Source organism: Novosphingobium sp. 32-60-15 (assembly GCF_002280675.1).
Taxonomy (GTDB): Bacteria; Pseudomonadota; Alphaproteobacteria; order Sphingomonadales; family Sphingomonadaceae; genus Novosphingobium.
In genome coordinates this window covers 1-48,062 of the sequence record NZ_NCEN01000022.1, presented here as the reverse complement: position 1 = coordinate 48,062, position 48,062 = coordinate 1, and the positions used below count along the sequence as shown (strand labels likewise).

The following is a 48,062-nucleotide window of genomic DNA, read 5'->3' as shown; positions in this document are numbered from 1 at the left end:
ATCAGCTTCGGCATACCGTAGTGCCATGTTCGCAATCCCGTCTTGGCCGGAACGACATTCTTAGGCGGAATCCGCCCTGCCGTTGAATGTCCGCAATGGGTCGTTTCCCGAACGGCACCATTTATGCTGCAAGCTCGCAAAGCCGCCATCCCGATTGCCCTCCGGACAAAAAAGAGGCCCCGGACCGTAGTCCGGAGCCTCTTTGTCCGCCCTTGGGAGGGATGGGCGGTTACTGGAACTTGGCGCGCAGGCTGACGCCGAAGTAGCGGTCTGCGTCGCGCGGGATTTGCAGGCGTTGGCCAGCGCTCACGTTGAGCAGGGCATAGGCCTTGTCGGTGATGTTGCGGGCGAGGAAGGTGAGGCGATAATTGTCTTCTGTGTCCGAGAAGCCAAGGCCTGCGTTCCAGATGCCGTATGCCGCGATCGGGCCGGATTCGCCGAGGTCGGAGAACTGCTTGCCGACATGGCGGAAATCGGTGTCGAGGTAGATCTTGAAACCGCCAAGATCACGTTCATAGCTGCCGCCCAGCGTATAGGTGAACTTCGGCGCGAGCGGGAGGCGCGTGCCGTTGCGGGCATCAGGTGCGTTGGTCGAAGGGTTCGGGTTGAACTTGAGCACCTTGGCATCGGCATAGGCCGCGCTGGCGCGCAGGGTCAGGCCGTCCATTGGCACGGCAAGCAGATCTGCTTCGAAGCCTTGGCTGCGCACTGACCCGGCGTTGGTCAGGTTCGATACGACCGCACCGTTCAGCAGCACGAAGTTGTTGGCCTGGAAGCCTTTATACGTGACGGTGAAGGCCGAGGCATTGAACTGTACGCGGTTATCGAGGAACTGCGATTTGAGGCCGATTTCAAAGGCATCGGACGTTTCTTCATCAATCGGCACGGCGTTGGTGGGCGCGGTGTGATTGAAGAACACGTTGAACGCAGGCCCCTTATAGCCGCGCGTGAAGCTGCCATAAAGCATCACGTCTTCGGACGGGGTGAATTGCAGTACGGCGCGGCCCGAGATGTTGTCGTTGCTGCTTGATCCGGCTGACGTGTTGGTGCCGTTGCCGCCCGTGGCCAGCGTACCGCCAGCGGGGTTGCCGTTGGTGCCGGGGCCGGTGGCGGGAAGGCCGTTGGTGGCGTTGACGGCTGGCGCGCGGGTGTGCGTGTAATCCAGATCATCCCTGGTCCAGCGCAGGCCGCCGGTCAGCGCGAACATGTCGCTGAAACGATAGGTTGCCTGACCGAACACGGCATAGTTGCGCGATTGTACATCGCTGAACGATGTGGCCGTGGGGAACAGCGTGTTGACCGTATCGGCGGTGTTGCAAGGGCGCGCGCCCGATGCAGCGAGCGGCAGGGTTGACGTGGCGCACGTGATGTTGCGGCGCGTGAAGTCCTGCTGGTTGTCCGATCCCCATGCGAAGGCGCCAACCTGATAGAAGAACGGCTGCGTCTGGTCAGAGGCAAGGCGCACTTCAAGGCTGAGCTGCTGTGTGCGCACTTCGCCGTTATCGTGCAGTTCGCCGGTGCCAACGATGGCGCGGGGCAGGAAGTCACCCTCGCGCACTTCCTCGTTCTGCCAGTTGCGATAGCCCGCAACCACGCTGAGCGAGTGGCTTTCGAACACGTCGAAATCACCCGATGCGGTCAGGCTCCACTGGCGGTCTTTGGTTTGCGTGACGATGTTGTGATTGACGAAGCGCTGGTTCACACCTTGCGCCACACCGCCCGGCAGGCCGAGTTCGGCATCCAGCACAGCGCCACGGCTGACTGTGGTCACATCGGCGCAGCAGTCATCGTTGGCCTTGAAGTAATCGGCGATCAGGCGGAAGCGCGACGTGCCGTTTTCATAATCGATGATGCCGCGCGCGCCGTAATGTTCGTAACCGTTGATCTTGTCATTGCGGCCACCGAATACGTTGGTGATATTGCCATCATAGCTGCCGTAAAAGCCGGTGACGCGGGCGCTGAGGCCTTCGCCCAGCGGGCCGGAAATGGCGGCGCGCAGGCGATATTCCTCGTCCTCGAAATATTCGGCGCGCACTTCGCCTTGCAGCGTATCGGTGCCGCCCTTCGAAACGATGCTGACAAGACCGGCCGAGGCGTTCTTGCCGAACAGCGTGCCTTGGGGCCCGCGCAGCACTTCAAGGCGCTCTGCATCGACAAGGTCCATGAAGGCCTGGCCCGAGCGGCTGAGGACGACGCCGTCAACCACGGTGGAAACGCTGGGTTCAGCCGCAACCGAGAACGTGATCGTGCCGACGCCGCGCATCACGATGGCGCTGTTGGCGCTGGTCGTGCCCTTGCGGAAGGTGACCGACGGAACAAGCTGGGTCAGCCCTTCAAGGCTGGTGACGCCGCTGGATTCAAGGCGGTCAGCCGTGATCGCGGTAATCGCGATTGGCACGTCCTGCACATTTTCAGCGACCTTCTGTGCGGTGACGACGATTTCGGCAATGCCGCCGGTTTCTTCAGCCGCTTCTTGCGCGCTGGCTTGGCCGGTAAAGATGAGCGAAAGGGCGCTGGCGGATAGTGCCAATGCGCGCACGGATGCGGAATGCTTGATCATCGTGGAACTCTCCCTGCAAAAAGCGGTCTTCCAAGGGTAGTCATGCTCCCTTGTCGATCGGCCGCGATTGGCGCTTGAAATGCTATGGCTGTCCCGATATGTCAAGCGGTGTCAGAAAAAGCAGGCAGTGGGTGCGGCCAATTCGCCACACTGCCGCTAATGGTGAGGAAATTGCTTTGCAATTGCGGCTGATCGCCAAAGATAAGGGGTTTCATCTCTGCATTGGGGACAAGGTGGTGCTGCGTCACACCGATTCTTGTCCTGCGGTAGTCATGGCGCGCGGCAATGCCGATGTGCAGATGGTTCGTGGCAATTTTGCCATATCTGACAAGCCTTTTGATGCGATCACCCCGCAAGCATGGCAGATCACGGATGGCGGAGTTGAGCTGCTCGATCAGGGCGTTCCTGTCGCTTTTGTGGCCTTTTCACGCAATACGCTCGAAATCAGGGCGCTCGTCCCGCAGTATGATCGCTTGCGCGTGCGGTTCCATGCTGAACCCGGCGAATGCGTATGGGGCGGAGGCGAACAGATGAGCTACCTCGCGCTCAACGGACGCAGCTTTCCGGTCTGGACCAGCGAACCCGGCGTTGGTCGCGACAAATTGACCGCACTGACGCAGCGGATGGACGCTGAAGGCATGGCGGGCGGCGATTACTGGAACACCAATTATCCTCAGCCCACCTTCCTCACCTCGCGCTGGCTGGCGGTGCATCTGGATGCCACTTGCTACAGCGTGCTCGATTTTACCGATCCTGCCGCCCATGCGGTGGATGTGTGGAGCGGTGCGGCGCGGTTTGAAGTGTTCGCCAGCGATGGTCCGCAAGGGCTTGTCGCGCAATTGTCCACCCGCTTTGGCCGCCAACCCGAATTGCCGGACTGGGCGATTGGCGGAGCGATTGTCGGGTTGAAATCGGGGGTCTCCAGCTTTGACCGGCTTGAACGCTTTATCGCGGCGGGCGCTGCGGTTTCGGGCCTGTGGTGCGAAGACTGGGCGGGCATCCGTGAGACCACATTCGGTCGCCGCCTGTTCTGGGACTGGCACAGCGGCGCGCGCAGTGCGGATCGCTATCCCGATCTGGCCGCCCGCATTGCCGGATTGAACGCACGCGGCATCCGCTTCCTCGCTTATGCCAACCCCTATATCGCGGTGGATGGCGATCTGTATGAAGAGGCGCGCGCGGGCGGGCACTTCTGCCTGAACCTTGATGACGATGCGGTGCATCTTGTCGATTTTGGCGAGTTTGATTGCGGCGTGGTGGATTTCACCCGCGAGGAAACCCGCGCATGGTTTGCCGAACGCATCCTTGGCGGCGAAATGCTGGATATCGGCATTTCGGGCTGGATGGCCGATTTCGGCGAATACCTGCCCACGAACTTGCGGCTGGCCGATGGTTCGGACGCGATGGAGGCGCACAACCGCTGGCCGGTGCTGTGGGCCGAGGTCAACGCCCGCGCCGTGGCAAGCCGGGGCAGGACCGGCGATGCGGTGTTCTTCATGCGCGCAGGTTTTTCCGGCGTGCAAGGCCATTGCCCGTTGCTGTGGGCGGGCGACCAGTCGGTGGATTTTACCCGCCACGATGGCATCGGCACGGTGATTACCGGTGCGCTATCGGCAGGGCTGGTGGGCAACGCCTATAGCCATTCGGATTGCGGCGGGTACACATCGCTGCACGGCAATGTGCGCACCGCCGAATTGATGGAGCGGTGGTGCGAACTGGCGGCGTTTGCGCCGGTCATGCGCAGCCATGAAGGCAACCGCCCCGACGATAATCTGCAATATGACAGCAATGACGCGCTGCTGGCCTGCTTTGCGCGCTGGAGCCGTGTCCACGAGCACCTTGCGCCTTATGTGCGCCACTTGTGCCATGAGGCGAGCGCGCAGGGTTTGCCCGCGCAACGTCCGCTGTTCCTGCACTACCCGCAGGATCGCGCGCTCTTTACGGTGCAGGACCAGTTCCTCTACGGTGCCGATCTGCTGGTGGCACCGGTGATTGAAGAGGGCGCACGTCAACGCACAGTCATCCTTCCGGGCGAAGGGGTTTGGCGGCATTGCTGGTCGGGTGAAGACTACGCTCCCGGCACGTATGACATCGCTTCACCCATCGGCCAGCCACCGGTATTTTACCGGCCCGACAGCAGCTTTGCGCCGCTGTTTGCAGGGCTTCAGGGGGTGCTGGACGAATGAGCGAGCGGTCAAACATCAGGGATGTGGCGGCACGCGCCGGTGTGGCGGTGAAAACTGTCAGTCGCGTGCTGAACGGGCATCCATATGTCAGCGCAGAAACGCGCGCCAAAGTGGAAGAGGCGATGCGCGCGCTGGACTTCCGGCCGAGCGTCGCCGCGCGCATCCTGTCGGGCGCGAAATCGAACCAGATTGCGCTGATCTATGACAATCACAGCCCGTACTACATGTTTCAGATCCAGGCCGGCTGCTGGGACTTTTGCCGCGCCAACAACATCCGCCTGCTGGCGCAACCGGTGGATGTGGCTGACCCGCTGGTGGGGGAGCAGGTGCGGGGTTTAGTTGATGAAACACATGTGGACGGCATTATCCTGTCGTCACCGGTGACTGACTGTGATCCGGTGCTTAGGGCATTGGAATATATGGATATTCCGTTTGTTCGTATCTCTCCTGGCACCAATCACGCGCTGACCAGTTCGGTGTTCATGGATGATGCCCAGGCAGCCGACGATATGACCACCTATCTGATAAACGCCGGACACCGCCGGATCGGCTTTATCAAGGGCCACCAGAACCACATGGCATCCGATGACCGGCTGTTCGGCTATCGCCGCGCGCTGGACCGGGCAGGGCTGCCTTATGATCCGGTGCTGGTGTGCGAAGGCGAGTTCGATTTTGATTCCGGCGTGCGCGGCGGGCGCGCCTTGCTGGACCAATCCAACCGGCCCACCGCCATTTTCGCCTCAAACGATGATATGGCCGCAGGCGTTCTGGCCGTGGCGCACGATCGCGGCATCAATGTTCCCGCCGAGCTTTCGGTTGCCGGGTTTGACGATACCACGCTGGCGCGCACGGTGTGGCCGCCGCTGACCACAATCCACCAGCCGATGATCGAGCTGGCCCGCACTGCCACCGAAATCCTTATTGCAGGGGGCGATATCAACCACCGCCGCCTGCCCCACACTCTTATCGAGCGCGCATCTGTCGCGCCTCCAGCCAGGACAACTTCATGAGCCAATTGCCTTTGCCGCCCAGTTTCCGTGCCCTTGGTTCCAGCGATATTGCCGTATCGCCCATCGCGTGGGGCATGTGGCGGCTTGCCGAAAACGGACGCAGCGCTGCCGATGCCGCCAAGCTGGTCCATGCGGTGCTGGATGCCGGGATCAACTTCCTTGATACCGCCGATATCTATGGCTTTGACGGCACAGGCGGCTTTGGCGATGCCGAGGCGCTGCTGGGCGAAGTGCTGGCCGCAGAGCCTGCCTTGCGGACCCGCATGGTTCTGGCCACCAAGGGCGGAATCCTGCCGCCGCTGCCTTATGACCAAAGCCCGCAATATCTGGCCAAGGCGATTGATGATTCATTGTTGCGCCTGAAAGTGGACAGCGTCGATCTGTGGCAGATCCACCGCCCCGATATTCTGGCGCACCCGCAAGAAGTGGCGCGCGCGCTGGAAAACGCAGTGTCGGCGGGCAAAATCCGTACGATCGGCGTTTCAAACTTCACGATCCACCAGACCGCCGCACTGAGCCATTTCCTGAACGTGAAGCTGGTGACGACCCAGCCGGAAATCAGCCCGCTGCGGATCACCTGCTTTGAAAACGGCGAACTCGATCAGGCGATGATGCTGGGACTGACGCCGATGGCATGGTCGCCGCTGGGTGGTGGCCGTCTGGCCGACCCGCAGACGCCGGAAGAAATAGCCGTTGCGGCCGCGCTTGATGGGGTGGCGCAGGCGCAAGGCGTATCGCGCACGGTGGCGGCCTATTCTTGGCTGATGGCACATCCGGCGGGGATCATCCCGATCATCGGATCGCAACAGGCCGCGCGCATTGCCGAAGGCGTGGAAGCGCTGAAGGTCACTTGGACGCGTGAAGATTGGTATGCCGTGCTGGTAGCAGCGCGGGGCGAGCGGCTGCCGTAAGGCCCGCCAAGGAGACTGGCTCCAGCGTGGGCCGGCGTGGTTCAATCAACAAGCGGCACCGCACCTGCGGGAAGCCGGTGGATGTCTGTGTGTGCAGACTGAAGGAGAGGCATGATGGCCGAACAAAACTGTGAAATCGCCTGGTTTTCGGCGCTGTGCGACGATGACTATGAATTCCTCGGCGTTCCGGACAAGTACCTGCAATCAAGCTGGGAGCATTGCCGCAACATCGTGCTGCGCGCAGAAGAGGGCGGGTTTGACAATATCCTGCTGCCATCGGGCTACAGCCTCGGCCTTGATACCACGGCCTTTGCGGCGGCGGTGGCCACGCAAGTGCGCCGTATCAAGCTGCTGTGGGCAACGCGCATGGGCGAGGATTGGCCGCCGCAACTGGCGCGCCGGATTGCCACGCTGGACCGCATCCTTGGCCCCAATGCTGCGGGCACGGGCGGGCGTCTGAACGTGAACATCATCTCGTCCGACATGCCCGGCGAGACGATTGCCAGCGGTCCGCGCTATGCCCGCGCGACCGAGATCATGAAGATCGTGCGCACGCTGCTCAACGGGGAATCGCTGGATTTTCAGGGCGAGTTCTACAAGTTGAAGCTTGATCCGCCGCGTGTCGGCACGCTTTCGGGCAAGTGCCCTGCGTTCTACTTCGGCGGCCTGTCCCACGATGCGCGCGAATGTGCGGCAGAGGCGAGCGATGTCTATCTGATGTGGCCCGATACGATGGACAAAGTGCGCGAAACCATTGCCGACATGAAGGCACGCGCTGCCAATTACGGCCGCACCTTGAAGTTCGGCTATCGTGCCCATGTGATCGTGCGCGAAACCGAGGACGAGGCACGCGCCTATGCCGACCGGCTGCTGTCCAAACTGGATGACGATGCGGGCAAGGCGATCCGCGAGAAGTCATTGGATGCCAAGAACTTTGGCGTGCAGCGCCAGCAGGAATTGCGCGGGGCCGCCGATGGCGACGGCTTTGTGGAAGAGAACCTGTGGACCGGCATCGGGCGGGCGCGTTCGGGCTGTGGTGCGGCGATTGTCGGCACGCCGGATCAGGTTCTGGCCAAGCTGCGCGCCTATCAGGCCGAAGGCATCGAGGCGTTCATCCTGTCAGGCTATCCGCATGTGCAAGAAGCAGACATGTTTGCGCGCTATGTCCTGCCGCACATCAAGCATGGTCCTTTGGACATCTGATAGCGCATATCTGAAATGGAAACCGTGGTGGACAGCGAAACGGGAATATATGACGTCGCCGTGATTGGCGGCGGCGTCAACGGCACGGGCATTGCGCGCGATGCGGCAGGGCGCGGGGCCAAAGTCCTGCTGCTTGAGGCGCGTGATCTTGCCAGCGGCACGTCGTCCAATTCGAGCAAGCTGATCCACGGCGGTTTGCGTTATCTGGAGCATTACGAATTCGGGCTGGTGCGCGAGGCGCTGGGCGAGCGCGAAAAGCTCTGGATTATCGCGCCGCATATTATCTGGCCGATGCGGTTCGTGCTGCCGTGGGTCCAGGGCCTGCGTCCGCGATGGCTGCTGCGGCTGGGCCTGTTCCTGTATGACCACATCGGTTCACGCAAGCTGCTGCCTGCAACCCAATCGGTACGGCTGGACCGGCATGTGGCAGGCGCGCCGCTCAAGCCAGAATTTGTTCACGGCTTCGTCTATTCCGACGGGTGGGTGGATGATGCGCGGCTGGTGGTGCTGAATGCGCGTGATGCGGCCAACCGTGGCGCAGATGTGCGTACGCGCTGTCCGGTTACGCGGCTGGAACGCGCCGACGGTCTGTGGCTGGTTGAAACGCCGCAGGGCAGTTTCAAGGCACGGTCTGTCATCAACGCGGCGGGGCCTTCGGTGCTCAAAGTGCTGGATCGCAGCGGGCAGCCGCCGAAACAGTCCATCCGGCTGGTGCGCGGATCGCACATCGTGGTGCGCAAGCTGTTCGATCACCCGCACCCCTATTTCTTTCAGCTTCCCGATGGCCGCATCTTCTTTGCGATTCCCTATGAACATGATTTCACCCTGATCGGCACGACCGACCGCGACCATCAGGGCGGCATCGACAAGATCGAGGCAAGCGAGGAAGAAATCGCCTATCTGTGCGAAGGCGCGAGCCGGTTCTTCAAAAAGCCTGTCACCCCTGCCGATGTGGTGTGGACCTATTCCGGCGTGCGCCCGTTGGTGGATGACGGATCGGGCAAGCCGGAGGCGGCAACGCGCGGCTATCGCTTTGATGTGAGCGAGGCCGATGAAGGCGCGCCGATCCTTTCGGTGTTTGGCGGCAAGATCACGACTTTCCGCACGCTGTCTGAAGAAGCGGTGGACCGCATGGGCGGGCGCATTCCCGCTTTGGCTGGTGCACCGTGGACCGATGCCAAGCCTTTGCCCGGCGGCGATTTTGCGGTGGGTGATGTGGACAAGCTCATTGCCCGATTGCGCCAACGTTATCCCTTCCTGGAAGCGGCATGGGCTGAGCGGCTGATCCGCTGTTATGGCACCTTGGCCGACGACGTGCTGGGCGATGCGGCGACTTTGGCCGATTGCGGTCACCACTTCGGCCATGGCTTGACGGCGCGTGAAGTGCGCTATCTGATGGCGCACGAATGGGCGGTTGAAGCCGACGATGTGCTGTGGCGGCGGACCAAGCTGGGTCTGCGGCTGGATGCGGGCCAGCAGGAAAGCCTGCGGCGGTTTATGGCAGGGGACGGAACACGATGACGGATGAACGCTGCATATTGGTGCTGGATGAGGGCACGACCTCTACGCGGGCGATCCTCTATTCCCCCCAAGGTGCAGTGCTGGCATCCGCGCAAGAGGAACTGACCCAGCACTATCCCACGCCCGGCATGGTGGAGCATGACGCGACGGAGATATGGGAGCGCACTTTGCGCTGCGCCCGCGCGATGGTGGAGCGTGCTGGCGGGGCAGATCGCATCGCCTGCATCGGCGTTACCAACCAGCGCGAAACCGTGGTGGCGTGGGACCGGCAGACCGGCAGACCTGTCAGCCGCGCGCTGGTGTGGCAGGACCGCCGGACCGAGGAGCGTTGCAAGGCTTTGCGCGAGGCGGGGCACGAGGCGGCGGTGCAGGAGGCCACCGGCTTGCTGCTCGATCCCTATTTCTCGGCCAGCAAGATGGAATGGTTGTTGCGCAACGTGCCCGAAGCGGCGGCGCTGGGAGACCGGCTGGCGTTTGGCACGGTGGAAAGCTGGCTGGTGTGGAACCTGACCGGGGGCTTGCATATCACCGATGTGACCAATGCCAGCCGCACGATGCTGATGGCGCTGACCGGGGCGACATGGGACGCAGGACTGTGTGACTTGTTCGGCGTGCCGCAGGTGGCCTTGCCCGAGATCGTGCCCAATGCAGGGCGCTTTGGCGAAACCGCGCCGGAGCTGTTTGGCTGCGCCATCCCGATTACCGGACTTGCGGGCGACCAGCAGGCGGCCACCATCGGGCAGGGCTGCTTTGCCAAAGGCGAGGCCAAGGCGACGCTGGGCACGGGTGCATTTATCCTTTCCAACATGGGTTTGCAGCCGCCGCGTTCAACGCATCGCTTGCTGGGGACGGTGCTGTGCGAGGTGGGGGGCGAGCGGACTTTCGCGCTGGAAGGCTCGGTGTTCGTTGCCGGAAGCCTTGTCAAATGGCTGCGCGACAGCATCGGTTTGCTGGAGAATGCAGCCGACAGCGAGGCGCTGGCACGGTCTGTGGAAGACAGCGCGGGCGTTGTGGTGGTGCCCGCCTTGTCCGGGCTTGGCGCACCTTATTGGCTGGCCGATGCGCGGGGCAGCATTACGGGATTATCGTTTGCGGCAACGCGCGCGCATATCGTGCGGGCCGCGCTGGAATCCATCGGTCACGTGTTCCATGATCTGGGCGCAGCCTTTGCGGCGGATGGCGCGGGCTGGTCATTGCTGCGGCTGGATGGCGGGATGAGCGCGAACAACTGGCTGGCGCAAGACATCGCCGACATGCTGGACATCCGGTGCGAGCGGCCTGCGGATGTGGAAACAACCGCGCGCGGTGCGGCTATTCTGGCCGCTATCGGTCTGGGCCAATATGCAGATCTGGCTGCAGCGCGGGGAATGATTGCCCCGCGCGATGTGTTCCAGCCGGAAATGGCAGAGCCGGACCGTGAGCGCAGGCTGGACCTTTGGCGCGGCGCGGTGGGCCGCCATTTGTAAGCGATCCTTGGCTCATGCCCAGGATTACGCGCCCGAGGCGGCGTGGAGTCCGGATGCGAAGGCTTGTGCTATGGCAACTCTGGTAAAGCGCTGCGCATCTGCGCTGTGTTGCCACTGCTCCAACGCCAGTTTTATCCCGGCTTCATTCTTCTGGATGTGCAGCATGGCGTTGGCGATTGCGGCTGGATCCGTTGCGTCAACGCGGATGGCAAAGGGCGCGCCGTCAAAGTAGCCGTCAACGGCGGCACCGGCGGGATAGATGATCGGGATTCCGCAAAACAGCGCTTCGATAAAGACCAGCCCGAAGCTTTCCCGCCGCGATGGCATGACAAAACCTGTGGCCTGCGACATCCGGGTGCGAAGGGTTTCGCGATCCATCGGGCCGGCAAAGGTCAGGCCTTTTGCGCCTTGCGCTATTTTGGAGCAGCGCGCGATGTCATCGGCACTGCCGCCACCGATGACGGACAAGGGGACAGTTTGCCCTTTGGCATTGAGCAATTGCGCCGCCTTGGCCATGCCAACCAGGTTTTTGGTCGCGTAATTCCTGAGGTGGAAGACCGAAATGAACCCGTCACCTTTGGCGCGCGGCGCAATCGGGGCATCGATGTCGGTGGGGCAGGGCAGCATTGTAACTGGCCCTGACCTTGCGCCCAGCCGTGCCTCTATCTGCTGTAGCGCCCATGGCGAGAACGGAAAAACCATCCTTGCATCGTGAAGCACCGCGCCCAATTCGCTGCGCAGGTCTGGCCGTGCTGCAACGATTTTGGCATCGGTATTGCCTTGAATTGAAATGGCATACGGGATGCCGCACAAGGCGGCCGCGCGGCGTACCGCAATACCCTCGATAGAGAGTTTGTGCCCGACGATCAGGTCTGGCTGGCGGGGAAGGCTGGCGATGTGCGTGGCGATGTACTCACCCAAACGGTGCAGCATGGCCGCGTGGAAAATGCCCTTTGGCGGCGATTTGTAAACGAGGGCAGTGCCCTGATCAAACGGCGCGGAGTCCACCTCCAGCGGCGGCTTGCCCAAGGTCCGCAGTGTGTCCCAGGCAAACCTGGCCATGGCAGGAGAGCGGCGGTTGATGGAAATTACGCTGTGATCGAATTGGCCTTGCGTCAGCTTCAGCAGGGTTTGGATGACCGGCGTTTTTGACGGGGCCACACTGTCAGGAAAATCGCCGCTGACATGGAGGATTTGCCTTTGCGCTCCAAGCTTTTCAGACAAGATCGGCCTCCATCGGCGCAGGCATAAGTTTGCAAAAGCACGCGGATCATGCCGTTTGGCACCTGCCCCAAGCCGAATTGGCAGGGCAGGTGCATTCCACGGTTACTTGCCGGATTTGTTGCCGTAGGCGTAATAGTTGTACATGTAATCGTATGACAGACCGGCCTCTGCCGAGCGGTACTTTGTCAGCACGACACCGGCGACGCTTGCCCCGGCATTGCGCAAACGGCGCAAGGCCGATTTCGTTTGGCCAAATTGTGAGCGATTGGCCTCGACAATGAATACCACGCCATCGGCATGGCGAGAAATCAAGGGTGCGTCAGCCAGTCCCATGACGGGCGAGGAATCGATGACGATGACCGCATATTCTTTGCGGTATTTGGCGAGGAAGTCGACCAGCAGTTGCGATGAAAGCAGTTCTACCGGGTTTGACGGGATCGAGCCGATTGGCAGGACATCAAGGTTTTCCGGCGTGTCTTTGAGCAAGGCATCGGCCAGCGACACATCACCAAGCAGCACTTCGGCAAAGCCAACCGATGTACGCTTTGCACCAAACAGGTTTGCGATGGTGGGCTTGCGAAGATCGGCGTCGATCAACAAGGTTTTACGACCGAGTTGCGCGTACTTTTTGGCCAGGACCGATGTCGTCAGCGATTTGCCTTCGGAAGGCTGGCTGCTGGTGACCTGAATGATGCGGTTGCTGCCAGTGATCGCAAAATCGACCGAGGTGCGGAGCGATGAATAAGCCTCCATCAGGCTGCTGAACGGATCGTTGGCTTGTTCGGACACTTCGTCATCGGCAACATATGGTGTGAAGCCGAGCAGCGGCGTCCCCAATTTTCGTTCGACATCTTCGCTTGAGCGCAGCCGATCATCGAAGGATTCGCTCAGCACTGCCAGTACGACGGCAAGGCCAACACCCAGAATGAGCGCAACGATCATGTTTTTGACCAGATTGGGCGTGACCGGCGAGCCGGGCAATGTTGCCGCATCCAGTTTGGTAATCGATCCGCTGCGGACGTTGGCGGCGGCTGAAATCTGGTTGTAGCGATCAAGCAGTGATGCGAGTTGGGTGCGCAATGCGCTGGCTTGGCGATCAAGCAGGTTGAACTGCACGCGGCGGTCTTGTTCGTCCAGCGTCTGGTCTGAAACCTTGTTAAGCTCGCCCGACAAGGCTTGTTCCTGGCGCTTTGCGATGTTGTAGATATCGCGGATGCCATTTTTGATATCGGCGCTTAACCGGCTGATCTGGTTATCAAGCGATGCAACGCGCGCCTTGGCTTCGATCACTTGCGGGTAGGTATCCCCGTAACGCTGCCGCAATTCTGACAGCATGGTTACGACTTTGCCGCGCTCGCTATACAAATCCTGAATTGCAGGACTTTGCTGCACCTCGGGCAATTGGCCAGCCGGAATACCGGCCACCGCAGCCCAACGCTGTTCTGCGGCGATGCGTTGCGCGCGGGCTTGGGTATAGCTGCCGCTGACGCTTGCCAGATTGGAGACCATCAGGGTCGGGCTGGCGGACGATGATGCCGTTTCACCCTCAGCCGGAGCGCCAACCGGGCTGCTGACGATCCGGTTTGCCTTTGCATAGGAGTTGGCAGCGCGTTCTGCTTCCTGCAATTTGGCGCTGATCTGGACGATCTGTTCCTGCAGGAACTTTTGCGCATAAGCATTCGCGTCAAGCGCGCGACGGACGTCGGCCTGCACAAAATTGTCCGCATAAGAATCTGTGACCAGCCGTGCCATGACCGGATCGCCAGACCGGAAATTGATGCTGATGACGCGATTGTCCTGCGGAATGTCGACCGACACCCCGCTGCGCACGATGGCAGCGGCCATGTCGCGGCGCTTTGCCTGCCATTGCTTGTCGGTAAGGTCAGCGGGCTTGCCGTCTGCCACAGCTTTGCCCAGCACATCATCGTTCTGGTCAAGCTTTAGAGAATCGACCACCTGCAACGCCATGCGCTGGCTGGTGATGACCGTGCCCTGCGTTTGCATGTAGCGGTTGATTTCGCTGGTCGCCACCGTTGGCGCAAGGTCTTGCCCTTCAACGATATTGGCCCCGTTGGGGTCGATCCGCACGGTCGCCGTGGATTGATATACCGGCTTGGTCAGCAATGTCAGCACAAGGCCAAGCACCAAAGCTGTCGCCACGACACCAATGAGGAGCATGCGCTGGCGGAACAACAAGCCACGGATCATCGACAAGTTAATCACACTCGTGGGTTGGCCCGGATCAGCGTCCGCCGCACCGGGCATATACTGATCGGTCCATGAAGCGCGGCTGCTTGCGGCTTCTGTCATGCTTGATTCAACCTTTTCATGCGGATTGCTATTTGGCTTGCAGTCGCTGGCGGGCCGTTACAGGAGGGCCGTCACAGGCGGGCCGTTACAGGTGGGCGGGCCATCACAGATTGGTGAACAGGGCGAAGGCCGGTAGCGTCTTCAACAAGTCCTGCCAAAAGACCGACAGGCCCGACGTGCCAAGGACCACGCGGTCGCTCGGCTCAAGCACAGGATCCATCATGGTGCCGGCCCGTACCGCCGCGTAATCAAACTTGGCAACGGCCATGCCGCTTGCGGTCTGGCGGAAAACGGCGATTTCTGTGAGCTTTGCCACGCGATTGGGCCCGGCGGCCAGAGAGATTGCCCCTGACAGCCTTGTGCCCGGTTTGAACGCGTACATGCCGGGTTTTTCAACCGCGCCCTCAACCGTCACGACGTGGGACCCGAACTGCATGATGTTGACGCTGACAACAGGATTGACCAGCGAAGGGGTAAGCCTGCTGCGAATGTCCTGTTCAAGCTGCCTTGCTGTAAGGCCGTCCACTTTGATCGAGCCGATGAGCGGCAGGGACAGCATGCCATCAGCGCCCACCGGGGTGTTTTCAACCGACAAATCAGGTTCGCGAAACACAGTGATGGTAACGACGTCTGACGGGCGCAGCAGGTAATTTGTCTTCTCGACCGCCGAATAGTCCGTTTGTCCATAAGCGCTTACGGGCGCGGAATCGACCAGCCCGATCCGGGTGGGAGACGAGCCTGCGCAACCGGAAAGCGATGCTGCGGACGCTGCTAGAAGGATACAGGACGTGAAACACCCACTGCGAGTTCTGATCATGCTGTTGGAAAACCCTGTATTGATATGTATTTCTGCATAGGCGCGGCTGGAAACGAGCGCAAGTCTACTTGGCTATTATTGGGAGTTTGCGACGAACTTTGCATAAATGGACGACATCTCGATTCTATGGTAGTTGAGCGCATAACTTTACTATAGTTAGTACATAACTATAGTTATGAGGCCAGTCTGAAAACACAGGTGCGGTAGATTGCCATGATCACGACACAAAGCATCCTTGGCCTGTCTGCGAGTGCGCTATACGCTGTGATTGGCAGCGCCTGCGGACATGCGGCGATCACGGCCTTCAAGGCCCGGCGTCCCAAGCCGGAAGCTGTGTGGTGGGCACTGTTTGCCATATGGTTCGTTGCCCTTGTCGCGCTGCGTTTGTCAGGACTGGAAGACTATTTTCGGGAGGGAACGCGCAGCGTGCTGCGCAAAGACGGCGTCTACGAAATGCGCCGCGAGGTTCAGGCCCCGCTGAGTGTCATCGCGATCTTGTGCACCGCAGGACTGGTTGCTTTGACGGCGCGTTGGCACATCAGAACCCGCCCGGGGTCTCCATCGCGTCTTATCGCTTATGCCCGGCTTGCGGTGGCCGGACTGTGCGGCCTCATCATCCTGCGCGTGATTTCCTTCCACGCCGTAGACGTGCTGCTCTACGGACCGGCAAAGCTCAATTGGGTGATCGACATCGGGTCGAGCCTGTTCACCGGTTGGTGCGCTTACCGCTTTGGCCAGATCGCGCGCATGCCCGGTGCCCGCCGCTGAAGCTGACCTGCCAATCCTTTCGCGCGGTGACCTACGCATCAAGCCGCAAAGCCTTGCGATAAGCCGCAATCAGTGGCGCGATCTGGTGGCTCCAGTTCAATTCGCTTTCCACGCGGCGGCGTCCCGATGCGCCCATGGCTTCGCGCTGCGCGGGGTCTTCGAGCAGTTCAAGGATCTTGTCGGCAAAGTCGACGGGATCGTTTGCCAGTGCATAGAGTGACGCGTCCTGTGCGGAGAACCGGCCTTCGGTCACGTCAAATTGCACGATCGGCTTTTCCAGCGACATGTATTCCATGATCTTGTTCATGGTGGACTTGTCGTTCATCGCATTGACGCGGTCTGGGTTTACCCCGACGTCCATGGTTGACAGTACCTCGAACAGGTCCTGGTCGGGTGCCCGTCCGGTAAAGTGGACAAAATCGGCCAGGCCCTTTTCAGCGACCAGTTGCTTGAGCTTGGCAAGGCTGGGCCCACCGCCAACGAGGCAGAACTGGATGTCTTCGCGCCTTTTGGTGCGGACAATGTGTTCAACCGAATCGATCAGCAGATCGATGCCTTCCTGATCGCCCATCACGCCGACATAGCCGACAAGATAGGAGCGCCCGTTTTTCCAGCTTTCCACCGGAGGCACGCGCTTCAGCCGGCTGAGGTCCGGACCAGAGCGCACCACAAACACTTTGTCGGGGGCCATCCCGCCGCGCTCGATCGCGATTTTGCGGTACGAATTGTTGGTTGCCATCGAGACATCGGCGCACTTGAACGTCAGCTTTTCAAACAAGACCATCAGCTTCCAGAAGAAGCCGCGCTTGTTGAACTTTGCTTCGTAGAGTTCGGGATTGATGTCGTGATGGTCGAAGATGTATTTTACGCCGAACAGTTTGAACGGCAGCGCGACAATGAAGATCAGGTCAGGCGGATTGCAGCCCTGGATCACATCAATCCCGCGCTTGAAAAAGATTTTCCAGGCCAGCACCGTTTCCCAAAACAAGGCTGCGCCATATTCCAGCAGGAGCCCCAACGCGCCGCTTGCTTCGATCGGCAAGGGGTGGCGATAGATGTCGATGCCGTCGATAATCTCGAAGCGTTTCTCATAGCCTTTGCCGGTCGGGCAGATGATCGCCACTTGTGCCCCTGCGGCCTTAAGCGTGCGGGCTTCCTGCCACACGCGCCGGTCAAACGGCAACGGCAGGTTTTCGACAACGATCAGGACTTTTTTGCCCGCGAGCGGATGCCCGGGAATTTCGGTCGGGAAGTCAAAGTCTCCGGCAGAAATTGTCATGCGATGGCGCTCACATCAATGATGCGAGGGGCGGCAACGTTCAGATCCTTGATCAGTCGATTGGTGGCGATTACCGCACCATAATTGCGCTGTTCTGCAGTTGCCTTGTCAACCAGCAAGCCATCGATCGAAGGCAGGATGGCATAGGCATAGCCAAGGTTTTGTCCTACAAGGCTTTCCGGCTTCAACTGGGGATCGTAAATATCCAGCGCGAACCCTGCATCCAGCAGCTTGCGCGCCATGTCCACAGCAGGGCTTTCGCGCAAATCGTCAGTGTCAGCCTTGAAAGCAAGGCCCACCAGCAACACTGGCGCACCCGGTTCCAGATCCTTGGTTACCTGCAGGAACTGGTGATGTTTGTGTGCGTCATTGCTGCGCAGCAGGGAATCGAACAAGTGCGTCTGCGATCCTGTATCTGCCGCAATATGTTGCAGCGCGCGCACGTCCTTGGGCAGGCATGATCCGCCGAACGGGCCACCGGGCCGGGTGTAATAGGGCGAGATGTTCAGCTTGGTGTCCGACACGAAAATCTGGTGCACTTGCCGTGCGGATATGCCGATGTTCTGGCACACGCGGCCCACTTCGTTGGCAAAGGCGACCTTGACGGCGTGCCAGGTATTGTCGACGAACTTGGTGATTTCGGCCTCGCGAATGCCGACATGGAATATCGGTGCTTCAATGCCGTCATGCAGCGCCACCATCTTTTCCGATGGGACGCCGTCAATCGTGCCCAGCACAATCTTGGGCGGATTGAAGTAATCGTCGATGGCTGTGGCTTCACGCAGAAATTCAGGGTTGTAGACCAGTTCGATCAACCGGTCAGACGCCTCGCCAAGCAGCGAACGGAAGATCGGCAGGATCATCTGTTCGGTCGTTCCGGGCCGCATGGTTGACCGGTACACGACCGTCAGCGGCTTGGTGCGGTCAGGTTTGATCGAGGCTGCAATCGCGCGCGTTACCTGCACAATGTAGCTCATGTTGTGCGCACCATCGACGCCGCTTGGCGTGCCGACGCAGACAATCGCGATGTCGCAATCATCCAGCTTATCGCCGATCTCGGTCGTTGCTTCCAACAGTCCGTCGGTGCGGGCCTTGGCGATCAGATCGTCAAGGCCCGGCTCATAGACCGGGGACTTGCCGGCATTGAGCAGTTCAACTTTGGCCGCGCTGACGTCGATACCCAAAACTTGATGGCCCTGGCTGGCAATGCACCCGGCCGCAGTACAGCCCACGTAACCGAGGCCGAGAATGGCGATTTTCAATGTTTTCTCCTGAAGCCAATCATGCATGAGCCAGCTTGCCGCCGAACCGCGCGAGCGAATCATTCAACACATTCAATTCGAACAGATTTTTGCCTGCCGATAAGGTAGGTCCATTTTGAACTGGAAATAGCCTAGCAATTGGATCAATATGGTGCAACGCAATATGACCTTGGCGAGTGTCCCAATCCTGACGCGGTGACGGTGTGTTGCATGGTCCGTTTTTGAAGGGCGAAATGTGACTTACACCCGCGCAAACCACGGCCCCGCTGCGCTTCCCCTGCTTGGGGCTGTGCTGCTGGCTGCAGGGTTGTGTGCGTACCCCACCCGCGCGCTGGCAGATGCGCCGAAGGATGCCTGGCCTGCGCTGTTGCGCCGTGACCTTGCCAGAGTGGCCCACATCGAATGGCGGCTGCGGGGCGCTGCCGGAACGGCATGCCCGCGCCAGGCCGCCGATGCCGGAATCGCCTTTGATGATCGGCGCGCTTACCAGAAGCGCGATTGGCCGCTGCTTGCAACCAGCCTGAAAATGGCAGAGCGCCCGGTCATTGTCAGTGTTGCCCCCGGCAGTCCCGCCGATCTTGCCGGTCTGCACGAGGGGGATGAGGTGCTGGCTATTGGCGGGGTGCCCAGCGATACAATTATCGCGCGGCGCAACGCAGGATCGCTGGTGAGCGATGCGTTGCTGGACGAGATTGGCCAAGCCGCGCCCGGTAGCGCGCTGACGTTTGATCTGCGCCGCGACGGCGCTGTGCTGCACGTGGCGGTGAGGCCTGTAACGCACTGCGCGGTCCGGCTGGTGCTGTTCACGGACCGCAAGGTCGAGGCGCATAGCGACACCCGCAATGTCGCCATTTCAACTGGAATGCTGGCGTTTGCGCGCACCGATGATGAGCTTGCCCTCGCTGCGGGGCATGAAGTGGCGCATGTGATCAACGGGGATCGTCGCGGCGCCCCGGCCAAAGTGCGGCGCGGGATGGAAGATGCCGCTGACGCGCTTGGCCTGCGCTTGATGGAATGTGCAGGCTATTCCCGCGCCACGGGCATCACGCTGTTTGAGCGGCTGGGAAGCCGTGACTGGCTCGGCTTTTTGCGCGCGCGAACCCATCGGTCGTGGAAGGCGCGGACAGAAAGTCTTCGGGCAATGCCACCCGGTACGATGTGCTTGTCAACCACCTGCCGAACGGGTTTCAATGCTTGCCCTGAATCGTTCTCGAGGAGATGAATATGGGGTCCGGTGAGGTACGGGCCAAACGGCACACGAGGTGTTCGTTTCGGGCAATTTAGACCACCTTCACGGCAGCGGTGCCGCCCCCTGCGCGATCAATCAGAGCGTGAAGACCATGTTGAGCAGGGCGATCCCCAAAGTCGCCAGCAATGCGGCAGACGCACCGGTGCCGGTCAATTCAAAGATGCGCAGGGCATGATAGATGATCGCGTTGATGCCCGAGAGCTGGTTGAAAAACGCGATGAGGAAAGCGAGCAAGATCGGGCGGCGCAATTCGCCAGTTCTTGTGACGTGCGCAGGCGCTTTGGTTATTCATCCCATGGTGGAATTTCGCCCGCGCCGACCTGGCTGGAAATGCCGAGCAGGAAGCCGCCATAGACTTCGGTGGCGTTGGGATATTTTTCGGCCATGATCGCTGCGAGGTCTTTCGACGTTTTCGACCGCGCGCGCGCATCGACGAAGGCTTTGATATAACCGCGCGTCCACGCGATGCTCATGCTGTCGTCTGGCAGGCCGGGCCGGCTGTGCCCCGCTACGATCCGCACAGGGTTCATCGCTTCAAGCCGGTCGAGCACTTTGAGCCAGGCGTCATAATGCGAAGGGCCATGTTCACCCAGCCAGACGTAAACGCCGTTATAGAGGATATCGCCTGCGATCAGCGTGCGGGTCTCGGCGTCCCACACGATGGTGGAGTGGACGTGATCACCCTGCATCGGGCCAAGCACTTGCAACTTGTGGCCTTCAAGGTCGACGCTGTCTCCGGTCATGGCGGCGGGCTGCACCGGCCGTTTGGGCGCGTTGATGCCCAGTTGCCCGCTCCAGCGCTTGAACTTGATCGGGATGGACTTTTCCATGTCTTTGGCGGCCACGGGATGTGCGACGATTTTGGCGTCGGGAAAGGCGTCCTGCAGCACGTCCAGCCCGAAGAAGTGGTCGGGATGATCGTGCGTAATGATGATGGCTTGCAAGGTCTTGCCGCTGTCGAGAATGTCTGCGACCACGCGCAGCGCATCGGATCGCGCGAAGGGCACGTCGATCAGCACGGCATCCTTTTCACCCGTTACCAAAGTGACATTGGCGACCATGCTGAGCGGGGTGGTGGCGATGACCTTGTAATCGAGCGGCTTGGCCTGCGCCGCGCTGATGGACAGCGCGGAGGAGGCGATCAGGGTGAGAAATCTGCGCATTTATCGTCTCCCGATAGTCGTCATTGCGAGCGCCGCGTAGCGGGGCGAAGCAATCTAGGGCGATTCAAGCTGGCTCTGGATTGCTTCGTCGGCTTCGCCTCCTCGCAATGACGAAGAGTTTTGTGAATGGAACTGCCCTCTCAGTGTGCGGTCTGGCCACCGTCGATGGTGAAAGTTGCGCCGTTGATGAAGCTCGCGCCGTCTGAACACAGGTGCAGGACGGTGGGGGCGATTTCTTCGGGGCGGGCGGCGCGGCCTGAAATGTTCTGCGCAAAGAACATCTGCGTGAATTCGTTGCTATCGGCCCAGTGCTTTGTCATCGGGGTGACGACGAAGCCCGGTGCGATTGCATTCACGCGGATGTTTTGTTGCGCGTATTCGACCGCTGCGGCTTTGGTGAGCCCGGAGACGGCATGCTTCATGGCGCAATAGGCGCTCATATTGGGGTCCGCGATCAGCGCGCCGACGCTGGCGGTGTTGACGATTACGCCGCCGCCAACGCTCAAGAAATGGCGAAGTTCGGCCTGCATGGCGAAAAACACGCCCTTGAAATCAACGTCAATGGCAAGGTCCAGCTCGTCCTCGGGCACTTCGTGGATGGGGCGCTGCGGAGGCAGGACGCCCGCATTGTTGAACGCTGCATCCATCCGTCCGAAGCGTTCAATGCATTCGGCGACCAGTGCGGTCAGTTCGGCGCTCTTGCGCACATCGGTGTGGCGGAATGCGGCGCGGCCACCTTCGCCCACGATCATGTCCACGGTTTGCGCCGCGCGTTCATCGATATCGCCGATCATCACCGCTGCACCTTCGCGCGCAAAGGCAAGCGCGGTGGCGCGGCCGATGCCGGTGGCAGCACCGGTGATCAGCACGGCTTTGCCTTCAAAACGCATCATCAGATGATCCCCGATTTGCCCGGGGCAAGGATGCCGTTCGGGTCAATTGCGTGCTTGATCTTTGCGTTGAAACCGCGATTAACCTCGCCATACTGTTGTGCGACAAGGTCCATCGAATTGACACCAGTGCGGTAGCTGGCCCAGCCTTGTGCACCAAAGCGGGTGACCAGTTCACGGTAACAGGCGTCGGCTTTCTTCTCCTGCTCGGCATCGGATTTGTCGAACAGCAGCGCGAGGATGTGGTGCAAATCGCGCCAGCCGATGGCGTAAGCGGCGGTATAGTCAAAGCCATACTTCTCGACGATTTCAGTGGCCAGTTTGGTCTGGCGTTCTGCCTCAATCCCGCGAGCGGCGGCCACGGGCGCAAACCATGCAAGGCCGCCGCCCGCACCGCGCCAGCGCAGCAGGCCGATCTCGTCAAGGTTCAGCCCGCCTTCCATCAGCGTGGCGTGGTGGTGGAACCACGGATTGTCGCCCATTTCGGCAGATGTCAGCACCTCGCCGCCGCTGGCGGTAAGGCTGGCGCGGATGATCGGCTCCACCGCGGCCACGGTCTGTTCTGTGCCATAGAGCGCGAAGTATGTGTTCCACATGCCCAGACCATTGGCCTTGGCTGCTTTTTTCAACGATGCTTCGTCCAGCGGCGCACCATCGGGCACGATTTCATTGCGGCGCTTGAACATGGCGAGCTGGTACGACGCGCTCATCATCAGGTTGCAGTTGGCGACAAGGTTCGAGACGCGCAACGGGCGCATGGCTTCAATGATGCGTGGCACATCGGCCATTTCGCTGTGGCGCACCATGAACGGTTTGTAGACCGGCGGCTTGGGCATTAGCCACAAGCCCATTTTGGTGACTATGCCGAAGTTCGATTGGGTAAACAGGCCGTCGAGGTAGGGTCCATAGCCCCATTTGAACGCTTGCCACGCGGTGCTGCCCTTGATGGACCCCATGCCGGTGCGCATCACTTGTCCATCAGGCAGGACCACTTCCATGCCGCACTGGAACATGAAGTGTTCGCCATAAGGGGTATAGCCCACCCCGCGATCCAGCGTGTTGCCAACGGGCGAGGCGATGGGGCCGACCGTGGGTACATCGATCCACAACGGAATGTTGTTATCTACCAGATAGTCCTTGAGCTGCTGGTAGGTGACGCCCGGTTCGAGAAGACAGGTGCCAAGATCGGCATCCACTTCAAGGATGCGGTTCATCCGTTTGAGATCAAGCACGACCTGGCCGGGCGTTGCCGGTGCGGCCATGCCATAGCCCATGTTCTTGCCGGTCGATATCGGCCAGAGTGGCTGTTTGTATGTGTTGGCGATCCGGACGATTTCCTGCACCTGTTCCACTGTTTCAGGGCAGACCGCGCCAATGGGAACGTGGCGGTTCAGCGGATCGGGCACATAGACTTTTGCGTAAGGGGCAACGGCTTCTTCATCGCCGAACACCCATTCTGCACCAACAACGCCACGAAACGCCTTCATTGCGCCCGCAAAATCCGCTTTGGTCATGTGCGGAGCAAGCGGTGCCGGATCCTTTGCGCTGGCACCGGTACCAAGACCAAGGCTGGCCGCACCGATGATTCCTGCGCCCAAAAGGCCGCGGCGGTTGAGTTCCATGCTGCTCAATATCCGTGCTCCTGCTTGCGCGCCGCGCTTTTCTCGATCCATAGTGCCAGCGCCTCCAGTTCGGATGGCTTGACTTCGGTGGGGCGGAAGGCGGGCATTCCGTTCTGGCCGTGGCGCACGATGTACTTGACCGATTCCGCAGGCAGGGCGCGCCCAAGGATGATCGGGCCGACATTGCGTCCGTGGCAATATCCGCAAGTCTTGGCGTAAATCTCGTCAGGCGTGCGTGATCCTTGCACTTCGCCGAGCTTCTGTCCGGCCATCAAGGGCGCGGCTCCCGCCAATATGCTTGCGGCCATAATCGACATTGCGATTCGCGTCATTCTTGGCTCCTCGTCCCAACTTATAGCGGCTGTTGCAGCGCCGCTTTGTCTTAGCTTGTGCCAACTCTATCAGTGCTTGGGGCCAGAGCCACGAAAAGCACGGGCGCCGAATTTCGCCTGGTGAAATCTGGAAAAACTTTAGAGCGCCGTTAACCTGCCTGCAGTGCGGCGAGCATCGGTTCAAGATCGCCCAGCAGACAGGACGGGCGGCTGTGTTCGGGCAATTCTGCATCGGCTGACATGACCCCTGTTGCCAAGCCAACCGAAGACGCACCTGCATCATTGGCCATGCGCATCTCAAGCGCCGGATCATCGCCCACTACGATTATATCCTTGGCGGCGCTACGAGGCAGCCCCATGACGCCAAGGGCCGTTTCGAATGCTACCCGCGAAGGCTTGCCCAAGATGCGCGGGCGCTTTCCGGTCATGGCTGACAGCATGGCATTGATGGGATAGCTAGCGCCGATGGCGCGGCCATTTTCCGTGGCAAAGAAGGGCACGTTGCTTGCTGTTACCAGACGGGCACCACCCCACAGCGAATGGCATCCCGCTTCAAGCGCGGCAAAATCAAACTCGCGGAACCAGCCGGTATAGACGGCCTGGACGCCTTCGGCTTCGTCTGATGGCCCGATCACGTCAAGGCCTGCATCCACCAGTGGGGCCGCACAGCCCGCATTGCCCAACACGCGGACTTTTGTCAGGCCGGACTTGGCCAGCCAGATTGCGGCGGACGATGACGGCGTGAGCATTTGCCCGTCGGCCACCGGAAACCCTGCATTGCGCAGCGATTGGGCATATGCGGCAGGCGGCTTGGCGGTGCCGTTGGTGAATACGACAAAGGGCGTTCCGGCGGCCTTCAGTGTTTCCAGAACGGCGATGGCGTGGGGCAGGGCGCGGTGGCCGCCGCTTTTGGAATCCCCCAGCGCAATGGTGCCGTCCATATCAAAGATAAAGCCTGCTGCACCGCGTAGGCGCGCGGATATTTCGGCGTTCATTTTCAAAGCGATGCTCCGGCATGGAGGGCGAGACGGAAGCCGCCGCGTTCGATCACAAGATCGCGCGCGTGGGGCTTTGCCGCGAGTTGGCGCAACAGCGACAGGATGGGCGCAGCATGTGGCGAATAAGTAGCGCGCGAGCGGCCTGCGGAAAGCATGGCGTCGACCTGTTCCCCCGGCATGACCGCGCGCAGCAGGAATTCCTCGTCGGGCAGGTTGGTGCCGAACTGGCGGCGCAAATCGGCCAGTGCGGGGAACATCGGCTCGTTCTCCAACTCGCGCGAACGGGGTCGGTCCATGATCGTGGCGAGGACTTGGGGATCGACCGGCGAGGTGGGTTTGCCGAATTTGCCCATGCAATAGCGGATCACCTGGTCGGAGACCTGCGCATAGCGGGTGTCGCCGATCACGTTGAACAGCGCCTGTGTCATGACCATTTGCGGGAAGGGCGTGACCATGATGGGAAAGCCGAGATCGGCGCGGACTTGCCCGGTTTCGGCGATCACCGCGTCCATCCGGTCGGACAGGCCCAGTTCTTCAAGCTGGCGCGCGATGGTGGTCATCACGCCTCCGGCAATCTGGTGGCGCAGGAAGCTGGCGTCGAAGTTTTGCGGCATGCCGGGGGGCAGGCCTTCAGCCAATGCGACTTGCTGCCAATAGGTGGTGAGGCGTTTTAGCGAGGCCTTGTCTATGCCGACATCAAAGCCTGCTTCTTCAAGATTGGCGACCATGCGGTTGGCTTCGGGCAAGGAGGAGCCATCGCCGCCGGGGCCGACGCCGACGTGGATGGCCGAAATGCCAAGCTTTGCCGCCTCAAGGCTGGACATCATGCCAAGGCCGACGGTGGTGTGGGCATGGATTTCCAGCGGACGATTGCCGATGGCGGCCTTGACCGCAGGAACAAGCGTGCGGGCGCGGTCCACCGAGAGCAGGCCTGCGGGGTCCTTGATATAGAACAGGTCAATATTCGGGCTTTGGCCAACAGCGCGGGCGAAATCGGCATAGAACCGGTCGGTGTGGATTTCCGACAAGGTGAAGGTGAGCGCGGCCATAACTTCGGCGCTGCCTTCATCCTTTACCAGCTTTGCCGCTTCGATCACGGCAGGCACTTCATGCATCGGATCAAGCAGGACGAAGCGGCCCACGCCGTTCACCTGAAGCGCGCGATAGACCAGCCGCATGAATTCCGGGTCGGCCTGCTGCCATGCGATGAAGCGCAAGCCGGTGGTGATGAATTGCAGCGGCGTGGAGGGCATGGCCTGTGCCATGCGGCGCATGCGTTCCCACGGATTGTTCCGGAAGTACCGGACCGCGACGGCCATGTGGCTGGACGAGGAAAAATCGATGGCGCGAAAGCCGCAAGCCTCGGTGAGGGCGGCGGCTTGCAGCATGTGCGCGGTGTTGAGGCCGGTGGCGCCCCACAGGCTCTGGTTGCCATCGCGCATGGTGACGTCGACAAGACGGATCTCGGTCATTGGGCAAGTCCGTTGAGAAAGCCGGTATCGACGCCGCCTGCGATAAAGCGCGGGTCTGCCACGATGCGGCGATGGAGCGGGGTGGTGGTGGGCAGGCCTTCGATGTGCAGTGATGCCAGCGCTTTGCCGAGGCGTTCGACCGCCTGTTCGCGCGTCTGGCCATGAACGATCAACTTGCCCATCAGGGAATCGTAGAACGGGGGCACTTCGCCGCCGGTGCCGATGTGCGTATCAACCCGGACGCCGTCGCCCGCTGGCCATGCCGCGCAGGTGGCCCGGCCCGGAGATGGGCGGAAATCGGCGTCTGGGTCTTCGGCGTTGATGCGCACTTCGATGGCGTGGCCGACAGGGCGGACCATGGCTTGCGTTAGAGACAACGGCTTGCCCGACGCCACCAGCAATTGCTGTTCAACCAGATCGACCCCGGTGATCGCTTCGGTGACCGGATGCTCCACCTGAATGCGGGCGTTGAGTTCGAGGAAGTAGAACGAGAAGTCCGTTGCATCGACAAGGAATTCAGCCGTGCCTGCGCCGCGATAGGACAAGTGACGGGCAAGGCGCACGGCGGCCTGTTCAATCGCTTCGCGCGCGGCCAGAGGCATCGCCGGGGCCGGCGCTTCTTCGACCAGCTTTTGGAAGCGGCGCTGGATTGAACAATCGCGGGTGCCGAGGTGAATGGCGTTGTTGCCATCGCCCAGCAGCTGGACTTCAACGTGGCGGCCCATCGCGACGAAGCGTTCCACATAGACGGCGGCGTTGCCGAATGCAGCTTGGGCTTCGGCTTGCGCCATATCCAGCGCGCTATCGAGATCTTCGGCACGATCAACGCGGCGCATGCCCTTGCCGCCGCCGCCCGAAACGGCCTTGAGCAACAGCGGGTAGCCGGTTTGGGCAGCGCGGGTGTGGACATCGGCGCGGGTGGCCGCTTCGCCGCCGGGGAGGACCGGAAGCCCTGCCTCGACCGCCAAAGCGCGGGCGGCAAGTTTATCGCCCATGCCCTCAAGCGTTGAAATTTCAGGGCCGACAAAGCGCATGCCTGCGGCGATGACCGCGCTGGCGAAGGCGGCGTTTTCAGACAGAAAGCCATAGCCCGGGTGGACTGCATCACAGCCTGAACGCACGGCAGCATCGACCACGCGCTGGACCGAAAGGTAGCTTTGGTTGGAAGGGCCGGGGCCGACAATGGCCACTTCATCGGCCATTCGGGCAGGAAGCGAGGCTGCATCGGCTTCTGACGCGCCCAGTACGGTGGCGATGCCCATCTTTTGCGCCGTGCGGATGACCCGCAAGGCAATCTCGCCGCGATTGGCGACAAACAGTTTGCGGATCATGTCAGGCCAGCCTGAACAGTGCGTCGCCCTTGGCGACCAGCGTGCCGTCGGGCACCAGGATTTCCGCAATCGTGCCGCTGCGTCCGGCGTGGACGGGGTTCATCAGCTTCATCGTTTCGACAATGCCGACCACGGTTTCGGGACCAACCGTATCGCCCGCAGCAACAAACGCAGGCGCTCCGGGTTGGGGGGCGTGGTAGAATGTGCCGGGCAAGGGCGAGCAAATGGCATCGGGATCAACAGTGGCGCTATCTGCCTGTGCAGCCACTTCGCCGGCGGCACCGGCCCAATGCCATTCCTGGGTAAGGCCGCAGTCTTCGCCATCGCCCTTGGCGATGCGCAAATGGAAACGGCGCGTGGACAAGTCGAGTTCGCGGTAGCCCGAATTCTCGATAATGGCGGCAATTTCGGCCACGTCTTCGTGGGTGAGCGGGAGATCGTTGTCCATTTTCAAATCAAACCTTTGCGGCCAGCATTTCACGCGATGCGGCAATTATCGCATCGGAAAAGGCCTCGTCGTTGAAGTGGGCGTCGATGGCGGTAACGGGGACGTTTTCCGGCATGACCTGGGCCAGATATTGCGCAAAGGGGCCGGGAACCGACAGATCCTGCAAATGGCCTTGCGCGCTGTCATGGCTGGAGAAGCCGCCGAGCGGGGTGAAGACGCGCACCGGACCTTTGGCCTCGCGCACATTGGCTGCAAGATGATCGGCAAGGCGTTTCAGATCATCAACGCCGGTGCGCACAGCGGTCAGCTGCGGATTGTGCATGTGATAGCGGCGGCCGGGAAACTGCACTTGCGATACATCAAGCGGGCCGCCGATGATGAAATCGGCATTGCCCGGGGCGATGATCGTGGGGATGCCCTTGGCCAGTGCTGCCTTGCCGCGATCCGGCCCTGAATCGGCCAAGCCTCCGAAGATGTGATCGAGGATTTCGGTCTGTGACAGATCCAGCACTAGGGCTGTGTCCTTGTCCTGCGCCAAGGCATCAAGCGTGGGGCCGCCTGCGCCTGATGAATGGAACACCATGACTTCGCAGCCATCGGATTCCAGCGCCTGACGGATACGCTTTACGCTTGTTTCAGTGGTGCCAAGCGTGGTGATGAGGACGAGCGGCTTGGCCGGGCCTTTGTCACGTTCGTATCCCTTTGCCATTCCAGCGACGGCATGGGCGGCATTGCGGAATACATCGCGGCTGATGGTGTTGATGCCGGATATATCGGTCACCGCGTTCATCATCGCGATGTCCTTCACGCCCATGTACGGTTTGGTGAAACCGGACGCCATGGTCGAGACGATCAGCTTGGGCAGGCCGTAGGGAAAGCTTTGCATCAGCGCCCCTGCCAGTGCCGAGCCCATTGATCCGCCAACCGCCAGAATGCCGGACACGGGCCTTTGCGCATCCCACGCATGGGCGGCGGCAATAGCGCCGCGAATCATCGCGTCCTGGCATTTGCCTTCGTGGCCCAGCGCCCGCACGGCTTCGATGGTCATGCCAGCGGCCTCGGCAACCATCTCGGGCGAAATCTCCGCGCCGCCAACGCTGCGGCGTACGCTAGGGTCAAGGTGGACCACATCAACGCCCGCTGCTTCAAGAGCGGCGCGGGTGAAACGGGCTTCCTCTTCCTTGGTATCCTGCGTGCAGATGAACAGGACGCTTGGCTTCGTCATCGTTGGTTCCCTCTCCTTGTTGTCTATAGCTGCGACAGAGTGGTTGACATTGCACGGGTGTTTCGGGACTTTGCGTTGCACAAGGTGAAACGTAGATTTTGCCGAGAGAGGACCGGAAGGAAAAACCATGCTGGAACAGCGGGTGAAGACCGTGCGCGCGCTTGAGCGCGGGCTGGACGTGCTGATCGAAGTGCAGACCCGCAAGGCCGCCAGCTTGCATGAACTGCACCAGGCGACAGGACTGCCCAAGGCCACGCTGCTGCGGATGCTGGTGACGCTGGGTCAGAAAGGGCTGATCTGGCAGCGGCTGGCCGATGGCGCCTATTTGCCGCATGTCGACCAAGTGGAGCGGGCATCGTTCACATCGGCGGCGCGCATTGCCGAAATAGCATCGCCGCACATGAAGGCGCTGTCGACGCGGGTGGCTTGGCCTTCGGTGCTTGGCGCGCCAAGGCTTGATCACATGGAGATTGTCGAGACCAATAGTCCTTTGTTCAGGCTGGATTCGGCGACACTGGGGCCAATCGGGGTGAAGCTTTCCTATATCCACACTGCTACCGGGCGTGCCTATCTGGCCGCATGCGGTGATGCCGAGCGCGATTCGATCATTGACCGGCTGCGCCCGGCCAATCCTGCAGAGGGCAGCGAAGCGGAACTGCGCCAGATGTTGAGCCTTGTGCGGCAGCGCGGCTACGCCACGCGCGATCCGACGTTGCCTTGGCCCGACCGGTCAAAGCAACTTGTTCTGCGCGATGGCCGTCGGTCAATGGCAGTGCCAATCATGGTCGACGGATCGCCCATCGCCACAATCAACGTGACCTGGCCAGGCCGCCGGGGTGCGGACGAAGCGGTGATCAAGCGCCACCTTGAAGCACTCAAGGCAACGGCGCGTGCGATTGGTGAGGCGCTGGCGAAGAACCCGAATTAAATTTCACCACGTGAAAACTGTTTGTCCAACTTATTATATTGGGGCGCTGAATCGGCGATGCTCATAAAACAGGGAGAAAATGCCAATGCGCCAGTGGTTGATATCCGCAGGCTCCACGACGCTTGACGACCTCAAGCTGGTGGAAGCTGTTGCTCCGGCACCCGGTCCGGGTGAAGTGGCCGTTCGCGTGCAGGCTTGCTCGATCAATTTCCGTGACCAGATCATTCCGTTGGGTTTGTATATGGGCGGGGTGGTGCAGCAAGATACCGTTCCGCTTTCCGATGGCGCGGGCGAAATCGTGGCAGTAGGCGATGGCGTGACCGCGCTGAAATCCGGTGATCGCGTTGCGGGGATTTTCTTTCAGGATTGGATGGACGGGCCGCCAAATCCCGGCATGGTTATGGCTTTGGGTGCGCCGCCAGCGCCGGGCATGTTGCAGGATATCGTCATTTTGCCGGAACGCGGCGTGGTAAAGCTGGCCGAAACGATTGACTTTGCGCAGGCCGCTTGTCTGCCATGCGCCGGGGTTACGGCCTGGAATGCGTTGATGGAAGGCCCACGGCCCGTTAAGGCTGGCGACACGGTGCTTGTTCTGGGCACCGGCGGTGTTTCGTTGCTGGCGTTGCAAATCGCCAAAGCGGCAGGCGCGACCGTGATTGCAACATCATCATCGGATGAAAAGCTTGAGCGGGTGAAGGCGATGGGTGCGGATCATGTGATCAATTACCGCACGACACCTGAATGGGGCGCGGAAGCCGCGCGGCTGGCCGGTGGCGGGGTGGACAAAGTGGTCGAGGTTGGTGGAGCGGGAACGCTCAAGCAATCCATCGCGGCGGTGGGCTTTGCTGGCGAAATCGCGTTGATCGGCGTGTTGACGCGTGAAGGCGATACCAGCCCGCACGGACTGATGTTCAAGGGCGCATCGATTCGCGGAATATTTGTGGGGTCAAAAGGCATGGCGCAGCGGCTCAATGCCTTTGTCGATGCACACGCCATCAAGCCCGTGGTGGACCGCAGCTTTGCGATGGAAGCGTTCAAGGACGCGCTTGCATACCAGTCTTCGGCCGGGCTGTTCGGGAAGGTTGTGATTACCCTGTAGCGACAGATTTCGGCGCTTACGCACGTTAGAGGCGAAGCGCGAGGAGAGGATGGAAATGGCGCAAATGCTTGGCTTTGGCCAGCCCTTTGGCGGCGTGATGCAAACCGCTTTTGTGGTGGAAGACGTGCGCGCATCGATAGCGCATTTCCAGCGCGATTGCGGCGCGGGGCCGTTTTTCCTGCTCGACCATTTTCTGGGGGCTGACCAGTTCTACCGGGGCGCGGTTTCGACCGCGGATGTGACGATTGCGATGGGCTTTGCCGGGCACATGCAGATCGAGCTGATCCAGCCGCTGGACGGCAACCCTTCTGTCTACCGCGAAACGATCGGGCAGCGCGGATACGGGTTCCACCACTTCGGCATTGCTTGCGCGGATGTGGAGGCTGCCCTGCCTGACTATTTGGCGCGCGGGTATGAACTGGCGTTCAAAGCGGCAGTGCCGACAGGGGGCAGTGTCGCCTATCTTGAAGGCGGAGATGGCGCGGCTCCCGGCTTTCTGGAACTGATCCCGGCTACACCGGGGATGGACGATCATTTCACCGCGATGTGGCGTGCTTCGCTGGATTGGGACGGGTCTGATCCGGTCCGGCCATTTATTTAAAACAACAACAAGCATGGCGGGGATGGCATAAATGGCGAAGACAGGATCAAGCAGTAGCGGCTACCAGGTTTGGGTCACGGCGCTGCTCAGCCTCAATTTCGGCATTTTGTTTTTTGATCGCAACGCGCTCAACTTCCTGATGCCGTTCGTCCAGCCGGACTTGCAGCTTTCGAACACGCAAGTGGGCATGTTCAGTTCGGCACTTTCGCTGACGTGGGCGCTGTCGGGGCTGGCGGTCGGGCGCATTTCGGACAAGCTGGGATCGCGCAAACCGGTGATTGTCGTGGCGACCGTGGCGTTCTGCCTGTGCTCGTTCATTTCCGGCGCGGCGTCCTCGTTCCTTATGCTGCTGGGTGCGCGCTTGCTGATGGGCGCGGCAGAGGGCGGCGTGATGCCGGTCAGCCATTCGATGATCGTGGCCGAAGTTTCGCCCGAACGGCGGGGCCTTGCGATGGGGGTGGCGCAGAACCTTGGCTCAAACCTGCTGGGATCGGGCCTTGCGCCGCTGTTGCTGGTGCCGGTGGCGGTTGCGGTGGGCTGGCGGACCGGGTTTTACCTTGCCGCGCTGCCCGGCCTTGTGACCGCAGCGCTGATCTGGTTCACACTGCGCGAACCGCCGACGCAAGTGCACGATGAAGCGGTTCCAACGGTGACACTGCGTGAGGCATTCCGCCACCGCAACGTCATCCTGTGTGCGCTGATTTCGATCCTGCTCGTATCGTATCTGGTCGTCTGCTGGGCGTTCATGCCGCTGTTCCTGACCAAAGCGCGCGGGTTTGATCCCGAAACGATGGGTTGGCTGATGGCCACTTTGGGCATTTCAGCAGGGCTTGGCAGCTTTGTGGTGCCTGCCATTTCGGATGCCATCGGGCGGCGGCCGGTCATGATCTTCTTTTCGTTCCTTGGCGTGATCCTGCCCTTGGCGGGGCTATATTACCAAGGTTCAACCCTGGCACTGGCGGCGATCTTCTTCTTCGGATGGGGACTGAACGGCCTGTTCCCGATGTTCATGGCGACGATCCCGGCAGAGTCGGTTGACCCGCGCCTGACCGCGACTTTGACCGGGGTGGTCATGGGCACGGGTGAAGTGGTGGGAGGCGTGCTTGCACCGCTTTTCGCAGGGTCGCTCGCCGATGTTTACGGCCTGAATGCTCCGCTGTGGCTGATGCTGGTCTGCGCTGTTCTGGCGGGGATTTGCACACTGGGTCTGATTGAATCTGCACCGCGCGTGGTTGCGCGGCGCGCTGCTCCGGCTTTTGCCTGAACACTTTAAACAAACGGGAGAAGAACGATGACTGCGCTTCTCAAGTTCAACACCGGCGATGTCGCCCCGAAAGACCGGGCGCGCTACTGGAACGAGATCGCTGACCGCGTTTTTACCGGCACGTTCGTCAATGTACCGGGCGAGGATTTCGCTGGCCGGATGCTGGCATGGCGCGTTGGCCAACTTGACATGATCCGCACCGATTCTACGCATTCCGGGGTGGGGCGCACGCCTTTGCCGCAGAACGAGGAGCGGCTGATCCTGCATCTGCAATGCCGGGGCACCAGCGAGCATGAACAAAGGCGAGCCGAGTGCGCGTTGCAGCCGGGCGATTTCGTGCTGGCCAGCCCGCATGAACCCTATTCGATCAAGCTGAGCGGCCATGAAATGCTCGTGGTCGAGTTCCCGCGCGCGCCGTTGGTCGAGCGCTTTCCCGGTGTTGACGATGCGCTGATGCAGCGGATGTGCGGATCAACGCCGGGCGGGCGGGTGTTCCACGATTTCCTGCTATCGCTGTGGCAACATGGCGAACGTGCGGGCGAGGACCCCGAATGGGAAACCGGGATCAACGCGGTGTTCTATGACCTTGCGGCCATGGCAATGCGCGGTGCGCAAAGGCCGCAGCCAAGCGTTGGCGATGCCGATTTGCGGGGACGCGTGACGGCGATGGTGGCGGCGCATCTGGAAGATCCGTTGCTGCGTACAGCATCAATCGCCGATGCCTGCCGCATTTCCATGCGCACGGTGCAGAATGTGTTTGCGGCAATGGGCACGACACCGACTGCCTATATTCTGGAGCAGCGGTTGCGGCGCGCGGCAGACCGTCTGGTTGCGCGGCCTGATGCCAGTATCACCGAGATCGCTTTCGAACTGGGCTTCAACGACAGCGCATATTTCACCCGCTGCTTTCGCCAGCAATTTGGCGCGGCCCCGCGCGATTGGAGGCTAGGCCGCCGCGTAACGGCGTAAAAATCAAAAGGGACGCTGCACAGGATTTGCGCGGGAGTCCTGATCAACTTGCGCGCCAGTGCAAGCAACAGTTTCCGTCAGCACGTATCAAGCTGGCGAGATCTTGGGAGCCACTTGTGAAGGCGGCTCCACCACCAAGGCCAAACAGGGAGAGAAAAGAATGAAAATGGCATCGATATCCATAGCTGCGTTGGCGGCAGCCACTGCGGCACCGGCATGGGCGCAAGACCAGGCGCAAGCCGAGGAAAGCACAGGCGGCATCGCCCAGATCGTGGTGACCGCGCAAAAGCGTGCGGAAAACGTGCAGGACGTGCCAATCGCGATTTCGGCGTTCAGCGCCGAAGCGCTTCAGGAGCGCGCCGTTGGCAGCGTGGCCTCGCTTTCCAACATTTCGCCAAACGTCACGCTTGACGCAGGGACGCCGTTCTCGGGTTCGTCCGCCGTGCTTTCGGCGTTCATTCGCGGCATTGGCGCCAACGACTTTGCCTTCAACATCGATCCGGGCGTGGGCGTCTATCTGGACGGCGTCTATCTTGCGCGTTCGGTTGGTGCGAACCAGGACTTGCCTGACGTTGAGCGAATCGAAGTGCTCAAGGGGCCACAGGGAACCTTGTTCGGCCGCAACACGATTGGCGGCGCGATCTCTATCGTTACGCATGACCCGGGTGATGAATTCCGTTTCAAGGGTGATGTTACCACAGGCCGCTTCGGCTTGCTGCAAACGCGGGGCACGGTTGACCTCCCGCTCACAGACGGCCTTGCTGCATCGGTCAGCTTTGCTACCAAAACCCGCGATGGTTATGTAAAGCGCGTTCCTTTCCCCGGCGCGACCAATTTTGCGTCAACGCCGGTTACCAACTACAAAGCTGCTGGCTATAACAACATTGGTTATGGCAGCGAAGGCGGAGACAATAGCTGGAACTTGCGCGGCAAGCTGCGGTATGACAACAAGACCAACCTGCGCATCACGCTTTCGGGCGATTACAGCAATATTGACCAGTCACAGCTGGCCAATACGCTGATTTCGTCCACCCCGGCGGTCTTTGCAGGCACATATAACTGCGCCATTGAAGGTATTGTTGCTGGCAATTGCGGTGGCGGCCCGCCTTCATTCGCTTACATCGGCGGAATTGGCGGCCTGAACAGCATTTTTGACAATCCCAGCGTGTTCGGCGTCAACGTCGATGCAGATCCGCGCAACAACCGCTTGCCCTATGACAACCGGTTTGTGTCGGGTGATGTTGACGTGTCTTACGCCAACGGGAACAACTATTCGAAGCTCAAATCCTATGGTGGTTCGGGCACGATTGAATTCGACCTGTCCGATACGGTCATGCTGAAATCAATCACGGCTTATCGTGAGTTGCATTGGAATGCGGGCATGGACCTTGACGGTTCTCCGTTGAATTTCCTGCACACCAGCTTCACGATGAACCAGTACCAGTTCAGCCAGGAACTGCAGCTGAATGGTTCGGCCATGGACAAGAAGCTGAACTATGTTCTGGGCGCATACTTCTTCAAGGAAGCAGGCGATCTGCATGACTATGTGACCTTTGCAGAAGGCCTGCTGCAAGTTGACGGTCCAAACGATCTTTCGACCAAGAACTATGCGTTCTTCGGCCAGATCGATTACCGCCCGACCGAACAGTTCGGCATCACCATCGGCGGCCGTTACACCAAGGAAGACAAGACGTTTGAAGGCTTCCAGTCGGACGCCAACGGCCTGACCTACAAGATCGTGAACCAGGTCGGTGTGCCACCATGCGCTTCGATCAACCCGATTTCGGATGCTTGCCGCATCGCGGCCGGCTTCCCCAATCAGGGCGAGCCGCTGCGCTATTACATTGCCGGAACGCAGCGCAAATCGTTCAGCGACTTTTCGCCCAAGGTCGGCCTGCAATATCACCCCACCGATGATGCGATGCTTTATGCAAGCTGGTCAAAGGGTTACAAGACCGGTGGCTGGACCACACGCCTGTCCAACCCCCTGCCCACTGCGCCTGACTTCAACGAAGAAAAGGCAACCACCTATGAAGTGGGCGTGAAGTCGATGTTCCTCGACAATCGCCTGCAGATTAACGCAGCTGCGTTCCAGACCGATTACAAGGGCATCCAGCTGAACTTCCAGCAGGGCGTTTCGCCAACCATTCAGAACGCTGGCGACGCGCGGATCAAGGGCTTTGAAGTCGAGGTCGTTGCGGCCCCGACCGACGGGTTCCTGATCAATGCCTCGGTTGGTTATACCGATGCGAAATACACAGCGGTGCTGGCTGGCGCGCAAGTTGCGGCCAATCCGTTCCAGGCAGGCGTGTTCCCGGGTGCAAATCTGCCCAAGACGCCGAAGTGGAAGTTCAATGTCAGCCCACGGTACGAACTGTCGGTTGGTGGCGATGCCAAGGTGGTGATCTTGGGTGACTGGACCCACACCACATCGCTGTGGAACGATACCGAGCGTGCGTTCCTGCTGCAACGCGGGCCGACCGATATCGTCAACGGCAACATCAGCTACAAATCGGGCAACCATTGGGATCTGACTGTCGGCGTGACCAACATCACCGATGAACGGTATCTGGTGACAGGTCAGGCACAGATCGCAGGTGGCCAGTTCTACGGCACGTACAGCCGTCCGCGCGAATGGTTCGCGCGGCTTGGCGTCGAGTTCTAAGCATACTCGTGAACGGGCGGGGCTGATCGGATTGGCCCCGCCCGTATTTGATTTTACCGGAGAGAGACAATGGCTGAAGCCGCACACGCCGAATTCTGGAAAGATATCAAACCGGTTGAGAAGGTGTTCCGCGAGGGCAGCCTGCCGGAAGTCTATCTGCCCAAGATTGCCGAGGGCGATGAACGCTATTGGGTACCGATTTCCGAAACCGTGTTTTCCAAGCCGGTCTGGATCAGCCCGTCCAAGAACATGTGGGCCGATGTGCTGATGAGCAAGACGGCGGGACTGGTGAACCGCCATTACCATCCGCACCCGATCTGGGCCTATACTATCAGCGGCAAGTGGGCCTATCTTGAGCATGAATGGACCGCGACGGCTGGTGATTTCGTTTATGAAACGCCGGGCGAGAGCCACACGCTGGTCTGTTATGAACACGAAGACCCGATGAAGGTGTTTTTCGTGGTTTCCGGCCCGCTGATGTGGCTGGACGATGCGGGCAACACCGTGGGCCATTACGACGTGTTTGATTACATGAAAGCCGCGCGCGAACATTACGACAAGGTCGGGATCGGCGCTGACTATGTCGACACGCTGATCCGTTGAGAGGACGCAAGCCATGACCGTGATGACCGCGCCACCATCGAACAAAGCAGAGATTGTCGATGTGCCTTTTGCGCACAAGGATCTGGTCGCGCGGTTAAGCCCCGGCGGGCGCTATATTGACGCGCAAACCGATGTGGACAGCCCGTGGGTGCCGTTTGGCGACAATGCGGCGATCAAGCATCTGGCGTTTGACGTGCGGCAGAACCTCTATTCGAACATCCTGTGGGTCAAAGGCCCCGGCGTGATCGGCACGCACTTCCATCGCGGTACGATCACGATGGTCTGCCTTGAGGGCAGCGTGCGCTATCTGGAATACGATTGGGTGGCAACGCCGGGAGGTTTGATCCTTGAGACACCGGGCGAGAGCCACACGCTGGTGACCGACCATCCGCAAGGCTGCAAACTGTTCGGGTGGATGCAGGGGCCGATCGAGTTTTACGATTCAAATGCCGTGCTGGTAGATACCACCGACGTGTGGTGGTTCATCAATCACTATGAGACGCATTGCCGCGAGAACGGCATCGCAATCAACCCCAAGCTCTATCTTTGAGGCACTTATGTCTACGATGACCGCACCGCCTTCGGGCGCATACAAAATCGTCAATGTTCCCGAACTTTACGGCGATCTGATCCGCACCAAGGGCGTGGAAGGCAGCTATGTCGGCGCGTCCGAAGCGGAAAGCCCGTGGGTGCCGTTTGGCGAGAATGCGGCGATACGGCATCTCGCGTTTGACGTGCGCGAGAACGTTTATGTCAACGTGCTGTGGATCAAGGGTCCGGGCGTGATCGGCACGCACAAGCATCGCGGAAAAGTGTGGGCGGTCGGGCTTGAAGGCACCTTCCGCTATCTTGAATATGATTGGGTTTGCGGTCCGGGCGATTTCATCACCGAAACGCCGGGAACCGCGCATACGCTGGTGACCGATGATCCGAACGGGATGAAGGCGCTGTTCCACATGCAGGGCGCCAACGAGTTCTTTGACGATCAGGGCAACCATGTCGAAACGCTCGACGTGTGGTGGTTCATGAACCACTACGAAAGCTACTGCAAAGAGCACGGCATCGCGATCAACCCTGCGCTTTACAGATAAGGGTGCTGGCGTGAGCGGCGAGAGGGTTCCGGTTCCGAAGCTTTCCGCCGCGCCTGCGGGCACATATCTGCGCAACACCTGGTACGTTGCCGGCTGGGCCGCCGATCTGGGTGAGGCACCGCAGCAGCGCACGTTCCTTGAAGAACCCGTGGCGCTATTCCGCGATGCCGATGGCGTGGCGCAAGCGGTAAGCGGGCGCTGTCCGCACCGGTTTGCGCCATTGGGGAATGGCAGCGTGGTGGAGGGGGCGCTGATGTGCCCGTACCACGGCTTGCGCTTTGATGGGGCCGGGCGTTGCGTCCACAATCCGCACCCCGGCGGGCAGCTTCCCGATGCGCAGTTGCAGGTCTACCCGCTGGTGGAGCGTCATGCGCTGTTGTGGATATGGATGGGCGAGGCGGCGAAGGCGGACGCGGCGCTGATACCGGAGTTTGGCTGGCTGTCTGACCCCAAGTGGGAAGCGGTGCGCGGCGCGACGGTGGCCGAGGGCCATTACGAGCTTTATAGCGACAACATCCTTGACCTGAGCCATGCCAATTTCGTGCATCCTGCTTTGGTGGCGAGCGCCTTTACCGAGGGCGAGCGCAAGTTCTGGCAGGATGGCGAGCATGTCTTTGCTGAATATGTGCGGCTGAACGATCTGCTGTCAGTCGGCATTTCGGCGGTTATGGGCACCGAGGGTAAGCCGCAAGACTTCTATGGCCTTGTCCAATGGCATGCCCCTGCGGTGTTATACTTTGATTTCCGCGCGGGCGATCCCGGGACGCCGCGCCAGGATTGCACGTTGTTGCCTTCGCTTCACGCGTTCACGCCCGAAACGCCTGATACAACGCATTATTTCTGGGCAACGGCGCGCGATTACAAACTGGGCGATGCAGAGTTTACCGCCGCGATGCGCGGGGCGCTGGAGTTTGCTTTCGAGCAGGAAGACATGCCGCTGATCCGCGATAGCCACCGGTTGATGCGGGGGCAGGACTTCTGGGATTTGCGCCCGCTGGTGCTTGGCGGTGACGGCGGCGGGGTGCGCGCGCGGCGCATGTTGCAACGGCTGATCGAGCGCGAAAAGCAACACAGCGCCGCCGTATAATCATAACTGACAGGGGATGCCGATGGGAACGCTGGACAAGTTCGATATCAAAGGGCGCAGCGCGCTGGTGACCGGCGCAGCATCGGGCATCGGCCTTGCTTATGCCGAGGCGATGGCCGAGGCGGGCGCGGCGGTGACGCTGGCCGACATCGACGCCGAAGGGGCCGAGCGTGAGGCGGCAAGGCTGCGTGGCCAGGGCTATGAGGCGCGGGCCGATACGATTGACGTGGCCGATTGGGATCAAGTGGTCGCCGCATTCGATGCCCACGCCAAAGCCTATGGCGGGCTGGACATCTGCTTTGCCAATGCGGGGATTGATACCGGCGCGGGTTTCTGGAACCCCGCAGGCCACCGCAATCCCGATGGTCAGGTGGATACTTATGATCACGACCGCTGGAAACGCTCGATCGAAGTAAACCTGAACGGCGTGTTCCATACTGTCAGCAATGCGGTGCGCCTGATGAAGCAGGAGGGCCGCGCCAACGGGCGGACCGGCGGATCGATCATCGCCACGGCATCGAATGCAGGGCTGGTGACCGAACCCATCGTCGGCCTGCCCTACATGCCTGCAAAGGCGGGCGTTTTGCATATGGTGCGCGCGCTGGGGCTGGAACTGGCAGAGTTCGGCATCCGCATCAACGCCATCGCGCCCGGACCGTTCGTCACCAATATCGGCGGCGGCTGGCTGAAAAAAGACCCGGTCGCGCGCGCGGCATGGGATGCCATTGTGCCACTGGGCCGCGTGGCCGAAACCGACCAGTTGAAGCCGCTCGCGCTATTGCTGGCGTCCGATGCATCGGACTACATGACCGGCAGCCATTGCGTGATCGACGGCGGCATGATGCTGGGCAAATTCGGCTGAGCGGCTGCAGTGGACCATAAATAAATTCGTCATTGCGAGGAGGTGAAGCTGACGAAGCAATCCAGAGTGGCGCATGACGGCTCTGGATTGCTTCTCCCCGCTTCGCGGGGCTCGCAACGACGAAGAAAAGGGGCGAAGTGAGGGGCATGAAGTGAACGCCACCACGCGAGGCGCTGTCCAAGCAACCCACATCACCGCCAAAAGATAAGGAATACCCCATGCGCGCCGTTGTCATGCAAGATTTGCACCAGCCGCTTGTCGTTGCCACCGTCGATGATCCGGTGCCCGATGCGGGTGAGGTGGTGGTGAAAGTGGGGCGCTGCGGCATCTGCGGGTCTGACCTGCATATGACCGAAGACCCGGCCTATGGCATGGGGCGCGGCTCGATCCTTGGCCATGAATTTGCAGGCGAAGTGGTCGCGCTCGGCAAAGGGGTTGAAGGCCTTGTGCTGGGCGATGCGGTGTCGGTCATCCCGCTGAAAAGCTGCGGCACGTGTGCTTCTTGCCGTGCAGGCGAAGTGGCATGGTGCGATCAGTTTGGCTTGCAGGGCGGCGGTTATGCCGAATATGCCAAGACCCGTGCCAACCAGTGCATCCGCCTGCCGCGCACCGCCGGCATGGACGACGGCGCGATTATCGAGCCGCTGGCCGTGGCGCTGCACGGCGTCAACATGTCGGGCATGAAGCCGGGCGATAAAGTGCTGATCCTCGGCGCGGGGCCAATCGGCCTTGCCGTGGCGTTCTGGGCGCGGCGCAAGGGCGCTTCGGATGTGATCATCCAGGACCTTGCCACGTTCCAGCAAGACCGCGCGCTGGCGATGGGCGCAACCGGCTTTTGCGTCAGCCCGGATGATCCGGTGGGCGGGGCAGAGGCAATGCTGGGGGCCAAGCCCGATATCGTGTTCGAATGCGTCGGCGTCCCCGGCCTGATCGCGCAAGCGGTGGAACAAGTGCGCAAACGCGGCACGATCTGCCTGCTCGGCCTGTGCACCCGGCCCGATACCTTCAACAGCTTTGCCATGCTGTCCAAGGAAGTGCGCCTGATCACCTCGGCGTTCTTCACCCGGCAGGAATATGAAGAGGCGCTCGATGCCCTCGACGCAGGCGCCGCCGAACCCCGCGCGCTGGTGACCGATACCATCACGCTGGCTCAAACCCCGCAAAAGTTCGAAGCCCTGCGCAAACGGACCCACGACTGCAAAGTGCTGATCGCGCCGGGGTTGTAGGGGGTGAGGGCGGCTTTTCGCATTTTTGTGCTGGAAGCAGCCGTTCAGGATACGACGCCATTGCGGATATTGCCCGCACCCCGCATACTCCCGCAATGCGCATCTTCCTCGCAGCCACACTTGTATTGGTCGCATGCTCGTCTGAAGCTCCGATGGAGGCGGACCATGATTCTTCGAGATCGAGTTCTCCGCAGTTGGCTACAATTAGCCAAACACGGATCATGGAGAATATCGAACGACAAGTTCAACTCCCGCCGGAAGCGCAAGGATTGAACGAGTATAACCGTTATTACGCTTTTGATGGCGAGCGTGTAATTGCGACTTACGTCCTCAGCGACGGAAATGATCCGCGCAAAGGTCAGCGCTACTGGCTAGCCAAAAGGCAAGACTTGCCATTGGTGATGGACGGTGGCTGTGGGATTGTGAACGTCATCTACGATCCGCTGGCAAAAAGAGTTGATGAAACTTTTTGCAATGGCGTCGCTTAAGGCAGCTAACCGCCCACTTTCGGTCATTCAACACAAGCAACTGACGCTCCAAAAGCTGCCGTCCCATTTGTCGTCGCCCCGGGCTTGACCCGGGGTTGGGCTTTTCTTTGCGGCTTGTGGCAAGAGAAGTGGTTCGCGCCGAGGCGCAGGGGATCGCGGATCGGTGGGAGGTTTGTTACACGCTCCAAATCTTTGCTTTCATGGCGGTCTCTGCGCGAAAAACAAAAGAAGCGGGACCCCGGGTCAAGCCCGGGGTGACGGTGGGGGGGTAGGGAGACTGGAATTTCGGTGGGAGGTGCGGCGTGCCCCTGAATAGGGACTTACTTTGATAAGGAGGTGCTGCGTCCGCCCCCTCTCCCAACCCTCTCCCCTGATGGGGAGAGGGCTTTATGGGGCAAGGTTAAATCGCGTTGATATCTACTACGGTGGGGATGGTGTCGTTCAGCAGGACGATTTTCTTGCGCGCGATTTTCCACGCGCCGTCTGCGAGGACCAACCGGTATTCGTAGCGGCCGAAGAAGCAGTCGGTGCGGTTCATGCGGACGTCGAAGCGGTGGCAGGTGAAGGCGGCGGAGATTTCTGCGCTTTCATCGGCTGCGGCGGTGAGCAGGACGTTGGTGATCTGGTGGACGACGCGCGGCAGGGGGGCCGAGGCGGTGGACAGGCCCGAAGTGAGGCGCATCACGCGGTCTTCCAGATTGCGGCGACCTTTGTAGTAGATCAGCGACAGTTCGCTGTCGGGGTCTTGCGTGGTGGTGGTTTCATCGCGCCATGCGGGCATCCAGAATTCGGTATCGGGCGTGAACAGATCGAGCCATTCGGCAAAGCGGTTCGTGTCGATCAGCAGGGCTTCGCGATAGAGCAGGTCTTGGGCGGCGGCGCGGGTGAGCGGGGCGGTCATGCGGCGAACTCCGCTTTCATGCGCTGTGCCCAGGCGCGGTAGTAGGCGTGGTAGAGCGTTTCATCGCATAGTTGCGAGTCTGCCAGAACGCTGCGTTCGGGGTACAGGTCGATCCGGTCGGCAAAGCGGTTGCCGCCTTCTACGCTTGCGGTCATTCCGCGGGCATAGCCTTGCAGCCATGGCTCCAGCGTTCCGGCAAAGCCGATCTGGCAGTTTTCATAGGATACCGTGTCATCGGGCGTGGCCATGCCGGTGGGGTTGAAGAAGTCCTCGTACTGGCGGATGCGCTGGCGGCGGGCGGTGGCGCTTTCGCCCTTGGGCGCAATGCACCATGTGCGCATTTCGGTGAGGCCGGGGCCAAGCGGGCGGATCACGCGCAATTGGCTTGATGCGTTTTCGGCCACTTGCAGGTTGGGGAAAATGGTGAGGTTGCGCATGTTGAACATCCAGTCTCGCCGGGCCTCTCCGTGGCGTGTCGCCAGTTCGCCCGCGCGCTCATAAAGCGGGATGGCGGGCGTTACGCCGAACACGCCCCAGTTGAGCACGTGGCCATTGGCAAAGCTGAAGCTGCCGCCGCCGACGCCCTGGGTCTCTTCCTTCCAGTAATCGCTGTTTTCCCAGACCGAGGCGACGACATCGCCGCTCATTTCCTGTTGCCGCCGTTCGAGTACGCGGATGTAGGAGGGGTGGGCGGAGGTGAAGTGATAGGCATCCGAGCAGTTTTCGAGCTGGAGCTTCCAGTTGGCCTGATACGTGAAAGTCACTTGTCCGGGCACGAGTTCGAGGCCGTCGTCGCTTTGATCGGCGACAAGATCGAGCAGTTTGGAAGCTTCGCCCAGATGTTCGGCCAAGGATGGCACATCAGCGGCGAGGCTGCCGAACAGGAAGCCGCGATGGTTGGCAAAGCGGGGCAGGGCGGCGAGGTTGTGATTGTCGCGGTCAAAGCTTTCCGCATAGCAGCCCGCCTTTTGCCATTTCACCGCCTTGTTGCGGCCTGCGCTGTCAAAGCTCCAGCTGTGATAGGGGCAGACGTGCAGGCGCGTATTGCCCTGTCGCACTTGCGCCAGCCGCGCGCCTTTGTGCGGGCATGAATTGATGAACGCGCGCAAGGTGCCTTCACCATCGCGCTGGACAAGGACGGGCACGCGGCCTGCGAAAGTGGTGAAGAAATCGTGGGGGTTGGCGGCCTGCGATTCCAGCCCGAGAAAGATCCAGCCGCCTTCGAACAGCACCCGCATTTCGGCGTCGAACACCTGGGCATCGGTAAAGATCGCGCGGTTGACGCGGAACACGCCGTCTTGCGGGCGGTCATCAATCAGATCGGTAAGGCGCAAGGTCATAGCACCACCGCTTCTACCAGAGTGGGACCAGAAGCCGCGAAGGACCAGCGCAAGGCTTCATCAAGGCTGGCGGCATCGGTTGCGCGGCGTGCGACGAGGCCGTGGCCCTGAGCCAGCATGCAAAAATCGAGTTCGGGGAACTTGGTGCCGACCAGTTCCTGCATGCCGAAATGCTGGCCGAAGTTGTGCAGTGCTTCATAGCGGTTGTTTTTGACGATGACGAAGCTGACCGGCAGGCCATGCTGCACGGCGGCGTGAAGGCCCTGAATGGCGTACATGGCCGAGCCATCGCCAAGCACCGCGATGACCTTGTCGTTAGGGCGGGCCATCGCCATGCCGACAGCGGCGGGAAGGCCGTGGCCCAAGCCGCCGCTGGCGGTGGTGTAGAACGTATCCTTGCGCACGATGGGCAGGCGGTCATGCATCGGTCCACGGCTGGACGGCGCTTCTTCGACGATGATGGATTCCCGAGTGCGCAATGCGGCGATCTGCTGGAGCACGTAAGCGTCGGTCATCGCCGTTCCATCGAGCGGGGGCAGGGGGTGGCGCGGGGCAGGCATAGGCCTTGGCTGTGGTGGCGGGCCTTGCAGCAGCATGCCGAGCGCCTTGTTGCACTGCGCCACGATGGCAGTGCCAGCCGGTGCCCAGGCGGCGTGAACGTGATTGTCGCCAATCAGCCATACGTCGCACCCTGCGGGCACATGCGGGCCGTGGCCTTCGACGTGATAGAGGCTCATCGGTCCGCCCAGCGCGAGCACGAAATCATGGGGGGATAGTGCCGTGACAATCGCTTCGCGCGCCGCAGTGAGGAAGCCTGCGAAGAGCGGATGGTCTTCGGGGAAGCTGCACCGGGCAGACATGGGCGCGACTTTGACTTGCGCATTGTGGCGTTCGGCCAGCGCGATCACCTGATCCCACGCATTGTCGCGCGCGACGCCTGCGCCGACGACGATGAGGGGGCGGGCAGCCTTGGCCAGAGCGGCTCCGCATGTGGCGATGGCATCGGCATCGGGCATGCGGGAGGTGTGGACGTTGCGGGGCGTGAACGGTGCGCAAGTCCGGTCCCAATCGTCAATGGGGATGGAAACGAAGGTGGGGCCGCAGGGCGGCTCCATCGCCACTAGCCAGGCGCGGTGCAGGGCGGCGGGCACGTCTTCGGCGCGGGCGGGTTCGCATGACCATTTGACGAAGGGCCTTGGAAATTCAGCCGCGCGTTCGGCAAACAGAAACGGTTCGTAGGGCAGGATAGAGCGCGCCTGCTGTCCTGCGGTGACGACCAGCGGGGTCTGGTTCTTGAAGGCGGAAAACACGTTGCCCAGCGCATGGCCGACGCCTGCTGAGCTGTGCAGATTGACGATGGCCGCGCGCTTTGTGCCTTGGGCATAGCCATCGGCCATGCCGAGCACGACGCTTTCCTGAAGGCCCATGACATAGCGGAAATCGGCGGGGAAATCGCGGAACATCGGCAGTTCGGTTGATCCGGGATTGCCGAAAATCGTGGTCATGCCAAGTTCGCGCAGCAGGCCGATGGTAACTTCGCGGACGGTTGGCATGGTCTCTCTCGTTTCCCTATGATTTGCGGCGAAGAATGAACCGACTGACCATTAGAAACAATTGCAAATGTGGGCCAAAGTCATACGTTGGATGCATGGATTTTGACGAACGCCAATTGCGCGCCTTTCTGGCCATTGCCGATACAGGCAGCCTGGGCCGCGCGGTGCGGGTGGCCAACCTGACGCAGCCCACACTCAGCCGGATGGTGAAGGGCATGGAGGAGCGGCTGGGCCACGCCCTGTTCGATCGCGGGGGCAAGGGCATGGTGCTGACACCTGCGGGAGAATTGCTTGCCACCCATGCCCGCCACATCGTTTCCGAAATGGGCAATACGCGTGATGAACTGGCGGCGCTGCGCGGTTTGAAACGCGGTGTGGTGCGGATTGGCGCGGTCTCATCGGTCATGCGTACGCTGGTTGCCCAAGCGGCGGGGCAGCTTCTGGCCGCTGCCCCCGGGCTGAGGGTGGAATTGTTGGAAGCCGTCAACAGCGAGCTTCTGGATGCGCTGGTTACCCGCCGTGTCGATCTTGTCGTGTCGGCGGGATTGCTTGATGATCCGGGTGTTGTTGCCATCGGCCCCGGTGCCTACCGCGATGCCTTCGCGACATTTTGCGCAGAGCACCATCCCCTGCCATCAGCGCCGCGCCTTGCCGATGTGCTGGCGCATGATTGGGTGATGCCGGATGCCAGCTATACTCCGCGCCAGATGTTTGAACGCCTGATCGCCGCCCAAGGGCTTGCCCTCCCCGGTATCGCGGTCGAGACCGCGTCAGTTGAAACCATGATCGCGGTTTCTGCCCATAGCCGGTTGCTGTGCTGGTTGCCGGAACCTCTTCTTGCCGCGCACATTGCCAGCGGCACAATGCGGCGTCTGGATGTGCCGGAACTTGCCATCAGCCGCGAATTTGTGCTGCATCGGCGCGCTTCCGGTCTCTTGCCAGATGCGGCACGGCGTTTTGTGGAACTCTTTCCGCTATCCTCTTGACCACACCTGATCGGACGCCAGACTCGTGCGCCTGTACGTGTGCACACGGGAAGGGATTGGACAGATGGAACGGATCGTCATCGTTGGTGCAGGCGCGATGGGATGCCTGTTTGCGGCACGTTTTGCGCTGGCTGGCAAATCGGTCACCGTGGTCGATGTCGATCCTGACCGCCTTGCGTTGATTGCGGCTGATGGCATCGTGCTTCACGATGATGCGGGCGATCATACCGCTTCGGTCAAGGCACAGCTTGCCGCCGATGTGGCAGGGCCTGTCGATCTGCTGATGCTGTTCACCAAGGGCATGCACAGCGCCAGCGCGATCCGGTCGGTTGCGCATCTGGCGCAGACCGGATGCACTGTTCTGACGCTCCAGAATGGCCTCGGAAACGTCGAAACCATCGCGGACGTTTTCCCCGCCGACCGCATCTTGTGGGGCGTGACCGATTTTCCGGCAGACCTTGAAGGCCCCAATGTTGTGGCATCGCATGGCGCGGGGCACATCTTCCTGGGCAATTATCCCCAAGGTGCTGACGGACAGGCGGTAGCGGTTGCAGCGGTGTTCGAGGCAGCGGGCATGAACGCTGTCGCCGATGCGCAAGTCAAAGTTGCGGTATGGGAAAAGGTTGCCTTCAATGGCGCGCTCAATGCCTTGTGCACCGTCAGCGGTTTGCCCGTTGGCGGGCTGGATCATCCCGCCGGTCGCCGTGCGGCAAAAGCGGTTATCGACGAGATTGTTGCCATTGCCGCAGCAGAGGGTGCAGCGGTGGACCGTTCACGCCTTGATTCCAAAGTCGATTTCGCGCTCGCCAACCATCGCGCGCACAAACCGTCGATGCTGCAAGACCGCCTTGCCGGCCGGACAACGGAAATCGAATCCATCAACGGCGCGATCCTTGCCGCAGCCGAAAAGCACGCCATTCCAGCACCCGCACTGGGATTGCTGACGGATATGGTGAGGCTGGGCGAACCCGGCGGATGATTTGACGTTAAAGATAACGCGATCGTCGGCGCAAACCGCAATCGGTACGGCGCTTTTCCGACTTTGCCGGAAAATGGTGCCAGAAGAGGACTCACGTCTACCATCCTTTCTGTATTTAAGTCAGTAATTTAGGCGATGTGGTTTTGGCAAAGGCCCACAATTCCGCCCGCACA

At 60.8% G+C, this 48,062-nt stretch carries 42 protein-coding genes; 23 read left to right on the top strand and 19 right to left on the bottom strand.

The features are described from left to right. Positions 1 to 229: 229 nt before the first annotated feature. A complete protein-coding gene (locus B7Y89_RS14715; protein WP_292939254.1) occupies positions 230 to 2,560 on the bottom strand; it encodes a TonB-dependent receptor in 2,331 nt (776 codons plus the stop codon). Positions 2,561 to 2,736: 176 nt separating this feature from the next. Here B7Y89_RS14715 and B7Y89_RS14710 point away from each other — a divergent pair, with 176 nt between their 5' ends. The 6 genes from B7Y89_RS14710 to B7Y89_RS14685 all read left to right on the top strand — a co-directional run bounded on the left by B7Y89_RS14710 (position 2,737) and on the right by B7Y89_RS14685 (position 10,857). Beyond that, positions 2,737 to 4,746 (top strand): alpha-glucosidase, encoded by a 2,010-nt coding sequence (locus B7Y89_RS14710; RefSeq protein WP_292939255.1) that lies wholly within the window; start codon positions 2,737 to 2,739, stop codon positions 4,744 to 4,746. Continuing rightward, complete coding sequence (locus B7Y89_RS14705) at positions 4,743 to 5,756, top strand: LacI family DNA-binding transcriptional regulator (protein WP_292939253.1); 1,014 nt, start codon at positions 4,743 to 4,745, stop codon at positions 5,754 to 5,756. Before B7Y89_RS14710 ends, B7Y89_RS14705 begins: the two co-directional genes overlap by 4 nt. Beyond that, positions 5,753 to 6,667 (top strand): aldo/keto reductase, encoded by a 915-nt coding sequence (locus B7Y89_RS14700; RefSeq protein ID WP_292939252.1) that lies wholly within the window; start codon positions 5,753 to 5,755, stop codon positions 6,665 to 6,667. The genes B7Y89_RS14705 and B7Y89_RS14700 overlap by 4 nt, the downstream gene beginning before the upstream one ends. A 114-nt stretch (positions 6,668 to 6,781) precedes the next feature. Next, a complete protein-coding gene (locus tag B7Y89_RS14695; protein WP_292939251.1) occupies positions 6,782 to 7,870 on the top strand; it encodes an LLM class flavin-dependent oxidoreductase in 1,089 nt (362 codons plus the stop codon). A 27-nt stretch (positions 7,871 to 7,897) separates the two neighbouring features. After that, a complete protein-coding gene (glpD, locus tag B7Y89_RS14690) occupies positions 7,898 to 9,391 on the top strand; it encodes a glycerol-3-phosphate dehydrogenase (RefSeq protein WP_292939250.1) in 1,494 nt (497 codons plus the stop codon). Continuing rightward, positions 9,388 to 10,857: a glycerol kinase gene (locus B7Y89_RS14685; protein ID WP_292939249.1), complete on the top strand. Its 1,470-nt coding sequence runs from the start codon at positions 9,388 to 9,390 to the stop codon at positions 10,855 to 10,857. Before glpD ends, B7Y89_RS14685 begins: the two co-directional genes overlap by 4 nt. Positions 10,858 to 10,881: 24 nt before the next feature. Here B7Y89_RS14685 and B7Y89_RS14680 read toward each other — a convergent pair whose 3' ends face one another. From B7Y89_RS14680 to B7Y89_RS14670, 3 genes are all read right to left on the bottom strand, one after another. Then, a complete protein-coding gene (locus B7Y89_RS14680) occupies positions 10,882 to 12,081 on the bottom strand; it encodes a glycosyltransferase (protein WP_292939248.1) in 1,200 nt (399 codons plus the stop codon). 102 nt (positions 12,082 to 12,183) lie between these two features. Continuing rightward, the gene (locus tag B7Y89_RS14675) at positions 12,184 to 14,391 is read right to left on the bottom strand and encodes a polysaccharide biosynthesis tyrosine autokinase (protein ID WP_292939247.1); all 2,208 of its coding nucleotides are present in this window, start codon (positions 14,389 to 14,391) and stop codon (positions 12,184 to 12,186) included. A gap of 103 nt (positions 14,392 to 14,494) precedes the next feature. Continuing rightward, positions 14,495 to 15,208: a polysaccharide biosynthesis/export family protein gene (locus tag B7Y89_RS14670; protein ID WP_292939246.1), complete on the bottom strand. Its 714-nt coding sequence runs from the start codon at positions 15,206 to 15,208 to the stop codon at positions 14,495 to 14,497. A gap of 213 nt (positions 15,209 to 15,421) precedes the next feature. Between B7Y89_RS14670 and B7Y89_RS14665 the strand changes: the two genes are divergently transcribed. Next, positions 15,422 to 15,976, top strand: a complete 555-nt coding sequence (locus B7Y89_RS14665) for a hypothetical protein (protein ID WP_292939245.1) — start codon at positions 15,422 to 15,424, stop codon at positions 15,974 to 15,976. A gap of 31 nt (positions 15,977 to 16,007) precedes the next feature. Here B7Y89_RS14665 and B7Y89_RS14660 read toward each other — a convergent pair whose 3' ends face one another. Beyond that, positions 16,008 to 17,255, bottom strand: coding sequence for a glycosyltransferase family 4 protein (locus tag B7Y89_RS14660; protein ID WP_292939244.1), 1,248 nt, complete (start codon positions 17,253 to 17,255; stop codon positions 16,008 to 16,010). After that, on the bottom strand, positions 17,252 to 18,580 hold the full coding sequence (locus tag B7Y89_RS14655; protein WP_292939243.1) for a nucleotide sugar dehydrogenase: 1,329 nt from the start codon (positions 18,578 to 18,580) through the stop codon (positions 17,252 to 17,254). Before B7Y89_RS14655 ends, B7Y89_RS14660 begins: the two co-directional genes overlap by 4 nt. Before the next feature lie 172 nt (positions 18,581 to 18,752). On the opposite strand from B7Y89_RS14655, the gene B7Y89_RS14650 reads away from it, so the two are divergent. Continuing rightward, positions 18,753 to 19,739 carry a M48 family metallopeptidase gene (locus tag B7Y89_RS14650; protein ID WP_292939242.1) on the top strand — a complete coding sequence of 329 codons (987 nt, stop codon included), beginning with the start codon at positions 18,753 to 18,755 and terminating at the stop codon, positions 19,737 to 19,739. A gap of 102 nt (positions 19,740 to 19,841) precedes the next feature. Here B7Y89_RS14650 and B7Y89_RS14645 read toward each other — a convergent pair whose 3' ends face one another. From B7Y89_RS14645 to B7Y89_RS14600, 10 genes are all read right to left on the bottom strand, one after another. Next, positions 19,842 to 20,015 (bottom strand): MFS transporter, encoded by a 174-nt coding sequence (locus tag B7Y89_RS14645; RefSeq protein WP_292939241.1) that lies wholly within the window; start codon positions 20,013 to 20,015, stop codon positions 19,842 to 19,844. Between the two features lie 35 nt (positions 20,016 to 20,050). Further along, on the bottom strand, positions 20,051 to 20,929 hold the full coding sequence (locus tag B7Y89_RS14640) for an MBL fold metallo-hydrolase (RefSeq protein ID WP_292939240.1): 879 nt from the start codon (positions 20,927 to 20,929) through the stop codon (positions 20,051 to 20,053). 140 nt (positions 20,930 to 21,069) lie between these two features. Next, positions 21,070 to 21,822: a glucose 1-dehydrogenase gene (locus B7Y89_RS14635; RefSeq protein WP_292939239.1), complete on the bottom strand. Its 753-nt coding sequence runs from the start codon at positions 21,820 to 21,822 to the stop codon at positions 21,070 to 21,072. Next, on the bottom strand, positions 21,822 to 23,441 hold the full coding sequence (locus B7Y89_RS14630; RefSeq protein ID WP_292939238.1) for an FAD-binding oxidoreductase: 1,620 nt from the start codon (positions 23,439 to 23,441) through the stop codon (positions 21,822 to 21,824). The genes B7Y89_RS14635 and B7Y89_RS14630 overlap by 1 nt, the downstream gene beginning before the upstream one ends. Before the next feature lie 5 nt (positions 23,442 to 23,446). Then, the gene (locus B7Y89_RS14625) at positions 23,447 to 23,773 is read right to left on the bottom strand and encodes a cytochrome c (RefSeq protein WP_292939237.1); all 327 of its coding nucleotides are present in this window, start codon (positions 23,771 to 23,773) and stop codon (positions 23,447 to 23,449) included. Positions 23,774 to 23,922: 149 nt separating this feature from the next. After that, positions 23,923 to 24,768, bottom strand: a complete 846-nt coding sequence (locus B7Y89_RS14620; protein ID WP_292939236.1) for an HAD hydrolase-like protein — start codon at positions 24,766 to 24,768, stop codon at positions 23,923 to 23,925. Between the two features lie 2 nt (positions 24,769 to 24,770). After that, a complete protein-coding gene (locus tag B7Y89_RS14615) occupies positions 24,771 to 26,243 on the bottom strand; it encodes a biotin carboxyl carrier protein (protein ID WP_292939235.1) in 1,473 nt (490 codons plus the stop codon). Beyond that, a complete protein-coding gene (locus B7Y89_RS14610) occupies positions 26,240 to 27,574 on the bottom strand; it encodes a biotin carboxylase N-terminal domain-containing protein (protein ID WP_292939234.1) in 1,335 nt (444 codons plus the stop codon). Before B7Y89_RS14610 ends, B7Y89_RS14615 begins: the two co-directional genes overlap by 4 nt. A 1-nt stretch (position 27,575) precedes the next feature. Next, positions 27,576 to 28,022, bottom strand: coding sequence for a biotin/lipoyl-containing protein (locus tag B7Y89_RS14605; protein WP_292939233.1), 447 nt, complete (start codon positions 28,020 to 28,022; stop codon positions 27,576 to 27,578). Positions 28,023 to 28,029: 7 nt separating this feature from the next. Then, positions 28,030 to 29,247 carry a Tm-1-like ATP-binding domain-containing protein gene (locus B7Y89_RS14600; RefSeq protein ID WP_292939232.1) on the bottom strand — a complete coding sequence of 406 codons (1,218 nt, stop codon included), beginning with the start codon at positions 29,245 to 29,247 and terminating at the stop codon, positions 28,030 to 28,032. 127 nt (positions 29,248 to 29,374) lie between these two features. On the opposite strand from B7Y89_RS14600, the gene B7Y89_RS14595 reads away from it, so the two are divergent. The 13 genes from B7Y89_RS14595 to B7Y89_RS14535 all read left to right on the top strand — a co-directional run bounded on the left by B7Y89_RS14595 (position 29,375) and on the right by B7Y89_RS14535 (position 42,130). Then, the gene (locus B7Y89_RS14595) at positions 29,375 to 30,175 is read left to right on the top strand and encodes an IclR family transcriptional regulator C-terminal domain-containing protein (RefSeq protein WP_292939231.1); all 801 of its coding nucleotides are present in this window, start codon (positions 29,375 to 29,377) and stop codon (positions 30,173 to 30,175) included. 85 nt (positions 30,176 to 30,260) lie between these two features. Next, positions 30,261 to 31,274, top strand: a complete 1,014-nt coding sequence (locus tag B7Y89_RS14590) for an NAD(P)-dependent alcohol dehydrogenase (RefSeq protein ID WP_292939230.1) — start codon at positions 30,261 to 30,263, stop codon at positions 31,272 to 31,274. A 55-nt stretch (positions 31,275 to 31,329) separates the two neighbouring features. Continuing rightward, a complete protein-coding gene (locus B7Y89_RS14585; RefSeq protein ID WP_292939229.1) occupies positions 31,330 to 31,875 on the top strand; it encodes a VOC family protein in 546 nt (181 codons plus the stop codon). Positions 31,876 to 31,906: 31 nt separating this feature from the next. After that, the gene (locus B7Y89_RS14580) at positions 31,907 to 33,139 is read left to right on the top strand and encodes an MFS transporter (RefSeq protein WP_292939228.1); all 1,233 of its coding nucleotides are present in this window, start codon (positions 31,907 to 31,909) and stop codon (positions 33,137 to 33,139) included. A 27-nt stretch (positions 33,140 to 33,166) separates the two neighbouring features. Beyond that, on the top strand, positions 33,167 to 34,108 hold the full coding sequence (locus B7Y89_RS14575; RefSeq protein WP_292939227.1) for a helix-turn-helix domain-containing protein: 942 nt from the start codon (positions 33,167 to 33,169) through the stop codon (positions 34,106 to 34,108). A 160-nt stretch (positions 34,109 to 34,268) separates the two neighbouring features. Beyond that, a complete protein-coding gene (locus tag B7Y89_RS14570) occupies positions 34,269 to 36,773 on the top strand; it encodes a TonB-dependent receptor (RefSeq protein ID WP_292939226.1) in 2,505 nt (834 codons plus the stop codon). A gap of 69 nt (positions 36,774 to 36,842) precedes the next feature. Next, a complete protein-coding gene (locus B7Y89_RS14565) occupies positions 36,843 to 37,376 on the top strand; it encodes a 2,4'-dihydroxyacetophenone dioxygenase family protein (RefSeq protein ID WP_292939225.1) in 534 nt (177 codons plus the stop codon). 13 nt (positions 37,377 to 37,389) lie between these two features. After that, on the top strand, positions 37,390 to 37,926 hold the full coding sequence (locus tag B7Y89_RS14560) for a 2,4'-dihydroxyacetophenone dioxygenase family protein (RefSeq protein ID WP_292939224.1): 537 nt from the start codon (positions 37,390 to 37,392) through the stop codon (positions 37,924 to 37,926). A gap of 7 nt (positions 37,927 to 37,933) precedes the next feature. After that, the gene (locus B7Y89_RS14555) at positions 37,934 to 38,467 is read left to right on the top strand and encodes a 2,4'-dihydroxyacetophenone dioxygenase family protein (protein ID WP_292939223.1); all 534 of its coding nucleotides are present in this window, start codon (positions 37,934 to 37,936) and stop codon (positions 38,465 to 38,467) included. Positions 38,468 to 38,477: 10 nt separating this feature from the next. Further along, positions 38,478 to 39,554, top strand: coding sequence for an aromatic ring-hydroxylating dioxygenase subunit alpha (locus B7Y89_RS14550; protein WP_292939222.1), 1,077 nt, complete (start codon positions 38,478 to 38,480; stop codon positions 39,552 to 39,554). Positions 39,555 to 39,576: 22 nt separating this feature from the next. After that, a complete protein-coding gene (locus B7Y89_RS14545; RefSeq protein WP_292939221.1) occupies positions 39,577 to 40,416 on the top strand; it encodes an SDR family oxidoreductase in 840 nt (279 codons plus the stop codon). Between the two features lie 218 nt (positions 40,417 to 40,634). Next, entirely contained in the window at positions 40,635 to 41,642 is a 1,008-nt protein-coding gene (locus tag B7Y89_RS14540; protein ID WP_292939220.1) for an alcohol dehydrogenase catalytic domain-containing protein, read from the top strand. Between the two features lie 221 nt (positions 41,643 to 41,863). Then, positions 41,864 to 42,130, top strand: coding sequence for a hypothetical protein (locus B7Y89_RS14535; RefSeq protein ID WP_292939219.1), 267 nt, complete (start codon positions 41,864 to 41,866; stop codon positions 42,128 to 42,130). A gap of 400 nt (positions 42,131 to 42,530) precedes the next feature. Here B7Y89_RS14535 and B7Y89_RS14530 read toward each other — a convergent pair whose 3' ends face one another. The 3 genes from B7Y89_RS14530 to mdlC are packed head-to-tail and all read right to left on the bottom strand — an operon-like array spanning position 42,531 to position 45,924. Further along, positions 42,531 to 43,031: an aromatic-ring-hydroxylating dioxygenase subunit beta gene (locus B7Y89_RS14530; protein WP_292939218.1), complete on the bottom strand. Its 501-nt coding sequence runs from the start codon at positions 43,029 to 43,031 to the stop codon at positions 42,531 to 42,533. Beyond that, a complete protein-coding gene (locus tag B7Y89_RS14525) occupies positions 43,028 to 44,371 on the bottom strand; it encodes an aromatic ring-hydroxylating dioxygenase subunit alpha (RefSeq protein ID WP_292939217.1) in 1,344 nt (447 codons plus the stop codon). Before B7Y89_RS14525 ends, B7Y89_RS14530 begins: the two co-directional genes overlap by 4 nt. Continuing rightward, positions 44,368 to 45,924, bottom strand: a complete 1,557-nt coding sequence (gene mdlC, locus B7Y89_RS14520; protein WP_292939216.1) for a benzoylformate decarboxylase — start codon at positions 45,922 to 45,924, stop codon at positions 44,368 to 44,370. Before mdlC ends, B7Y89_RS14525 begins: the two co-directional genes overlap by 4 nt. Before the next feature lie 95 nt (positions 45,925 to 46,019). On the opposite strand from mdlC, the gene B7Y89_RS14515 reads away from it, so the two are divergent. Together B7Y89_RS14515 and B7Y89_RS14510 are read left to right on the top strand one after the other, a co-directional pair. Beyond that, positions 46,020 to 46,910: a LysR family transcriptional regulator gene (locus tag B7Y89_RS14515; RefSeq protein ID WP_292939215.1), complete on the top strand. Its 891-nt coding sequence runs from the start codon at positions 46,020 to 46,022 to the stop codon at positions 46,908 to 46,910. A gap of 64 nt (positions 46,911 to 46,974) precedes the next feature. Then, positions 46,975 to 47,889, top strand: coding sequence for a 2-dehydropantoate 2-reductase (locus B7Y89_RS14510; protein WP_292939214.1), 915 nt, complete (start codon positions 46,975 to 46,977; stop codon positions 47,887 to 47,889). Positions 47,890 to 48,062 lie beyond the last annotated feature (173 nt).

Coding starts and splice junctions, on each gene's coding strand:
- B7Y89_RS14615 (WP_292939235.1), bottom strand. CDS start 26,243: ATGACCGAGATCCGTCTTGTCGACGTCACCATGCGCGATGGCAACCAG.
- B7Y89_RS14565 (WP_292939225.1), top strand. CDS start 36,843: ATGGCTGAAGCCGCACACGCCGAATTCTGGAAAGATATCAAACCGGTT.
- B7Y89_RS14635 (WP_292939239.1), bottom strand. CDS start 21,822: ATGATGCGTTTTGAAGGCAAAGCCGTGCTGATCACCGGTGCTGCCACC.
- B7Y89_RS14590 (WP_292939230.1), top strand. CDS start 30,261: ATGCGCCAGTGGTTGATATCCGCAGGCTCCACGACGCTTGACGACCTC.
- B7Y89_RS14545 (WP_292939221.1), top strand. CDS start 39,577: ATGGGAACGCTGGACAAGTTCGATATCAAAGGGCGCAGCGCGCTGGTG.
- B7Y89_RS14610 (WP_292939234.1), bottom strand. CDS start 27,574: ATGATCCGCAAACTGTTTGTCGCCAATCGCGGCGAGATTGCCTTGCGG.
- B7Y89_RS14570 (WP_292939226.1), top strand. CDS start 34,269: ATGAAAATGGCATCGATATCCATAGCTGCGTTGGCGGCAGCCACTGCG.
- B7Y89_RS14640 (WP_292939240.1), bottom strand. CDS start 20,929: ATGCGCAGATTTCTCACCCTGATCGCCTCCTCCGCGCTGTCCATCAGC.
- B7Y89_RS14595 (WP_292939231.1), top strand. CDS start 29,375: ATGCTGGAACAGCGGGTGAAGACCGTGCGCGCGCTTGAGCGCGGGCTG.
- B7Y89_RS14575 (WP_292939227.1), top strand. CDS start 33,167: ATGACTGCGCTTCTCAAGTTCAACACCGGCGATGTCGCCCCGAAAGAC.
- B7Y89_RS14525 (WP_292939217.1), bottom strand. CDS start 44,371: ATGACCTTGCGCCTTACCGATCTGATTGATGACCGCCCGCAAGACGGC.
- B7Y89_RS14580 (WP_292939228.1), top strand. CDS start 31,907: ATGGCGAAGACAGGATCAAGCAGTAGCGGCTACCAGGTTTGGGTCACG.
- B7Y89_RS14605 (WP_292939233.1), bottom strand. CDS start 28,022: ATGGACAACGATCTCCCGCTCACCCACGAAGACGTGGCCGAAATTGCC.
- B7Y89_RS14535 (WP_292939219.1), top strand. CDS start 41,864: ATGGAGAATATCGAACGACAAGTTCAACTCCCGCCGGAAGCGCAAGGA.
- B7Y89_RS14530 (WP_292939218.1), bottom strand. CDS start 43,031: ATGACCGCCCCGCTCACCCGCGCCGCCGCCCAAGACCTGCTCTATCGC.
- B7Y89_RS14670 (WP_292939246.1), bottom strand. CDS start 15,208: ATGATCAGAACTCGCAGTGGGTGTTTCACGTCCTGTATCCTTCTAGCA.
- B7Y89_RS14685 (WP_292939249.1), top strand. CDS start 9,388: ATGACGGATGAACGCTGCATATTGGTGCTGGATGAGGGCACGACCTCT.
- B7Y89_RS14695 (WP_292939251.1), top strand. CDS start 6,782: ATGGCCGAACAAAACTGTGAAATCGCCTGGTTTTCGGCGCTGTGCGAC.
- B7Y89_RS14510 (WP_292939214.1), top strand. CDS start 46,975: ATGGAACGGATCGTCATCGTTGGTGCAGGCGCGATGGGATGCCTGTTT.
- B7Y89_RS14585 (WP_292939229.1), top strand. CDS start 31,330: ATGGCGCAAATGCTTGGCTTTGGCCAGCCCTTTGGCGGCGTGATGCAA.
- B7Y89_RS14625 (WP_292939237.1), bottom strand. CDS start 23,773: ATGACGCGAATCGCAATGTCGATTATGGCCGCAAGCATATTGGCGGGA.
- B7Y89_RS14700 (WP_292939252.1), top strand. CDS start 5,753: ATGAGCCAATTGCCTTTGCCGCCCAGTTTCCGTGCCCTTGGTTCCAGC.
- B7Y89_RS14665 (WP_292939245.1), top strand. CDS start 15,422: ATGATCACGACACAAAGCATCCTTGGCCTGTCTGCGAGTGCGCTATAC.
- B7Y89_RS14715 (WP_292939254.1), bottom strand. CDS start 2,560: ATGATCAAGCATTCCGCATCCGTGCGCGCATTGGCACTATCCGCCAGC.
- B7Y89_RS14515 (WP_292939215.1), top strand. CDS start 46,020: ATGGATTTTGACGAACGCCAATTGCGCGCCTTTCTGGCCATTGCCGAT.
- B7Y89_RS14560 (WP_292939224.1), top strand. CDS start 37,390: ATGACCGTGATGACCGCGCCACCATCGAACAAAGCAGAGATTGTCGAT.
- B7Y89_RS14540 (WP_292939220.1), top strand. CDS start 40,635: ATGCGCGCCGTTGTCATGCAAGATTTGCACCAGCCGCTTGTCGTTGCC.
- B7Y89_RS14675 (WP_292939247.1), bottom strand. CDS start 14,391: ATGACAGAAGCCGCAAGCAGCCGCGCTTCATGGACCGATCAGTATATG.
- B7Y89_RS14600 (WP_292939232.1), bottom strand. CDS start 29,247: ATGACGAAGCCAAGCGTCCTGTTCATCTGCACGCAGGATACCAAGGAA.
- B7Y89_RS14705 (WP_292939253.1), top strand. CDS start 4,743: ATGAGCGAGCGGTCAAACATCAGGGATGTGGCGGCACGCGCCGGTGTG.
- B7Y89_RS14555 (WP_292939223.1), top strand. CDS start 37,934: ATGTCTACGATGACCGCACCGCCTTCGGGCGCATACAAAATCGTCAAT.
- B7Y89_RS14620 (WP_292939236.1), bottom strand. CDS start 24,768: ATGAACGCCGAAATATCCGCGCGCCTACGCGGTGCAGCAGGCTTTATC.
- B7Y89_RS14660 (WP_292939244.1), bottom strand. CDS start 17,255: ATGACAATTTCTGCCGGAGACTTTGACTTCCCGACCGAAATTCCCGGG.
- mdlC (WP_292939216.1), bottom strand. CDS start 45,924: ATGCCAACCGTCCGCGAAGTTACCATCGGCCTGCTGCGCGAACTTGGC.
- B7Y89_RS14655 (WP_292939243.1), bottom strand. CDS start 18,580: ATGATTCGCTCGCGCGGTTCGGCGGCAAGCTGGCTCATGCATGATTGG.
- B7Y89_RS14630 (WP_292939238.1), bottom strand. CDS start 23,441: ATGGAACTCAACCGCCGCGGCCTTTTGGGCGCAGGAATCATCGGTGCG.